The sequence below is a fragment of the Bacteroidales bacterium genome (assembly GCA_014860575.1).
In the GTDB taxonomy this organism is placed as follows: domain Bacteria; phylum Bacteroidota; class Bacteroidia; order Bacteroidales; family JAAYJT01; genus JAAYJT01.
The window spans coordinates 57,672-115,342 of record JACZJK010000005.1; the positions used below are offsets into that span (position 1 = coordinate 57,672).

General features: G+C 43.5%; 52 protein-coding genes (2 of these 52 cut by a window edge). 21 read left to right on the forward strand and 31 right to left on the reverse strand.

The annotated features are described in order from the left end of the window. Positions 1 to 617 carry the 5' portion of a sulfite exporter TauE/SafE family protein gene (locus IH597_00670; protein MBE0660952.1) on the reverse strand. Its footprint begins 160 nt before the window's first position, so only the first 617 of its 777 coding nucleotides appear in the window; it begins with the start codon at positions 615 to 617; its stop codon lies beyond the left edge, outside the window. Further along, the gene (locus IH597_00675) at positions 614 to 2,566 is read right to left on the reverse strand and encodes a Na+/H+ antiporter NhaC family protein (protein MBE0660953.1); all 1,953 of its coding nucleotides are present in this window, start codon (positions 2,564 to 2,566) and stop codon (positions 614 to 616) included. Before IH597_00675 ends, IH597_00670 begins: the two co-directional genes overlap by 4 nt. Positions 2,567 to 2,684: 118 nt before the next feature. Here IH597_00675 and thiL point away from each other — a divergent pair, with 118 nt between their 5' ends. The 8 genes from thiL to IH597_00715 all read left to right on the forward strand — a co-directional run bounded on the left by thiL (position 2,685) and on the right by IH597_00715 (position 12,239). Next, positions 2,685 to 3,707 carry a thiamine-phosphate kinase gene (gene thiL, locus IH597_00680; GenBank protein ID MBE0660954.1) on the forward strand — a complete coding sequence of 341 codons (1,023 nt, stop codon included), beginning with the start codon at positions 2,685 to 2,687 and terminating at the stop codon, positions 3,705 to 3,707. A 15-nt stretch (positions 3,708 to 3,722) separates the two neighbouring features. Further along, positions 3,723 to 5,534: an excinuclease ABC subunit UvrC gene (gene uvrC, locus IH597_00685; protein MBE0660955.1), complete on the forward strand. Its 1,812-nt coding sequence runs from the start codon at positions 3,723 to 3,725 to the stop codon at positions 5,532 to 5,534. Between the two features lie 298 nt (positions 5,535 to 5,832). After that, a complete protein-coding gene (locus IH597_00690; GenBank protein MBE0660956.1) occupies positions 5,833 to 7,119 on the forward strand; it encodes a KamA family radical SAM protein in 1,287 nt (428 codons plus the stop codon). Between the two features lie 3 nt (positions 7,120 to 7,122). After that, positions 7,123 to 8,889, forward strand: a complete 1,767-nt coding sequence (locus IH597_00695) for a histone deacetylase family protein (GenBank protein ID MBE0660957.1) — start codon at positions 7,123 to 7,125, stop codon at positions 8,887 to 8,889. Next, positions 8,886 to 9,869 (forward strand): D-alanine--D-alanine ligase, encoded by a 984-nt coding sequence (locus IH597_00700; protein ID MBE0660958.1) that lies wholly within the window; start codon positions 8,886 to 8,888, stop codon positions 9,867 to 9,869. Before IH597_00695 ends, IH597_00700 begins: the two co-directional genes overlap by 4 nt. Before the next feature lie 9 nt (positions 9,870 to 9,878). Continuing rightward, complete coding sequence (locus tag IH597_00705) at positions 9,879 to 10,871, forward strand: ATP-grasp domain-containing protein (GenBank protein MBE0660959.1); 993 nt, start codon at positions 9,879 to 9,881, stop codon at positions 10,869 to 10,871. Continuing rightward, positions 10,861 to 11,346, forward strand: coding sequence for a GNAT family N-acetyltransferase (locus IH597_00710; GenBank protein ID MBE0660960.1), 486 nt, complete (start codon positions 10,861 to 10,863; stop codon positions 11,344 to 11,346). Before IH597_00705 ends, IH597_00710 begins: the two co-directional genes overlap by 11 nt. 143 nt (positions 11,347 to 11,489) lie before the next feature. Then, entirely contained in the window at positions 11,490 to 12,239 is a 750-nt protein-coding gene (locus tag IH597_00715) for a uroporphyrinogen-III synthase (GenBank protein MBE0660961.1), read from the forward strand. Positions 12,240 to 12,306: 67 nt separating this feature from the next. Here IH597_00715 and IH597_00720 read toward each other — a convergent pair whose 3' ends face one another. From IH597_00720 to ruvA, 5 genes are all read right to left on the reverse strand, one after another. Next, the gene (locus tag IH597_00720) at positions 12,307 to 12,984 is read right to left on the reverse strand and encodes a TonB family protein (protein MBE0660962.1); all 678 of its coding nucleotides are present in this window, start codon (positions 12,982 to 12,984) and stop codon (positions 12,307 to 12,309) included. A gap of 53 nt (positions 12,985 to 13,037) precedes the next feature. Further along, positions 13,038 to 13,433: a VanZ family protein gene (gene vanZ / locus IH597_00725; GenBank protein ID MBE0660963.1), complete on the reverse strand. Its 396-nt coding sequence runs from the start codon at positions 13,431 to 13,433 to the stop codon at positions 13,038 to 13,040. 45 nt (positions 13,434 to 13,478) lie between these two features. Then, positions 13,479 to 13,862 carry a glycine cleavage system protein GcvH gene (gene gcvH, locus IH597_00730; GenBank protein MBE0660964.1) on the reverse strand — a complete coding sequence of 128 codons (384 nt, stop codon included), beginning with the start codon at positions 13,860 to 13,862 and terminating at the stop codon, positions 13,479 to 13,481. 80 nt (positions 13,863 to 13,942) lie between these two features. Beyond that, entirely contained in the window at positions 13,943 to 21,169 is a 7,227-nt protein-coding gene (gene sprA, locus IH597_00735; protein ID MBE0660965.1) for a cell surface protein SprA, read from the reverse strand. A 62-nt stretch (positions 21,170 to 21,231) separates the two neighbouring features. After that, complete coding sequence (gene ruvA, locus IH597_00740) at positions 21,232 to 21,831, reverse strand: Holliday junction branch migration protein RuvA (protein MBE0660966.1); 600 nt, start codon at positions 21,829 to 21,831, stop codon at positions 21,232 to 21,234. Between the two features lie 177 nt (positions 21,832 to 22,008). Here ruvA and IH597_00745 point away from each other — a divergent pair, with 177 nt between their 5' ends. Beyond that, positions 22,009 to 24,291, forward strand: a complete 2,283-nt coding sequence (locus IH597_00745; GenBank protein ID MBE0660967.1) for an NADP-dependent malic enzyme — start codon at positions 22,009 to 22,011, stop codon at positions 24,289 to 24,291. 142 nt (positions 24,292 to 24,433) lie between these two features. Beyond that, positions 24,434 to 25,378 carry a malate dehydrogenase gene (gene mdh, locus IH597_00750; protein MBE0660968.1) on the forward strand — a complete coding sequence of 315 codons (945 nt, stop codon included), beginning with the start codon at positions 24,434 to 24,436 and terminating at the stop codon, positions 25,376 to 25,378. Positions 25,379 to 25,594: 216 nt separating this feature from the next. On the opposite strand, the gene IH597_00755 is transcribed toward mdh, so the two are convergent. Then, entirely contained in the window at positions 25,595 to 26,440 is an 846-nt protein-coding gene (locus tag IH597_00755; protein MBE0660969.1) for a toll/interleukin-1 receptor domain-containing protein, read from the reverse strand. Between the two features lie 356 nt (positions 26,441 to 26,796). Here IH597_00755 and IH597_00760 point away from each other — a divergent pair, with 356 nt between their 5' ends. After that, positions 26,797 to 28,587, forward strand: a complete 1,791-nt coding sequence (locus IH597_00760) for an SLC13 family permease (protein MBE0660970.1) — start codon at positions 26,797 to 26,799, stop codon at positions 28,585 to 28,587. A gap of 95 nt (positions 28,588 to 28,682) precedes the next feature. On the opposite strand, the gene IH597_00765 is transcribed toward IH597_00760, so the two are convergent. Next, positions 28,683 to 30,452, reverse strand: a complete 1,770-nt coding sequence (locus IH597_00765) for an SLC13 family permease (protein MBE0660971.1) — start codon at positions 30,450 to 30,452, stop codon at positions 28,683 to 28,685. A gap of 456 nt (positions 30,453 to 30,908) precedes the next feature. Here IH597_00765 and IH597_00770 point away from each other — a divergent pair, with 456 nt between their 5' ends. Together IH597_00770 and IH597_00775 are read left to right on the forward strand one after the other, a co-directional pair. Then, positions 30,909 to 31,256, forward strand: coding sequence for a type II toxin-antitoxin system RelE/ParE family toxin (locus IH597_00770; GenBank protein MBE0660972.1), 348 nt, complete (start codon positions 30,909 to 30,911; stop codon positions 31,254 to 31,256). A gap of 2 nt (positions 31,257 to 31,258) precedes the next feature. Continuing rightward, positions 31,259 to 31,573 carry a helix-turn-helix transcriptional regulator gene (locus IH597_00775; GenBank protein MBE0660973.1) on the forward strand — a complete coding sequence of 105 codons (315 nt, stop codon included), beginning with the start codon at positions 31,259 to 31,261 and terminating at the stop codon, positions 31,571 to 31,573. A 358-nt stretch (positions 31,574 to 31,931) separates the two neighbouring features. On the opposite strand, the gene IH597_00780 is transcribed toward IH597_00775, so the two are convergent. Next, positions 31,932 to 32,603: a hypothetical protein gene (locus tag IH597_00780; protein MBE0660974.1), complete on the reverse strand. Its 672-nt coding sequence runs from the start codon at positions 32,601 to 32,603 to the stop codon at positions 31,932 to 31,934. A 198-nt stretch (positions 32,604 to 32,801) separates the two neighbouring features. Between IH597_00780 and IH597_00785 the strand changes: the two genes are divergently transcribed. The 4 genes from IH597_00785 (at position 32,802) to prfB (ending at position 35,556) form a co-directional block, all read left to right on the forward strand. Further along, the gene (locus IH597_00785) at positions 32,802 to 33,494 is read left to right on the forward strand and encodes an NAD-dependent deacylase (GenBank protein MBE0660975.1); all 693 of its coding nucleotides are present in this window, start codon (positions 32,802 to 32,804) and stop codon (positions 33,492 to 33,494) included. A 6-nt stretch (positions 33,495 to 33,500) separates the two neighbouring features. Continuing rightward, the gene (locus IH597_00790; protein ID MBE0660976.1) at positions 33,501 to 33,971 is read left to right on the forward strand and encodes an FKBP-type peptidyl-prolyl cis-trans isomerase; all 471 of its coding nucleotides are present in this window, start codon (positions 33,501 to 33,503) and stop codon (positions 33,969 to 33,971) included. A gap of 13 nt (positions 33,972 to 33,984) precedes the next feature. Then, positions 33,985 to 34,467 (forward strand): RecX family transcriptional regulator, encoded by a 483-nt coding sequence (locus IH597_00795; GenBank protein ID MBE0660977.1) that lies wholly within the window; start codon positions 33,985 to 33,987, stop codon positions 34,465 to 34,467. Next, positions 34,467 to 35,556 (forward strand): peptide chain release factor 2 gene (gene prfB, locus IH597_00800; protein MBE0660978.1). Its coding sequence is split into 2 segments (ribosomal slippage): positions 34,467 to 34,529 and positions 34,531 to 35,556, totalling 1,089 coding nucleotides; the frame shifts between segments, so codons are not numbered across the junction. The genes IH597_00795 and prfB overlap by 1 nt, the downstream gene beginning before the upstream one ends. Here the strand turns inward: prfB and IH597_00805 are convergent. From IH597_00805 to IH597_00815, 3 genes are read right to left on the reverse strand one after another with little or no spacing between them, the layout of a single operon-like run. Then, positions 35,553 to 36,086: a CvpA family protein gene (locus tag IH597_00805; GenBank protein ID MBE0660979.1), complete on the reverse strand. Its 534-nt coding sequence runs from the start codon at positions 36,084 to 36,086 to the stop codon at positions 35,553 to 35,555. The genes prfB and IH597_00805 overlap by 4 nt on opposite strands. Positions 36,087 to 36,096: 10 nt before the next feature. Further along, positions 36,097 to 36,843: an ABC transporter ATP-binding protein gene (locus IH597_00810; protein ID MBE0660980.1), complete on the reverse strand. Its 747-nt coding sequence runs from the start codon at positions 36,841 to 36,843 to the stop codon at positions 36,097 to 36,099. Further along, positions 36,840 to 37,580 carry an ABC transporter permease gene (locus tag IH597_00815; protein MBE0660981.1) on the reverse strand — a complete coding sequence of 247 codons (741 nt, stop codon included), beginning with the start codon at positions 37,578 to 37,580 and terminating at the stop codon, positions 36,840 to 36,842. Before IH597_00815 ends, IH597_00810 begins: the two co-directional genes overlap by 4 nt. Before the next feature lie 384 nt (positions 37,581 to 37,964). On the opposite strand from IH597_00815, the gene IH597_00820 reads away from it, so the two are divergent. The 3 genes from IH597_00820 (at position 37,965) to IH597_00830 (ending at position 39,907) form a co-directional block, all read left to right on the forward strand. Then, positions 37,965 to 38,177 (forward strand): hypothetical protein, encoded by a 213-nt coding sequence (locus IH597_00820; GenBank protein MBE0660982.1) that lies wholly within the window; start codon positions 37,965 to 37,967, stop codon positions 38,175 to 38,177. Next, a complete protein-coding gene (locus IH597_00825) occupies positions 38,152 to 38,760 on the forward strand; it encodes a SprT-like domain-containing protein (GenBank protein MBE0660983.1) in 609 nt (202 codons plus the stop codon). The genes IH597_00820 and IH597_00825 overlap by 26 nt, the downstream gene beginning before the upstream one ends. A 61-nt stretch (positions 38,761 to 38,821) precedes the next feature. After that, positions 38,822 to 39,907 (forward strand): mannose-1-phosphate guanylyltransferase, encoded by a 1,086-nt coding sequence (locus IH597_00830; protein ID MBE0660984.1) that lies wholly within the window; start codon positions 38,822 to 38,824, stop codon positions 39,905 to 39,907. 79 nt (positions 39,908 to 39,986) lie between these two features. Here the strand turns inward: IH597_00830 and IH597_00835 are convergent, their stop codons facing one another. The 16 genes from IH597_00835 to IH597_00910 form a co-directional block, all read right to left on the reverse strand. Further along, a complete protein-coding gene (locus tag IH597_00835; protein MBE0660985.1) occupies positions 39,987 to 40,643 on the reverse strand; it encodes a CoA transferase subunit B in 657 nt (218 codons plus the stop codon). Positions 40,644 to 40,717: 74 nt separating this feature from the next. Then, positions 40,718 to 41,407, reverse strand: a complete 690-nt coding sequence (locus IH597_00840; GenBank protein ID MBE0660986.1) for a CoA transferase subunit A — start codon at positions 41,405 to 41,407, stop codon at positions 40,718 to 40,720. Positions 41,408 to 41,636: 229 nt separating this feature from the next. After that, positions 41,637 to 42,533, reverse strand: a complete 897-nt coding sequence (locus IH597_00845; protein MBE0660987.1) for a hydroxymethylglutaryl-CoA lyase — start codon at positions 42,531 to 42,533, stop codon at positions 41,637 to 41,639. 86 nt (positions 42,534 to 42,619) lie between these two features. Further along, on the reverse strand, positions 42,620 to 42,988 hold the full coding sequence (locus IH597_00850; protein MBE0660988.1) for a four helix bundle protein: 369 nt from the start codon (positions 42,986 to 42,988) through the stop codon (positions 42,620 to 42,622). Between the two features lie 77 nt (positions 42,989 to 43,065). Beyond that, positions 43,066 to 44,211, reverse strand: a complete 1,146-nt coding sequence (locus IH597_00855; GenBank protein ID MBE0660989.1) for an acyl-CoA dehydrogenase family protein — start codon at positions 44,209 to 44,211, stop codon at positions 43,066 to 43,068. 63 nt (positions 44,212 to 44,274) lie between these two features. Beyond that, complete coding sequence (locus IH597_00860; protein MBE0660990.1) at positions 44,275 to 46,263, reverse strand: biotin/lipoyl-binding protein; 1,989 nt, start codon at positions 46,261 to 46,263, stop codon at positions 44,275 to 44,277. Positions 46,264 to 46,373: 110 nt separating this feature from the next. Then, positions 46,374 to 47,162, reverse strand: coding sequence for an enoyl-CoA hydratase/isomerase family protein (locus IH597_00865; GenBank protein MBE0660991.1), 789 nt, complete (start codon positions 47,160 to 47,162; stop codon positions 46,374 to 46,376). Between the two features lie 77 nt (positions 47,163 to 47,239). Further along, the gene (locus tag IH597_00870; GenBank protein ID MBE0660992.1) at positions 47,240 to 48,907 is read right to left on the reverse strand and encodes a methylcrotonoyl-CoA carboxylase; all 1,668 of its coding nucleotides are present in this window, start codon (positions 48,905 to 48,907) and stop codon (positions 47,240 to 47,242) included. A 136-nt stretch (positions 48,908 to 49,043) separates the two neighbouring features. Next, complete coding sequence (locus tag IH597_00875; GenBank protein ID MBE0660993.1) at positions 49,044 to 49,517, reverse strand: hypothetical protein; 474 nt, start codon at positions 49,515 to 49,517, stop codon at positions 49,044 to 49,046. 83 nt (positions 49,518 to 49,600) lie between these two features. Beyond that, complete coding sequence (locus IH597_00880) at positions 49,601 to 49,795, reverse strand: DUF433 domain-containing protein (GenBank protein MBE0660994.1); 195 nt, start codon at positions 49,793 to 49,795, stop codon at positions 49,601 to 49,603. Positions 49,796 to 49,914: 119 nt separating this feature from the next. Further along, on the reverse strand, positions 49,915 to 50,757 hold the full coding sequence (locus IH597_00885; protein ID MBE0660995.1) for an MBL fold metallo-hydrolase: 843 nt from the start codon (positions 50,755 to 50,757) through the stop codon (positions 49,915 to 49,917). A 76-nt stretch (positions 50,758 to 50,833) separates the two neighbouring features. After that, entirely contained in the window at positions 50,834 to 51,007 is a 174-nt protein-coding gene (locus tag IH597_00890) for a DUF3820 family protein (protein ID MBE0660996.1), read from the reverse strand. Between the two features lie 60 nt (positions 51,008 to 51,067). Further along, positions 51,068 to 51,610, reverse strand: coding sequence for a class IV adenylate cyclase (locus IH597_00895; GenBank protein ID MBE0660997.1), 543 nt, complete (start codon positions 51,608 to 51,610; stop codon positions 51,068 to 51,070). 125 nt (positions 51,611 to 51,735) lie between these two features. Beyond that, positions 51,736 to 52,080: a tRNA-binding protein gene (locus IH597_00900; protein ID MBE0660998.1), complete on the reverse strand. Its 345-nt coding sequence runs from the start codon at positions 52,078 to 52,080 to the stop codon at positions 51,736 to 51,738. Between the two features lie 196 nt (positions 52,081 to 52,276). Next, positions 52,277 to 53,224 carry an alpha/beta hydrolase gene (locus IH597_00905; protein MBE0660999.1) on the reverse strand — a complete coding sequence of 316 codons (948 nt, stop codon included), beginning with the start codon at positions 53,222 to 53,224 and terminating at the stop codon, positions 52,277 to 52,279. Then, positions 53,221 to 53,937 (reverse strand): DNA alkylation repair protein, encoded by a 717-nt coding sequence (locus IH597_00910; GenBank protein MBE0661000.1) that lies wholly within the window; start codon positions 53,935 to 53,937, stop codon positions 53,221 to 53,223. Before IH597_00910 ends, IH597_00905 begins: the two co-directional genes overlap by 4 nt. A 138-nt stretch (positions 53,938 to 54,075) precedes the next feature. Here IH597_00910 and IH597_00915 point away from each other — a divergent pair, with 138 nt between their 5' ends. Next, complete coding sequence (locus IH597_00915) at positions 54,076 to 55,740, forward strand: serine hydrolase (GenBank protein MBE0661001.1); 1,665 nt, start codon at positions 54,076 to 54,078, stop codon at positions 55,738 to 55,740. A gap of 90 nt (positions 55,741 to 55,830) precedes the next feature. On the opposite strand, the gene buk is transcribed toward IH597_00915, so the two are convergent. Continuing rightward, positions 55,831 to 56,907, reverse strand: a complete 1,077-nt coding sequence (gene buk, locus IH597_00920; GenBank protein MBE0661002.1) for a butyrate kinase — start codon at positions 56,905 to 56,907, stop codon at positions 55,831 to 55,833. A gap of 33 nt (positions 56,908 to 56,940) precedes the next feature. Continuing rightward, positions 56,941 to 57,671: the 3' portion of a bifunctional enoyl-CoA hydratase/phosphate acetyltransferase gene (locus IH597_00925; protein MBE0661003.1), read on the reverse strand. It continues 166 nt past the right edge of the window; the window shows 731 of its 897 coding nt (coding positions 167–897); its start codon lies off the right edge, out of view — the gene reads right to left on this strand; it ends in the stop codon at positions 56,941 to 56,943.

The following is a 57,671-nucleotide window of genomic DNA, read 5'->3' on the forward strand; positions in this document are numbered from 1 at the left end:
AGGCCAAAAGCCCAATTCACCTGGTCATTCAGAATAAATACAACAAGAGCAAAAGGCGTATAGAGTAAAACTATCCAAACTTTGAGGGCATTGGCTTTTACGAGGTTATAACCTGCACCTAGAACAATTCCGGCCAGCAGGAAATATCCCACACCCACCTGGATAAAACCACCGTAAAGCCCGATACCAAAAAACACAAGAGTTTGTATCCATCCGGGCCGTTTGCCAATAAGTTCTTCGTTGCCTTTGATCCAGTGCGAAGGTTTAATAAACATCAGGATCATAATCAAAACCAATAATACTGCAATAACAGTATTGAAAACCTGCTGGTTAATATCAACAGCCAATTGTGCCCCTATAAGCGAACCAATTACTGCAGGAATTGCAAGCCTGATCCCTTCTTTCAGGTTAAGTACTTTATAATGCCTGAATGAACCGGTTGAAGAGAGTGTTTGAAAAAGCACGCCTATTCGGTTTGTGCCGTTGGCAACCTGGGGAGGAAGCCCTAAAAACATCAGCACCGACAGTGAAATAACAGAACCACCACCAGCAAGAGTATTGATAAACCCGGTTAATACACCCGAGCCAACAAGTAAAATAATTTGTAACCAGGTCATATACTTTGAGTATTTGATGCAGCACCGACTTTTTTCCCTGCCAGCATGATAATTCCAAACAATATAAGCAATGCCACCGGATAATTAATATAACCAGGCACTCCAAAAGCCGCAGGGATAGTACCGGCAACTACAGCAACCACGCCTACAATAAGTGCATAGGGAAGCTGGGTTCGAACATGCTCAATATGATTGCAGGAACTAGCCAATGAGCTGAGGATCGTTGTATCTGAAATCGGGGAAATGTGATCGCCAAGTACACTGCCGGCCAGCACACAGGAAACAACATTATGAAAAATGACCAATGATTCGGCATATTCCATCCCACTAGCCTGGGATATCATCCACGATGCCGGCAAAATCAACGGGTACAAAATGGCCATAGTTCCCCAGGAGGAACCAGTTGAAAAAGCTACGCCTCCTGCAAACAAAAACGTAATGGCGGGAATCATATAAGGACTTACTTTAAGGCTTAATAAAAGATGAGAGATAAAATCTGCAGTATGTAAATCCCGGGTGATGAGTGCAATTGACCATGCCATAATAAGGATCACAATGGCTGTGAGCATGGTTTTGAACCCTTCAATTAGGCTCTCAATACTGACTTTCAGTGAAAGTAAGCGTTGGCTTACAGTTAAAAACAGCGCTACTAACGTTGCCAGCAGTGACGACCAAAGCAAGGCGCGATAAGTATCAGCCTGCCCGATAATATGTGAAAGGTTTCTCGAAAAGCCTGCGTTATTGTCCCAACTCACAGCATCCAATCCGGTTATAACCAGCCCGGCTATGGTTCCCATAACAACAACCACAACAGGTATAGCGGCATTGTACCACCGTGGTTTTACTGGCTCATCATCTTCTGAAGCTTTGGAAACCGCTTGGGTCACGCCTTGTTGCCTGGCTTTGAGCTCAGCTTTATACATTGGACCAAAATCCCGCTGTTTGTAAATGAGCATGCCCACAAAAGCCAGGGTCAGAAAAGGATAAAAAGCGTATTGCAGTGAATAGATAAAAACCTGGTAGGGTGTTTCATTTAATTCCAGTGTTCTTATTCCATCCGCAATGTAGCTTAATTGTGCTCCGATCCAGGTGGTCACAAACGCAATGGCAGCCATAGGAGCCGCTGTACTGTCAACGATATAAGCCAGTTTTTCGCGTGAAGTTTTCAAACGGTCGGTAACAGGTTGCATGGTATTTCCAACCACCAGCGTGTTCGCATAATCATCAAAGAATATCACAATTCCCATAAGCCAGGCGGCAAATTGTCCGGAGCGCGGTGTAGAAGCAAAACGGGAAATAACATTTACAATTCCTTTCATTCCTCCGTTGCGGGTAATCAGGTTTACCATCGCGCCAATCAGCATTGAAAAGATAATGATGGAAATATGGCCACGATCCATAATTGCTTCCGGAATGTACGTGTCGATGATCATCAGAAGACCGTTTAAAAATGCCGTTCCAACACCTACATCCCTGAAAATCCAGATAATGAGTGTGCCGGTGAACAAACCAATAAATAAGGCTGAGATTACTTCCCTGAAAATCAATGCAACCGCTATTGCTAACAAAGGAGGCAGAACTGACATCCATAACGGGATCGGACGAACGGGGCGTTCAGCTTTGATTTCATTCAACTCAACCGTGAGTAATTCAGAGGATTTGAAAGTGTAAGGAAAGCTTGCTTTTCCCTGGCTGAAAACTAACACCTTCGGTTTTCCTTTGATAAGTAAAGAAACCGGTTCTCCATCAGCAAAAGTGCTATCTGCGTTCAGAACCTTCAGTTCAACCGTAGTTTCAACTTGCTGAACAATGATTCGGGGAAGGATAATTTCTAATGTTGCCAAATCAGCATTCGGTGATATTGACGAAGTCTCTGCTGCCAGGAGCGAAAAAAGCGTTGTCACACAAAACAGCAACAATAATGATATTAGCTTCAAGCCTTTTCCCATGAATATTGTTTTTCGCGAGCAGAGAGGCAAAAGTAAGGAATATTGCATTGCAACCTCCAATGCACCCGAATTGAATACCTTTGCAACAATTAAACCTATAATAATGAGCGATACCAAGATTAGAACCGAGCTGTCGGATTTAGGGGAATTTGGTCTGATTGACCATCTCACCGGAAATATCAAACCCAAAGATAAAAGTGTTATCAAAGGAATTGGCGATGATGCTGCCGTGATTGATGCCGGCGATCACTACCTGCTTGCCACCAAAGACTTGCTCATCGAAGGCATTCATTTCGATATGGCTTATACACCGTTACAACACCTTGGCTATAAATCTGTAGTTGTAAATCTCAGCGATATCGCTGCCATGAACGGAACACCCAAACAAATCCTTGTCGGCATAGCTGTTTCGAACCGTTACTCGGTAGAGGCCTTAACAGATTTTTACGCTGGAATGTTTGCTGCCTGCGAACGCTATAAGGTGGATCTCGTTGGTGGCGACACTACTTCCAGCCAGGCAGGTCTGTTTATTTCTGTTACAGCTTTGGGAACCGTTAAGAAAGATGATGTAACCTATAGAAATACCGCCCGGCCGAACGACCTTGTTTGCGTGAGTGGTGATTTAGGTGGAGCTTATATGGGCTTACTCTTACTTGAGCGCGAAAAGGAAGTTTTTAAAAATGACCCAACTATGCAACCCGATCTTACCGGACACGACTATATTCTGGGACGTCAACTAAAACCTGAACCTCGTTTTGATGTGCTGGAGCAACTTAGTAAGGCTGGTATTAAACCCACAGCTATGATAGACATTAGCGATGGGGTTGCCTCGGAAATACTGCACATCTGCAAAGGATCAAAATCAGGTTGCAACCTCTACGAAGACAAAATCCCCATTGACCCAGCCACTTCAATGATCGCTGGAGAATTTAACATCCAGCCCATCACAGCAGCCATGAACGGCGGCGAGGATTATGAGTTGCTTTTTACTGTTCCGATTGGAGATCATGATAAAATCTCTGTGATAAAAGGCATTTCGATTATTGGCCACATCACCGATGAAAGCGAAGGTGTAAACCTGATTGCCCGCGATGGCACTGCTGTGCCGATACTGGCGCAGGGTTGGGAGCATATGAGGTAGTATTACTTTGTTTTTATGGTTAAAGTAAATATTCACAATTCCTTCACCCCAACCCTCCGCATCCTGCCGGAAAAACCTGGTATTTATCAGTTTCTGGATAAGGAAGGGAGGATCATTTATGTGGGCAAGGCAAAGAACCTGAAAAGGCGGGTTTCGTCGTATTTCAGGCAGGATGCCAGCCTGGTGGGAAAAGTGAGGGTGATGGTGAAAAAGATTGCCGACATTCATCATATTGTAGTAGATACTGAACTGGATGCCCTGCTGCTCGAAAATAACCTGATCAAAACCTATCAGCCGCGCTACAACATCCTGCTCAAGGACGACAAGTCTTTTCCATGGATTTGCATTAAGAAAGAGCCTTTTCCGCGAGTTTTTCCAACGCGGAACCTTATCAACGACGGTTCCGAGTATTTCGGGCCCTATGCTTCAGCGAGAATGATGCATACCTTGCTGGATCTGATTCGCCAGCTTTATCCGATCCGAACCTGCAGCCTGCGCCTTACTAAAGAAAACATTGAAAAGAAGAAGTTTAAAGTTTGCCTGCAATACCACATCGGCAATTGCCTCGGCCCTTGCGAAGGGCTGCAAAGCGAGGCAGAACATCTACAGAACATTGCATCGGTACGTGATATCATCAAAGGTAATTTGGTTTCGGTTCGGACACGATTAAATGAGCTCATGTACGAACATGCCGCAGCCCTTGAGTTCGAAAAAGCACAGATTATCAAGGATAAACTAACTGTGCTGGAGCGTTACCGCAGTAAATCAACGGTGGTGAACCCGAGCATCAGCAATGTTGATGTTTTCTCACTCGTGAGAACCGGAAATCTTGTTTATGTGAACTTTGTGAAGGTTGTAGATGGCGCCATTGTACAGTCACACACAATCGAAGTTCAAACCAGGCTTGATGAAACTGATGCCGAAGTTCTTGTACTGGCCATAACCGAACTCAGACAGCGGTTTAACAGCGATGCCGGTGAAATCATCCTTCCGCTCAAACCAGGATTTGAAATTCCCGGAGTTACTTTTACGGTTCCGCAACGCGGCGACAAAAAGCATTTACTTGAACTTTCCGAACGCAATGCAAGCTATTTCCGACTCGAACGCCAGAAACAGCGCGACCTTGTTGACCCTGAACGCCACACAAAACGAATTTTGGGTCAGATCCAAAAGGATTTGAACCTGAAAGAACTTCCCGAAAGGATAGAATGTTTTGATAATTCAAATATTCAGGGAACCAATCCGGTAGCTGCCGTGGTGGTGTTTACCAATGCGAAACCTGATAAAAAAGAATACCGCCATTTCAATATCAGAACCGTAGAAGGTCCTGACGATTTTGCTTCGATGTACGAGATTGTAACACGCCGATACAAGCGCCTGATTGAAGAAGAAAAGCCGTTGCCACAACTCATCATCATTGACGGCGGAAAAGGCCAGCTAAATGCAGCTTACAAAAGCCTCACCGATCTTTGTGTTCAGGATAAAACTGAAATCATTGGCATTGCCAAACGTCTCGAAGAAATTTATCATCCCGGCGATCCGTTGCCGCTTTACCTTGACAAAAAATCCGAAACACTTAAGGTAATCCAACAACTCCGCGATGAAGCCCACCGCTTTGCGATCACACACCACCGCAAGAAACGAGAAAAAAGTACCATCAAAACCGAGCTGGTTGAAATTGAAGGAATTGGAAAAGTGCTTTCGGATAAACTACTCAATAAGTTCCGGTCGGTTAAAAACCTGAAAAAGGCTTCATTGGAAGAGTTGCAGGAGTGCATTGGCGCGAAAAAGGGCGAAGCGGTATTCAGGTTCTTTAAGCACGAATAAGGCTGGTTAACTTTAAACTAAACCAACCTTGATGAGATCTTTCTTGATGCGTAGTTAACATCCTGACAAACCAGGAGTTATGGCTGGTTACTTTTTTATTTAACTGCGTCTTAATTACTGAATAAAATATTATTTACAAGTTGCACCACGGATGGTAATTTGATATACTTTCGCTCGTTTTTCAGATGGCACAATTAAAATAAAACTAAGCAGAAAAAAATGATCATCATATGATATCATTAACCACAAAGTATTAACAAACAGTAAACTAAAAAACAGACACCGCATTTTATATACCATGGATACCGAACCAATTTCGGAGCTTGCCCTCCACGAGGACAAGCTCCAGGCTGATGACGAACCTCCCAGTTTGTCTGCAAAAGTGAACGGGTTTAACCTTCAGCTTGTTAAACCAAATGGCCAATCCCCTAATGGTTCCGGTTCCGGAGCCATTATCCCATCAGAACAATCCCTTGAATTTTTTTACAAATATTATCCTTCTGCCAGCTTGAATGACTGGAACGACTGGCGTTGGCAGGTTCGTAATAGCATTAAAAGTGTTGCGGCATTAAAGCAGTTTCTAAATCTAACCAGCGATGAACTTGCCTGTGATGAAAATGACAAGGTAAATTTGCCAATCAGGATTACACCTTACTACGCCTCGTTGCTTTCCCGCACTGATGAAATGCAGGCCATACGCCGTTCTGTAGTACCGGTGAAGGAAGAATTATACATCAGTCCAGGTGAAGATCACGACCCGCTTTGCGAAGAACATTCCAGTCCGGTTCCCAACCTGGTACATCGTTACCCCGACAGGGCACTCTTTCTGATTACAGGCTTTTGCTCCACCTATTGCCGCTATTGCACGCGTTCGCACATGGTTGCGCAGGACGACAAGCTGCATCTTGGTAAAAGTGCACTTGAACCGGCTTTCGAATACATCGCTGCCAATCCAGCCATCCGTGATGTATTGCTTTCAGGGGGCGATCCGCTTACATTGGGCGACAGTTATATTGATTACGTGCTGAGCCGGCTCCGGGCTATTCCTCATGTTGAAATCATACGCATTGGCACCAAGGTTCCGGTGGTGCTTCCGCAAAGGATTACCAAAAGCCTGGTTGCTATGCTCAGCAAATATCACCCGCTGTTCATGAGCATTCACTTCACCCATCCCGACGAACTTACACCTGAAGTTGCCCAGGCTACAGCAAGGCTGGCCAACGCTGGCATTCCACTTGGCAGTCAGACGGTTTTGCTGAAAAGTATCAACGATGAAGTGCAAATCATGAAAAACCTCATGCAGGGTTTGTTGAAACTCAGGGTCAGACCCTATTATCTTTACCAGTGCGACCCTATTCCTGGTTCAACACATTTCAGGACACCGGTAGAAAAGGGGCTGGAAATCATTGAAGGGCTCCGGGGTCATACCAGCGGTTATGCCATTCCACATTTTGTGATTGATGCACCCGGAGGCGGCGGCAAAATTCCGCTTCTCCCTGAGTATTTTCTAGGAAAGGATGAACATGGAAATATCCGTTTGCGAAACTATGAAAACAAGATGTTCACTTATCCGGAAATTGAATAAGCCATGTTTCGTATCCGGACAATAACCAACGATCTTTATCTGCGGGATAAAGCAGCCATTGAGCAGGTAAAGCAAATCCTTGTTTCGCACTTTCCGGAGGTTGATCCTCAAAAATTTGATCTTATCCCTGAGCAGTTAAGAAATCCGTTGAAATATAAATTCTCTGTAAGGGTTTTTGTGCTTGAAAACTTCAGCGGATTCGTTAAAGGTTTTGCCACGCTTTATTATGCCCCGGATATAAATTTCTGCTTCCTCGAGTTTATCGCCACCAGTAAAGATGCTACCTCTGGAGGGGTTGGAAGTGCACTGTATGAAAGGGTCAGGGAAGAATCAAAAGAACTTGGAGCACTGGGCTTATTTTTCGAATGTTTACCTGATCATCCTACATTTTGCAAAGATGCTGATCTCATTACCAAAAACAAAAAGCGCTTAAAATTCTACGAAAAGTTTGGAGCCAGACCCATCATCAATACCTTATACGAGCTTCCTGTGAACGAAGCCGATACTTGTCCGCCTTTGCTGGTTTTTGATGATCTGGATCGTCCTGAACCATTGGTTGGTAAAGACCTGAAGAAAATCGTAGCGGCAATACTTGAAAGGAAGTATTCCGATTATTGCCCTGCAAGGTACAGGCAAAAAGTGCTTAATTCCATAAAAGACGGGCCAGTGGAGAGAAGGCCATATTTATACCGTAAATCAGAACCTGCAAATAAAAACATTGCAGATCTGCTATTGCGGCGCAGGATATTCCTTGTGGTCAACGATAAACATTCAATCCACCATGTCAGGGAAAGGGGTTATGTGGAATCGCCGGTAAGGATTGAAAGTATCAGGAAAGAGATAAACAAAACCGGTTTGTTTGAGGAAATCAAACCTTTACTTTTTACCGAAGATCATATCCGCAAGGTTCATTCATCCGGTCTGGTTAATTATCTTAAGAAAGTTTGCGAAGACCTCAAACCAGGTCAATCGGTTTATCCATATGTTTTCCCGATAAGGAATGCAGCAAAACCACCCAAAGACCGCTCAGTAGCTGCTGGTTATTATTGTATAGACACTTTTACTCCAATCAATAAAAACGCCTACCTGGCTGCAAAAAGGGCGGTAGATTGCGTAATTACTGCAAGTCAGAAACTTCTTGAGGAACATCCGCTTTCCTATGCTTTGATCAGGCCACCGGGTCATCATTCAGAAAAAAGGGTTTTTGGTGGGTTTTGTTATTTTAACAATATTGCGGTGGCGGCTAATTTCTTGAGTGAATACGGTAAAGTGGCTATCCTGGATATTGATTATCACCACGGAAACGGGCAACAGGATATTTTTTATCATCGCAGCGATGTGCTCACCATTTCTATCCACGGTCATCCATCATTTGCATATCCGTATTTTACTGGTTTTGACGACGAAAAAGGAACCGGCGATGGAACCGGTTTCAACATCAATTATCCATTACCGGAAATATGCACAACGGCAGCTTATCATGAAACTCTTTTAAAAGCACTTAAAAAGATAAAAACCTTCAGTCCGCGTTTTTTACTGGTTTCACTGGGCTTTGATATAGCAAAAGGTGACCCGACCGGAACATGGAGTTTTACAGCTCCTGATTTTTATAGGAACGGTCAGTTGATTGGCCAAATGAAGTTTCCAACGCTGGTTGTTCAGGAAGGGGGTTATAAAAATGTATCGCTTGGCATCAATGCCCGGCACTTTTTCAAAGGCCTGTGGGATGGGAGGTTTTCAAACAATACAACTGCTAATCACATAAAATGAAAATAGGTCTCACATTTGATTTAAAAACCACTTATTTGCAACAGGGTTTCTCACATGAGGAAGTGGCTGAATTTGATTCGGAAGAAACCATCGCCGGCATTGAATCAACCCTGAATGAATTGGGTTATCAAACCGAAAGGATTGGAAATATTGTGGAACTTACGCAAGCTTTGGTTTCGGGAAAGTGCTGGGATTTGGTGTTTAATATTGCCGAAGGTTATTACGGCATTGGGCGCGAAGCCCAGGTTCCTGCATTGCTTGATGCATTCCGCATTCCCTATGTTTTTTCTGATCCCATGGTGCTTTCACTTACGCTTCACAAGGCTATGGCCAAGCATGTGATTCGTGGAAATGGAATCCCAACTGCTGCTTTTGTGGTCGTAAAAAATGAAAAGGATTTAGAAAACATCAACCTGGAGTATCCATTGTTTATCAAACCTGTGGCTGAAGGAACCGGGAAAGGAATATCGCAAAAATCTCTTGTAACCAATCGTATGGATCTTGAGTTGAATGCAAAAGAACTCCTGGATAAATTCAAACAGCCCGTGTTGGTTGAAGAATACCTTCCGGGAAGGGAATTTACTGTTGGAATAACCGGCACCGGAAACGAAGCTGCACCATGCGGAATCATGGAAGTGATAGTGTACGGGAAAATTGAAGAACAGGTTTATTCACTGCAAAACAAAGAAGAGTATGAATCAAGGGTCGCATATTCCATTCCTGAAAAATCAATTACTGAATACTGTTACGATGTTGCGTTAAGATCCTGGAATGCATTGGAATGCCGCGATGGAGGCCGTGTTGATCTGCGGCTCGATAAAAATGGCGTTCCAAATTTTATAGAAGTCAACCCGCTCGCGGGCTTGAACCCAATCCATTCTGATCTACCGATTTTATGCAAGTTGAACGGAATTTCTTACAAGGATCTGATTGGCATGATTATGCAATCAGCCTTGAAACGCATCAATAACCATCCATAACCACTGGGCATGCCAACAGCACTGATTTTTCATAGTAAACTCGGACCCAATCCACCGCCAGATGAACTGGATGTGCTGGACGAAGCAAAATATTTTAGGGACGGATTAGCCACATTGGGCTACGAGGTTCATCAATTTGATTTTGAAAATGACCTCGACAGGAACATTGATCAAATCAATTTAATGCAAGCTGATTTCGTTGTGAATCTGGTTGAAACAATCAATGCCGATGGCCGCCTCATTCATATTGCACCGGCATTTTTTGAGCATCATGCCATCCCATTCACTGGTTGCCCATCCGAAGCCATTTATGTTACCAGCAACAAGTTGCTTTCAAAGAAGATAATGCAACTTGCAGGAATAAAAACTCCAGCATTTTCAATCAATCCTGACGAACTAAAATCACGGTTCAGCGGTCAGCAATTCCTTTTAAAGTCGCTTTGGGAACATGCGTCATTTGGTATGGATGAACACAACCCGGTTTTTATCGGAAATGCTGAAATCATTGCTGAGAGCCTTACAGAGAAAAACAAGCAACACAACACATATTTTGCTGAAGAATACATCGAAGGGCGTGAATTCAATGTTTCGGTGATAGCCGGAAAGAATGGGCCAATGGTGCTACCCATCGCCGAAATCAAATTCATCAATTACCCTGATGCGAAACCTAAAATTGTGGGCTACCGCGCCAAATGGGATGAAGCATCTTTTGAGTATAAAAATACCGTCAGGCATTTTGTTGACGAAACCGCAGAACCCGATCTTTGTGGTCGCATCAGGAAAATATGCCTGCAATGCTGGAAAGAATTCAGCTTAAAAGGTTACGTGAGGGTTGATTTCAGGATGGATGTAAACGGCCAACTTTATGTGCTTGAAATAAACGCCAACCCGTGCATTTCGGCTGATAGCGGATTTGTGGCAGCCGCAACGGTACAAGGCCTGTCGCAGGCTGAGATAGTCAACTTAATTATTAACGATTTAAGTGGGAGCAATGAAAAATAATATAATAATCCGTTCTGTGGTGAAGCCTGAAGATGTGGAATACGTCAGGGAAATAGTAACATCCACAAATTTTTTCCATAGCTATGAGATTGATGTTGCCGTTGAATTGATTGAAGAGACTCTCAACAAAGGCAACGAGAGCGGATACAGTTTCCTTTTTGCTGAAGTTGATGGTAAACCAGTTGCCTACAGTTGTTTCGGGTTAATTCCGTGTACTAAGTCAAGTTATGATCTGTATTGGATCGTGGTTCACCATGATTTTCGTGGTCACGGAATTGGAAAAAAATTATTGGAATTAACTGAACAGGCCGCAAGGGAAATTGGTGGTTCGGGCATATATGCCGAAACCTCCTCGCAACCATTATACGAACCTACCCGTCGGTTTTATATTTCCAATAATTATATCGAAGAAGCCCGACTGAAGGATTTTTACAATCTTCGAGATGATAAGTTGGTGTATTCCAAGCGTTTGTAAGGTAATCTAAAATATCGCGTTTATAGCGATCCAAATACTTAAATAAAAAACAATAACCTCTTAATGCCGTATATTGCTAATTAAAGTACCTTTGCAAAAAATTTCGAAACCCAACATTTCTAGGAATTTATTAAGGAAAGCATATGAAGGTTAAAAAGATTTTGGTTTCCCAACCCCAACCTGAGAATGAAAAATCACCTTATTTTGACCTTGCATCAAAGTACAGTATGCAAATTGACTTTCAACCTTTTATTAAGGTTCAAGGTTTAACGGCATCGGAGTTTCGCAAGCAAAAAATTTATTTACAGGATTATACTGCAATCATTTTTACAAGTAAGAATGCAGTGGACCATTTTTTCAGGTTGTGTACTGAATTGCGCTACACGGTTCCTGAAACCCTGAAGTACTTCTGTATTACCGAGGCTATTGCACTTTACACACAAAAGTATATTGTATATCGCAAGCGTAAAATATTTTATGGAAACCGTGATTTTGCCGAGTTGGTAGATCTTATTAAAAAGCATTCCGATGAAAAGTTTCTCTTTCCTGCTTCCGATGTTTGCAAGGAGGAACAGCACCGCATGCTAGAAGCAAGCAAGATAAATTATTCGAAGTCGGTTTTCTACAAAACGGTACACAACGAAATGAATAAACTCGGTGATTTGGATTATGATATGATCGTTTTTTTCAGCCCCGAAGGAATCAAATCCTTGTTCAAAAACTTTCCTGATTTCAAACAGGGAGATATTCAGATTGGAGCCTTTGGTAATGCAACTGCCCAGGCGATTACCAGTGCAGGTTTGAGATTGGACTTGCAGGCACCACTTCCCGAGGCGCCATCAATGACTATGGCGTTGGATATGTATCTTGCCAGAATAGGCAACGGGAAATAATAAACAGCTTATAAAATAAAAAAGGCTGCTTCGGATAGAAGTAGCCTTTTTTTATGATTAAAAGTTTTTACTGCAATGTAAACCTGATAGGCATATTAAACTGAACGCGAACCGGCCGACCTCTTTGCTTTCCTGCATTCCATTTTGGCATTGCCTTGATTACGCGGATAGCTTCTTCATCGCAACCACCGCCGATTCCCCTTAAAATCCTAACATCGGTAACGGAGCCATCGCGTTCAACCACAAATGTTACGAATACTGTGCCCTGGATACCGCTTTCACGAGCCATTTGCGGGTAGCGTATATTTTCAGATAAAAAGCGGATACGTGCCTCATCGCCTCCGGGAAATGATGGCGGATCTTCAACAACGATAAAAATTTCCTGTTCCTGAACGGCTTCTTCTTCAAATACGGGAGGAATATAAGCTTCTATCTGTGTTGTTTGATCTACATCAACATCAACAATGAAGTCGTCCTCAATTTCAACATCATCTTCTACAATTTTAAACTGGGTGGTTTGTGGAGGAGGTGCAGGAGGAGGTGGTGGTTGATCCTGGCGTGTAATTTCAACCATCTCTTCAGTAATATCTACAGCATCCCGGTCACCAAGGTCGGTGAGCACCCTGTCGTAAGATTTCCATTCAAAAGCAAGCAGAACCAAAGCCAGCGTGAAAACTAATCCAAGCTGTATGAACGTAACTCTTTTGCTTTCGAGGTCGGCTTTTGATGATTTTTTGGTATCCATAATTCGGGTTTTTTTAAGAGCCATTAAAACATGGCTAAATTATTAAGTTTTTTTCAATTAGCATTTGCTTTGACCATTTTTTTTCTGAGGATCAGATAAAACACTGCAAATCCAATAAAGCAGCCTATTGTGTTTGCAATGAAATCGTAAATATTTCCGCTTCGGTTTAAATTTAACGAGTATTGCAGGTATTCCATCAAAGACCCATGCAAAACACTCAGTGCCAACGCAATTATTGTACCAGAATAACGCAGGAATGCATAGCCATATTGTTTTTGCATACTTTGAAGAAGCAAAAACGAAAGCACTCCGTAAAGGATCAGATGAACAATTTTGTCTGGTTTGAAAAGCTGATAAAAATCAGGAATCCTGGGCAGATAGTTTCCCGGATAAATTGAAAGTAATAGTATGAAAATGCTCCAAAAGATTACGATTCTGAAGTTTTTCAACCAGGGCATATTATGATAAGAATAGCCTAGCCTGGAATGTTTGGCTTAGTGTGATTCGATCACTTCGTTGTATTCGGATGCTGATAAAAGATCGTTCAATTGGCTGGCATCTGTTAATTTAACCTTAATGATCCAACCTTCTCCGTATGGATCTTTATTCACCAATTCGGGTGTATCGGCAAGTGCTTCATTGAATTCAAGTACTTCGCCGGCAACCGGCATGAAAAGATCTGAAACAGTCTTAACAGCTTCAATGGTGCCGAAAACTTCTTCCTTATCCAATGAATCGCCAACGGTTTCAACCTCAACGAAAACAATATCTCCTAATTCATGTTGTGCGAAATCAGTGATTCCTATGATGGCTTCATCGTTCTCAACTTTGATCCATTCGTGGTTTTTTGTGTACTTTAATGATTCGGGGACTTTCATAATACTTCTGTTTTTGTTCCTTAATAAGCGATCAAAATTAGTAAATACTTAAGAAAAACCAAACAATATTTGTTTTTCTTCTATTGCGTGAGCGTAAACCTTAAACTGATGCCGGCAAAGGTGGTAGAGTTCGGAAATTGATTAGAGATAAAAGGATTTGTGGATGAGCGTTCAAAAAATAGTCTGGTAGTGAGGTTCTGGTTCACCATATAATCGGCTGAGAAGTTAATTGACATAATGCGCTGCCCTGCTGAAACCTGGTCAATTTCTTCATCAATCCTGCGTAATACGGTTTTATTGTCTCGTATGGAAACATCCAACTTCAGATTTACCTCACTGCTGACACGCTGGCTTCGCCCTCCACCGCCAACTGCAGTGATAAGGAACCTTATATCTTTAATCCTGTAGCCTAATCCAACGATGTATTCTTTACTGTTAACTTCGGTAAGCTGGTTATTTACGAAGCTATAAGACAGATTCCGTGAGTGCTTGATTTCAATTTTTGAAAGAAGACTGTTATTCCAGGTCATATCTATATTGAAGAGGGGGCTGAACTGTTCAGTTATTGTAACCACATCCATTCTCTTTTCCGCAATAAAATTGCCCGCATTATCTCTTATGCCAGCGCCTGCCTTGTATTCGAGATTGGTCATGTAAGAACCTACATTATACACTGAGCGGTATGCATGCGATACTGTGAAGGTTCTGAAATACCTCTTAAAGAATGGAATCTGAGTGAGCCCATTGTATGTAATCCTCCAGTTGGGCATTGGTATTTCTGGGAAAGGGTTCAAACCAAGTTTTGAAGCATCGCGCCCTGAATATGCAGCAAGGAAAGCGTGAAGCAAAACGTCCTGCGAAGTTGCACCGTAACCATCAGGATAACCCAATGTATCAAAACCTTGCGATAGATTATCACCTTCGGCCAGCCGTTGGGCTACAATTAAGCGATTTTCCTTAAATGATTCAAAAACCGGATTGGTGTGATCTTTTCGATCGCTAGTAAATGCCGTGTTCCACATCAGGAACGACATACTAAAGTTTCCTCCTTGCTGTGGGGCAAATGATTTAAATTCGCCATCGGGGCCGGCTTTGAAATATTCCTGAAAGTTGATGGCTTCGGTACGATCGGCCGTAAGGTCAATTCGTAAATAGGGCAGTGGTTCGAGGTTGGCCCTGACAACAAGATTCTTTGAAATCCTTGTAAGGTAAGCGCTGTTGAGCAAGGTGTCGGATGAAATCCAGTTATTTCGTACAGCGTTATTTCGGATATCCGTTTGATCGCCAAAAACGAAACCCCAACCTGGCGCTAAGTCGCTCATTCGATTTCCCATAAATGTAGGTTCGGGCATAAAACCAGGCAACAGTGTACCACGATTGTCGGTGTAACTGATTGAACCATCTTTTAGACTTATCATCAACCGAAGTATCGTGTTTCCGGCTATTCTCATATATTTTCCTATGTCCACACCCTGATTTACAGTATCCTGGGCGGGTTCATCTTCGCCTTCCTCGTCTTTTTTCTGGTCTCGCGGCGGGGTAACGTTGCTGCGGCCAGCCGGGCCTGTAGTAGTTTGATTTACCTTTTTTAAGAACTCCACTTTGTTGTATAGGTTGCTGAAGCGGAAATTGCTGTTTACCTGCAAGGTTCCATTGTTCTCGATGGTATTTCCGAGTGTTTCCTGCACACTCCTGGGCGATGCCTGCCAACGGAACATGCTGGAATACCTCGTGTTTATGCTTACCCAATCGAAGAGTTTGATTTTATTGATAGGCAGCATATAGCTGACGCTCAGGTTCTGGTTGAAATTGGTAAGCGTTCCCATTGAATAAACTTCCTGCATGATAGAGTCCTTTACAGCTTGGTAATTGGGCTTTTCACGATCAACAGCTCCCGGGGGTTCATCAATAAATGCATTGGCAGCGGCGTTGAACTCAACTTTTAAACTTTGTGTAAGATCGTATTTGAGGTCGAAAAGCCGGCTCCAATCCCATCTTTTAATGTAATTGGTGTCAATCTTAATCAGCGCCTCGCTTTTATTCCTGATCAGGCGCTCGTTATATTCACGGAACATATCGGTTCGGAAAGAAAAGGATCTGGGCAGTAAGAAGAAGTTAAAATCTTTGATCAACCTGATGTTTGTGAAGTTTGTGAAAGGCCGGATATTTTTTGGGCTGTGCGAAAAATTATACCCAATGCCGCCACGGTAGGTAAGTTTTTTATCGAACTCAACATCTATATTGCGCTGGTTGATTTCGCTGTATGCATAGGAGAAGTCGAAATTCTCAATTTGCCAGGGATATACTTTCGCGTTGGCTCCGGTTCTTTCTTTGCGCACATTCATGAAATTTATGTTTTTGCGCTGGGTGAAATCCTGGGTTCGCATATTGAGCGAATCTTTTTCTGATTTGCTCATGTCGCGGACAACATCCTTATAGTAAACATCGGGGTCGAGTGGGTTGTATTGAGGTGTGGCACGTGCTTCGGAATAGTCGAAGTGCATAGGGATGCGAAGGCCAAAGTTTTCGGGGAAGAATTTGCCTAATTGCAAATTGGTAGCAACGTCGAACTGCGAGAAGGTTTCTATCTGCCTTTCGGAAACCCTTTTGTCAATGCTGCCGAAACCTGGCGTACTGTATGATCCCGAAACCATCACGTTTCCAATGTCAGCGAGCATAGCATTCATTCGGGCAGTTGCTGCCCATCCGCTCTGGTCGTTGAAATCGGTCAGGCGAAGTTCGTTAAACCAGATTTCCGCGCATTTTGGCAGTCCGTCGTCATCGTCATAAATGCTACGTTTTTTAGGATTTCTCACACCAAGCATCAATGCTTTGATTTCGCTCAGGCTGGGATTTCCAACAACGGTGATTCGCCGGTTGCCATCATTCACATAGTAGGGTATAGAGGTTGTTATAATAGAACCTGGCTTATTCATTTCATCGTTGCGCCTGATTTTTGCTTCAACCAGTTTTGAAAGCAATATATCAATCTGGTTGTTTTCGGGCCAGATGATATCAGGATTGGCTGAGGAAGTGTTCCAGGGAGTAAACTCAAGCGGAACTTCATATTCGTAATAGTTTTCGGTAAAGTCGGAACCTATCCTGATGATTGCGGTCAGATCACCGAAATTCAACTCATCGGTTTCAATTGATTTCTCGGCATGCACATACATTTTAAACCTGTTAAACTGCCTGAAATCGAAGTCGGTGGTTTTATAAACTCCACGTGCATCACCATCAGTAAGATTACAGATCTTGATGGCCATGGATTGTTCATTTTTTTGCTGCAGGTTAATGGTTCCAAGGTTTACTTCGCGTTCAATACCCGGAGGTAAAACGTAAGGAACAGGAGAACGGTAACCGTTGGCCTCAATATTAACTGTACTGATCTCAAACTGGGTTTCTGTCTGGCTCGGAATAAAATCGCCCGGTTCAAATAATTCATTGTAATACCTTCTCCACTCGCTGCGAACCAATTCAAGTGTTGCGAACCTCAGTACCACTTCCTGATCCCAACCCTTAAAGAACGTACGCATAAACCTGATGGAACGGAAATCCTGGATATTTCCAATTGTCTGGTCAGGACTTCTGACCGGAACTTTAAACTGGTACCATTTTACATTGCCCCTTGTTCCATTTTCGAGAGGGATATTCTGTGCGTGGTGAATATCAGCAATATAATTTCTGCCTACTTCCATTTGTTCGGGTCGCAACTCAATAACATATTGGTAATACCGTTCAGCCTCATTTAGCGTATTGTCGCGGTTGATATCTTCGGTGTTGGGCAAGCTTGTGGCCTGTGTAGAATAAGCTTCAGGCGATTGCTGCGCAGTCGGGGAGTTTGCCTCAGGGTTGTTGAAATACTTATACCGCCTTGAGATACTCCTGAAACGGTCATCATCGTCGAGGTTTGTACCCCTGAAATACTGAAAGTTATCGGTTGAAGGGTCGTTAAAAGCATTCTGGTATGCTTCGGATGCATCACCAAATTCTTCTGCTATAACGCCGAGGTAATTGTCGAAGAAGAAGCTTCTTTCAACTTCGTTGGTGAGTCCATCATAACCAACATCCTGGTATTGTCTTGCACTTAATTCGTTATCAAATGCAGGCACTAGGGCTTGTATGGTTGGAACAAGACCCCAGATAGTTGTATCAACATTGATAGGTTCAGGGCCGGTGGGCAAACCATTTTCATAGACTTTTCTTCCGTCGCGAAGCAAATCTTCTGAAATATCGCCGAGATTGAAGTAAAGGTATCCACCTGTGTGTGTTGAATCTTCGGCAAAGGGATCCATCATCCAAAACTCAATATACTCTATGTTAGTAGCTTCAAAGTCGGTGTTATCAAGCGCCCGCATCATACCGCCCCAGCGAGTTTGCGGGTCTCTCAGAGTTCCATCGGCATTGATCCCGCTTGAGATGGATGTTGGCCTTACGTCATAGTTGTATGGCCCCCTGATTGCAGGGTAAAAAGCCATATTGAAAATCGGGATATTCATGGGCTGCCCACTTGGAGGATCGGCATTCGGAAAGACTTCAGTTTCCTTTACTGCCCTCACTGAGTGCCTTGAGAGTTCATTCTTATCAATGTTCTCGGGTCGCAGGTTGCTGGTTCTTTCATAAAAGAGCGGGTCAACAACATACCACGAGGTCCGTGCACGGTTAAAGCCATATCTTAAACCAGTTCCTGCTGCCGCTTCCGGAAACATATTGGGCATGGTTTGTTGCTGTGGTGTGCTGGCAAGAAACCAGTTACCAACATTTTTCAGGTCAATGGTTGATTTACTGCCTTCAAAATCGTCAATATATGTTGTTCCGCTTTTACCTACTGCTCTCGAATGCCCGGGTATAAAGTGTGCAAACTCCCCGTCAACGGTTATACGCGAAGGAGCTGTTGTGCTATAGAATGGCAGTTTATCAATGAGGCGTGTAATAAACATTGCATCGGTTTGATATCCAAAATCAACACCCCAGATGGTGTTGCTGATGGGTTCGTTTCCATAGCTTACCTTTTGGGTCAGCGGGCGTTCGTTAAGATTAAGAATGGTTCCACCAATATAGAAATCATTATTAAACCGGTGTTCAACCCGGGTTCCAAAAAGCCGTTTTGTTTGGATGTTGAACATATTCGTACTTTCGAGCGAAATATTGATTGGGGTACCGGAATTCAAAACACCTTCATCTATAATCCGAACCCTTCCGAGAGTATAGTCAACAGTAAAATGTATATTTTCGGTAAGCGGGGTACCTCCGGCAGTTACCCTTACCGATCCTTGCGGAACATTGATTGCATTGAGCGATATTTCTGAACCGCTTTCCGATTTATACATCCCTTCGATAATGAACCTGTTTTTGTCAGGGTATTGCTCGGCGCCTGTTTTAGTAAGCGTATAAAGTGAGTCGTATGCATATTTATCGCCAAGTTCAACGTTGGCTAATTTTCTGCGTAAATGACTGCCAAAGGGTTCAAGTACCGGGAAGTAAATTCTTCCGGTTGATGATTGGATGGTTCCGCCCTGGGTTGCTGCCTGGTCAATAAAATCGAACATGCCATCAGGTGGCGGGTTAAGTTGCTGGCCGAGATTGTCAAATCCCATAACCCGGATGAGCGGTACGCCTTCAACATCGGCCGGGCCTTCGAGCAGGTAGCCTGTTGGAACACTGTTAACACCACCGCTATAGAGAATATTCAGGTAGAAATCTTCACGGTTGATCCTGAAAGCATTCAGGTTATAAACGTTTTTCATCATCAGGTCCCACATAGGTACGCGGGTATCCATGGCGGTGCTCCTGAGCAATTTTACCATCAGGGCATTGGGTGAGTTAATTCCCTCGTCAGAGAATTCACCTACCTGGTAAACCCTGTCGTCCTGGCCTACGATGGTGTATTGATAAGCTACGGCCAACACCTGATCGGGGTTCAACTGATAATTCAACGAAATAAACCCGAGTTTGCTGTTGTAGGTGAATTCGTTATGGTTTAGTTTACGGGCATTTTCGACTTTCTCAAAATCACGCCCTGAAATCAGATCAAGCGGATGGGTTGACAGATAGCTTGTAACACTGTTGATGTTTCTTAGCTGACTGGTGTCAGATAATTGCTGCAATAAATTGTTCGAACGATTATCGGGGGCAAAATATTCCGTTGAAGAAACCAATTGATTATTATAAGGCAAGTTTTCTGCCAGATCCATAAACGCTACAAGGTTACGGTTCTCAGTAACTGCTGCACCACGCGTTGTAACCCAAACCTCGATCTTTGTAATGTTGATGTTGGAACTTATAATGGGCATGCGCTCAAGGGCTTGCTCGTAACGATCCCTGAAATAATGCGCGAGGAAAAAGTGCCTGTTATCTTCGTAATCAAGGGCTTTGATCTCAAAAGTACTTGTTTGCGCTCCCCCCTGAACCGTTATGCTGCGGGTTTCACTCTTTTGTTGTGAGAACACCGAGGTTACTGTGGTTCGCCCAAACTGCAACTGTGTTTTAATCCCGAACAGGCTCTGGCTTCCTGTGATCAGGCTGCTGTTCAGCGGTAGAGTAACGTCGCCGGCCTCGATGAGTTTTACAATATCATCTTCCTTGCCTTCGTACTTGAGCTTTAACTTGTTTTCAAAATCAAAAGTTGCCTCAGTATTATAATTGGTATTGAACTCTATTTTATCACCGATTTTGGCGATCACGTTCATCTGGATTTTCTGCTGGAAATCGAAATTTGTGGTGCGCCTGCGTCTGACATCCAGGGCTGGGTCTTCACGGTAATTTGAGAGTACCCCAAAGATCAGCTCAGCCGATCCCTGTGGGCGGATATCAATGGTACTGCTTCCAAAAATGCGTTCGAATACCTGGCCGCCAACATGGATCTGTGGGATGATGCCATCGCTGCCGCGCGTTCTGGATGTGCTTGCCGAGCGTTCGCGCCAGTAATTCTGCAATGAATTTTCGAGGCGATAGTCCTTGTACTCTTCAAAGGTCAGGGTTCGTGGTGTACGATAACTTATATCGCCTATTTTCCGGTAAACGGTGTATTGGTTTGTAAGCGGGTCGTAAACAACTTCTTCAGTTATGGAAGATGGATCTTTAAAATCGAGTGATGAGGGCGATTGGTAACCTGGCGTAAGCACATCCGGATGAGGGGTAAGCGGATATGGCAATGCTATGCTGGTATCGGGCGATAAAGTAGTGTCGGGCGGAGAAGAAAAGAGAACGTGGTCATTTGAGCTCACGGTTGGAATATTGCCCCACATTGCAAGCAATAGTGATAAAAAGAGCACTGATCTGAGTACGTATAAAATGAATTGCCTCAAGGGTGTAGCTTATTTTCGTGAAGTATCAGCCTTTACTGGTAACATGTTTTGCTTATAGCAGTTTACAGCATTTTGAGTGCATTCTTGATCAGCGCTTCAACACTTAAACCACTTCCTTCGGTCCTGATGATCTTGTCAATTGTTTTTTCTGCCAGTATTTTGTTAAAGCCTAGCATTATTAACCCTGATAACGCTTCATCTTTTTTGGTATTGTACTGGGTTTCTAAAATTTCTCCGCCACTTCCTGTCTTTTCCAGCTTGTCTTTAAGATCAACAATAATCCGTTGTGCAGTTTTGCTGCCAATCCCTTTCACTGACTGTATCAGCGATGTATCGCCCCTTACGATGGCTGCCCTGATTTCAGCAGGAGTAAGTGAAGAAAAGATCAGCCTGGCTGTGCCTGCGCCAATACCTGAAACAGTGATTAACTCACGGAACAAAACACGCTCATCTTCATTGGCAAATCCAAAAAGCACAAGCGCATCTTCCCTGACAACAAGATGCGTTAACAACCGGCATGCAGCAGGCTTTTTTTCTGAAACCTCCGGGAGCAGACCGTAGGTATGAAGTGAAATGTGAAGCAAATAGCCTATGCCATTGCAATTGATGACTGCATAAGCAGGTCTTTTCTCAATCAATTGGCCTTCAATAAATGAATACATAATAATGGGTTATTGCGACATGGTATGAAACACCAGTTTTAAGAGTTTGGCAAAAGTACAATTTTGGCTCAAAAATGAATCTTTAATTCTTTGCAGGCTGCATCAGAAAAATATCCTAATTTAGTGGCATTGTTTTACCACAGATTTCTACCACATTAAAAACCTAAAAGAGAAGACATGAGTACAAAAACCACATTACAGAAAGAAGCCCTGGCCTATCATTCAGAAGGAAAGCCAGGAAAAATTGAAGTAATTCCTACAAAACCTTATTTCACCCAACGGGATCTTTCTTTGGCCTACACTCCCGGGGTTGCTACTCCCTGCCTTGAAATTGAAAAAAACCTTGACGACGTTTATAAATACACCGCCAAAGGCAACCTGGTTGCGGTTATTTCAAACGGAACGGCAGTTCTCGGCCTTGGAGATATTGGTGCAATGGCCGGCAAACCTGTTATGGAAGGCAAAGGCCTGCTGTTTAAGGTTTTCGCTGATATTGATGTTTTTGATATTGAAGTTGACCTGAAAGATCCTCAGAAACTCATAGAAACAATCATCGCCATTTCCCCGACTTTTGGTGGCATCAACCTCGAAGACATCAAAGCGCCTGAGTGTTTTGAGATCGAAACAAAAGTTCAGGAAGCAATAGATATTCCTGTGATGCACGACGATCAGCACGGCACAGCTATCATTACTTCCGCCGGGCTTCTGAATGCGCTACTCATCAACGGTAAAAAAATTGAGGACATTAAAATTGTTGTGAGTGGGGCAGGAGCTTCGGCTATTTCCTGCACCAGGCTGTACATTGCGCTGGGTGCGAAACCACAAAACGTAATCATGGTTGATAGTAAAGGTGTGTTGCATAAAGGAAGAACTGATCTGAATTCTGCCAAACTACAGTTCGCGGTTGAAACTGATGCCCGCACCCTTGCCGATGCCATTGAAGGCGCTGATATGTTTCTTGGTTTATCAGTTGCCGGAGCGCTGAAAAAGGAATTGCTGCTAAAGATGAACCCAAATCCTATTGTTTTTGCCCTGGCAAACCCGGTGCCTGAGATTATGCCCGAGGAAGCCTGGTCGGTGCGTAACGACCTGATCATGGGTACAGGCCGCTCCGATTATCCGAACCAGATCAACAATGTGCTTGGATTTCCTTTTATCTTCAGGGGTGCTATGGATGTTCGCTCAACAAAGATCAATGATGCCATGAAACTGGCAGCAGCTTATGCACTGGCCGACCTGGCCAAACTTCCCGTTCCCGACGAAGTGAACGTTGCCTATAAAACAGGAAACCTGAGGTTCGGAAAAGATTATATCATTCCCAAACCTATGGATCCAAGATTAATTGAACATGTTGCACCTGCTGTAGCAAAAGCGGCCATGGAAAGCGGTGTAGCCCGCAAACCGATCACCGACTGGGATGCTTACCGCGATGAACTGCGTAAGCGCATGGGCCTTGGTGATCCGGTAAAACGGTTTATCAGGTCAAAAGCCCGCATGGATGCAAAGCGTGTTGTTTTTGCTGAAGCAGAAAATTATAAGATTTTAAAAGCCGCCGAATTGGTAAAAGATGAGGGCATGGCTATCCCCATTCTTCTTGGAAACAAAGAAGTCATTGAAGGGATGATCAGGCAATATGAGTTCGAACTCAATGATGTTGAAATTATTGACCCAAAATCAATTGAAGAAAAAGAGCGCAGGTTCAAATTCGCAGAAATGTTTTTTGAAAAACGCAAACGTCGTGGCGTAACAATGGCTGCCGCGCTCGATCGCATGCAGCACCGCAACTATTTTGGCCCCATGCTGGTTGATACCGGCTTTGCCGATGCCATGATTTCCGGATTAACACGCAATTACCCTGATACTATCCGGCCGGCCCTTCAGATCATTGGAAGACGGAAGGACGCCCGTGTTATTTCAGGTATGTATATGATCCTGACCAAAAAAGGGCCTTTCTTCTTTGCCGATACAACGGTGAATATGAACCCTGATGAGGATACCCTGATGGAAATCACCTTGCAGGCAGCCGAGAAGATAAGGGAGTTCAACATTATCCCGCGCATCGCTATGCTCAGTTATTCAAATTTTGGGTCAAATGAAGGCAGAATTCCGTTGATGGTAAGAAATGCGGTTGCAAAACTTCACAAGAATTATCCTGATTTAATCGTAGACGGCGATATCCAGGCCAACTTTGCCCTCAATAACGAAATGCTGAAAGAGAATTTCCCGTTCAGTAAACTGATTGATGGACCGGCAAATACATTGATATTCCCATACCTGACTGCAGGAAATGTGGCTTATAAACTGATGCAGGAAATGGCCGGCTTTGAAGCCGTAGGGCCGATATTGATGGGATTGAACAAGTCAGTTCATATTTTGCAGATGGGCAGTTCGGTTTCAGAAATTGTAAACATGGTGGCTATCGCTGTTATTGATGCGCAAAAAAAGTCAATCGAATCCTGATTTTCAGACCTTAAGTTGAACAAGCGGCTATCTATTCTGTTTTGGAGAGGTAGCCGCTTGCGTTTTTTAATTTTTCATTCGCAGGTATTTACATGTTTTACTATTTTTGCCTCCTGATTATAACCAATAAATTCAATCAACCATGAGAAAGATCACCGTAATAGGCGCAGGAAATGTTGGAGCTACCTGCGCCAACGTAATAGCCCAAAAAGATTTATGCCGCGAAGTTGTGCTTGTGGATATCAAAGAAGGCATGGCCGAAGGCAAAGCGCTGGACATCTGGCAGACTTCGTCCATCAACCACTTCAACACCCGTGTTACAGGAGTTACCAATAATTATCTCAAAACCAAAGGTTCCGGGATTGTGGTGATCACTTCCGGCCTTCCACGGAAACCGGGTATGAGCCGCGATGATCTGATCAAAACCAATGCAGCTATTGTTACCGAAGCCGTTGAACGGGTTATAAGATATTCACCGGAAGCAATCATTATTGTTGTTACCAATCCCCTCGATGTGATGACGTATGCAGCCTATAAAGCAGCGCGCAAGGACAGCAGGAAAGTTTTCGGGATGGCAGGCATTTTGGACACTGGAAGGTATAAAGCTTTTATTGCCGATGCGCTCAATGTATCTCCAAAAGACATTCACTCAATGTTGCTGGGTGGCCACGGTGATGCAATGGTTCCATTGCCACGCTATACAAGTATTTCAGGAATTCCAGTCACCGAATTGCTGAACAAGGAAGAAATTGAAAAAATTGTTGACAGGACCCGCAAAGGAGGTGGTGAGTTGGTGAACCTGATGGGAACCTCTGCCTGGTACGCTCCCGGCGCTGCTGCCGCTCAAATGGTTGAAGCCATCGTGGATGACCAACGTAGTATTTTCCCGGTGTGTGCATTGCTCAAAGGCGAATATGGTATGAAAGATGTTTACATGGGCGTGCCCGTAATTTTGGGTTCTGAGGGAATTGAAGAAATTATTGAACTGAAACTGAACGCCGAAGAAATGAAACTTGTGAAAGAATCGGCCAATGCGGTGAAAGTGACCATGAAGCAGCTTGACGATATGAATCTGATCGCTGATTAAATTCAACGCTATTTAATGAAACCCCATGCACGAGGCTGCTTCGATATGGAAGCGGCCTTTTGTTTTTTAGTTGCGAATCCAGACACGATTGCGTGGTGATTATCTATGTGTTTCTTTTGGTTTGTTTTATTCTCTATTCAATGATGTTCGGAGCGGCATTGCAAATGCCGCTCAGCTAGGTCATAATCACAATCATGTTTTTGATATAAAATATTCTCAATAAACCTTGATTGGGATAGAAAATTCCTTTTTTGTGTAATCACCTCCTTGAACTTTAACTTTAATGTCCTTTTCAGAAGACAAAGCTTTTTCTCCAATAACCACCCTCAATTCAAATTCCCATTTTTCGTCTGACGGTAAAGCAGGCATCATCAACCGAACTGTATTACCTGGTAACAATCGCAGATCAAATTGCTCATTCTTCTGAACACCCTTTCCATGTCCACCTTCAATAAATTGGATATTGCAAAAATCAGGGAATTGAATATGTACTCTTATATCCCTGATAATTCGATTGATTTTATTCTCAATAATAAAATGTACGATTTCATTAAAGTTAGGTGAAAATCGAATACCCCCATCTTGTTGAACCACAGACTCGTTATATGAGTTTCCCTTTGAATTGTTTTCCTTTGGGAACTTGAAATAAATTGGATCCCTGTACTGATCGAAATCAAGCTTACCTATTTGTTTGTCAATTGATTTGGCATCGCATTTATTAAAAGTCACATAGTCTGTTACTTGTTCATAAAACCAATCAAGTTGAGATGATTCTTCTTTAAGAATAAAAATTGGAAGTTTGTTGGTCCAGGCCATGCCCGTTTCAAAAGCAATTATTGGTTTGCTATTACTTTCAACATTTGTTGTCCAAACAACAAGGAACATATTAGAATCTTCCAGTTCGTTCCGGAGTTTGTCAATCAAATGTCTGCCAATAGAACTCCTTTCAGCTAAATAAGGGGATAGACCTTTCTGTTTTAAAAGGTGTTCAATCCTGTTAACGATTTCTTTATCAGCAGTAGCGTGAGAAACAAAGATTTTGGGTTGCCTAACTTTTAACATATCAATACAGGTTTTGAATAATACAAATCTCCTCCCTCGTTGAGCGGTATGTGCAGTGCCGCTCGCAACACCGGATAATTTGTAATTTTCCAACAATCACTTCTCTGCCATGGTTATTATGCTGTTTTCTCGGCGTTGGCATGGGTTCACAAATTATGATAGTCAGCGTTTGTCACAAAAAGCAAGATCTTTTTATCCTGATCTGCAGCATCGGATCAACATTGAAATAATTCTTTAAAGCTGCAAGGATTGGGAATGCTTCAATTAAGCCAGCAGAATCATCTGGTTTACTGAGAAAACAGCTGTATCCCGAAAACTTCTTACATTAGCATCTATTTTTCAGATGCATAAACACCATGGATGCTTCCATCATCATTGTACTTATCATACTCACTGCCACAGTGGTTTTGCTTATCACCGAGCTTGTGCGTATTGATATGGTGGCAATTTTGTGCATGCTGGCCCTTGGCTGGGCTGGCATCCTCGAACCGCATGAAATGCTTTCAGGTTTTTCGAGTAACGCAGTCATTGTAGTTATGGCCGTGATGATCATTGGGCATGGCATTGCACGAACCGGTTTGATGGATAGGTTTTCAATTGCAATAATCAGGGTGGCTGGCCCAAAAAACAGAACGATCACTGCTTTTATGTCGCTGATCGTTGGCCTTGTTTCGGGTTTTATTCAGAACATCGGTGCCGCTGCAATCTTTTTGCCCGGTATGATTGACGTTTCGCGGCGAACCAATATTCCTGCATCATCCCTGATCATGCCTGCGGGCTTCGCCGTGATCCTTGGCGGAACGCTGACTATGGTCGGTTCAGGTCATCTGATACTTGTAAACGACCTGCTTTTGAATGCCGGCCTGCAACCCTACGGATTATTCAGCGTAACTCCTTTGGGCGTCCTGTTGCTTGCATCGGGAATTGCATTCTTTTACTTTTTCGGCAACTATGTGCTGCCCCGGAAAACTTCAACCGGCAAGGTCCCTTCGGCACAGGAAAAACTCATTGAAGCGCTGCAGTTACCCAGCAATATCTGGTATTATTCTATAAGCGGTTTGAGCCCTTTGATTGATCAAACCACCGAACAATCAGGAATCTGGAAGCGATTCAATGTAAACATCATTGGTACTTCTGGCGAAGGCGATGTGATTTATGCACCCTGGCGTGAAACCAGGTTCAAGGCCGGACAACAACTCGCATTATTGGGTCTGGAAGACAATATCAAAAAACTGGCTGCCGAATTTGAATTGCTTGCCGAACCGCCTTTAAGCCGCTTTTCGCGGCTGCGAAACCCTGATGAGTCGGGTTTTGCCGAAGTGATTGTTCCGCCCCGTTCCGAAGCCATTGGGCAAACCATCCGGAAGTTCGCAATGCGAAGGCGATTTGCCGTTGAACCACTCAGGCTCTTCAGCAAAGGCGAAGAGATGCGCGGTGATTTTTCCGACCACCAAATTTCTATTGGCGATACCATTATTGTGTATGGTTTGTGGGATAATATTCAGGAAATGGATAAGAGCATTGATTTTGTGGTAGCTACGCCATTTAAATCAGAACGCAAAATTCATTCAAAAACCTGGACTGCAGGCTTCGGTTTGGTGCTTGCCATAGCGCTTGCACTTACAGGATTTCCGATTGCTATGGCGTTTTTTACTGGAGCAATTTCTATGATCCTGTTGGGCGTGTTAAACATGCAGCAGGCTTATCAGGCGATTGAATGGAAAATAGTGTTTCTGCTTGCAGGCTTGATCCCGCTTGGTGTAGCCATGCAGAAAACCGGAGCTTCAATGTTCCTGGCCGAAGTAATTATGGAGCTGGTTTCAGGAAGTCATCCCCTGGTTCTGATTCTTACAATCGGAGTAATTTCAACTATTTTTTCACTTCTGATTTCTAATTTCGGGGCTATTGTAGTATTGGCGCCGATGGTGATTGGCATGGCAGAAATTGCCGGACTTGATCCCCGCCCACTGGTGTTGATGGCAGCAGTATGTGTTTCAAATTCTTTCATTTTACCGACCCAGCAGGTCAACGCACTGCTGATGACCCCGGGTGGTTACAGAAATATTGACTTCATAAAAGGAGGCATGGGTTTGACAATTCTGTTTCTAGTGATCACAGTAAGTTTCTTCTATTTTATCCTCATTTGAAGCAAGACCCAAGTCTCAAATTCCAAGCCCCAAGCCCCAAATTCCAAGCTCCAAGCTCCAAGCCCCAAGCTCTTGACTCTTGTCTCTTGTCTCTTCTACAAGGGCCACACCCACATGATCAACGGTACACTGATTGCAACAATGATGATTTCCAGCGGTAGGCCCATGCGCCAGTAGTCAGAGAATTTATAGCCTCCGGGGCCCATTACCAGAGTATTTGATTGATGCCCGATAGGTGTCAGAAATGCGCATGAACTGCCAACGGCAACGGCCATCAGGAACGGATCAACTGAAAAACCAAGTCCTTTGGCTACACCAATGGCAACAGGAGCCATCAAAACAACAGTGGCTGCATTGTTGATAATATCGGAAAGCGTAATGGTTACAACAAGCACAATGGCAAGTAATGCCCAGGGAGGAATATTGTTTTTTAAATCTAAAACAAGATGGGCAATGCGTTCAGCGCCTCCACTGGTTTCCAGTGCGGTTCCAATCGGGATCATAGCTCCGAGAAGTATAATTACCGGCCAGTCAATACTTTCATACAGCTCTTTCAAAGGCAGTATCCGGGTTAGGATCATCGCCATGGCGGCTATTGTAAAAGCTAGCTGAACAGGAAACAGGCCTGCAACCACGAGTGCTATGGCTGCGGCAAAGATTCCGAGGGCAAGTGGTATTTTTGTTTTGTAGCCCAGCCGTAGTCCGCGTCGTGCAAGCGGAAGGCAACCTATTGAGGTGATGGTGTCATAAAGCATGTGTTCCCGTCCCTGCAGCAGTAAAACATCACCGGTCTGGAATATTACATGATCGAGCCGGCGGTGGATTTTTTGCTCACGCCTTGCCACAGCCAGCAGGTTGATCCCATAACGGCTTCGCATACGTAGTGAAGCGGCGGTATTTCCAAACAACGAAGAATCTGACATCACAACGGCTTCGGTAATGGCAATTTTATTTGAACCTTCTGCATCTTTTCTGAACTTTTTGCCTCCAACAAGGGTCGCACCGCTGTCTTCAATAAAAGATTTTAAACCATCGGCGTCTGTTTCAATGATAATAATGTCTTTCAGCTTGAATTTTTCTTCAGGATCAGGAGCATGGATTCGTTTTTTATTGCGAACCAAACCCAGAATCTGCACATCGGCTTTTGTGATTGTTGCCAGCTCCGAGATGCTTTTGCCTTTGATCTTTGATTCCTTGTTCACTTCAACTTCGGTGATATAATCATCAATATCAAAGAGATCTTTTTCTGTTTTCGCGGCTGCCCGTAAGGGTATCAATCGCCAGCCTATCAGGGAAATGAAAGCGATGCCAGTAATGACTAATACGATACCGACCGGAGAAAAAGCAAACATACCAAAAGGCTCTCCCACCTCATCGCCCCGAAATGAGGCTATGATAATATTGGGTGGAGTTCCGATCAATGTGGTCATTCCGCCCAGCAGTGAAGCAAATGCAATAGGCATCAAAATATAAGATGGCGGGTAGCCGCTTTTTCTGGCCATCTGTATGGCTACAGGCATTACGATGGCCAATTCGCCAACGTTGTTCATAAAGGCAGATGCAACTGCCACAAGCAACGAAAGAGAAACAATCTGCAACAATACATTATTACCAAGCTTCATGACCCTGTTACCTAGCAAATCCACTGCACCCGAGTATTCAAGCGCTTTCCCGATCACAAGTACGGCTGCAACAGTAATTACCGCCGGATGCCCGAAACCATTGAAAGCATTTTCAGGATTAATAATACCGGCAACAGTAAGAAGGCTTAACGCGATCATGGCAACCAGATCGTGGCGAATACGGCCCCAGACAAAAAGTACCAACACCAGGGCAAGGGTTCCGAAAACAATATGGTGATCCATAACAATAACGCTAAGTTTAGCGCGCTTCAACAAATCCGATACCGGCTTAGGTTAAGATAACCAGCGCTTTTATTTCATTACATTCGAGCCACACAACAATTTACATTTCTATCAGGTTCTTTTATTGTTTTGCGAACCTTCACAAATCCTGATTAAACCTGAAGCATCAACAATATGCTTTAAAACGATAAAGGAAGCAGGTTTGTTTAGACCGGGATGTTGGATAGCCAGTGGACTAGTGACTTGAGATTAGTAAAGATTATTGAATTGCAGATTTGGGGATGTTTGGAGCACTACTGTATCTCCGGCACCGCTCAGCCGGAGTAGCACAACTTTTAGTTTATTGCAAATTCAATAATATAACGGGCGATTCCGATACCGCCCGGCCGGCATTGAAAACAAATAAATGTTTCTCTTTAGCGAAACATTTATATCTTTGCACATCATTTAGCGAGTATGGGTAAGCGTTTTGAAATAATATTTTTAGAGGAGGCCTTTGTGTTTTTGCAAGGCTTGGATCGGAAACAATACGAAAAAATACTTTTCAACATTCGCAGGGTGCAGGTGGAGAACGACCCGGAGCTATTCAAAAAGCTGACTGATGAAATATGGGAGTTCCGAACCATTTATCATGGTTTGCAATATCGCCTTCTTGCTTTTTGGGACAAAACCTCAGCTAAGGAAACAATGGTAATCTCTACACACGGATTTGTTAAAAAAAAGAGCAAAGTTTCAGGTCATGAAATCCAAAAAGCAGCTCAAATGCGCAAGCAATATTTTTCTGACAAATTAAAAAACCTTTGAAGATGAAAACATACACCTTAGACGAAGTACAGGACAAGCTCATCGGAAAAACCGGAACACCCGAACGAGACTTGTTTGAGTATGAACTTCAGCTGGACCTGATCGGAAAAGCCATCAGACAGGTACGCCGGGAACGTAACCTGACCCAGGAAGAACTGGGCAAACTCATTGGCGTTCAAAAAGCCCAGATTTCACGTCTTGAGAATAATGCAAGCAATGTTACTTTAGACACCTTGCTGAGAGTATTCACAGCGCTGAAGGCAAAAGTAAAACTTCACGTAGAACTTTCCGATCTGAATTTTAGCGTGGGAGGATAATTTAATGACGCCAAAACATAAACTGGAAAACAAGATAATGTGCTGTTGATTGATCCTTTATTTGATAAGCTGTTGGCATTTGTGCTTCAAATGTAGAAAATATTATTGAATTGCAAATTCAATGGTGTTCGGAGCGGCATTGCAAATGCCGCTCCGCCGGGGGGAGGCAAATTTAATGACGCCAAAAACATAAACTGGAAAACAAGGTAATGCGGCGTTGATTGATCCTTTATTTGATAAGCTTTTGGCATTTGTGCCTCAAATGTAGAAAATACTATTAAATTGGAAGTTCAATGATGTTCGGAGTGGGTACGAATCAGCCAGATAAAGGAAGTTGCTTTATTGATAAGAATGAACTTTAATCTCTCTCATTTTTCCTCCAGTAATCATTAGGCAGTTTTCCAATTTCATAGTCTTTAGATGTAAATATGTTGCCGGGCTTTCCAAATCTCCATAATTCATTCCTATCTTCAAAAATAATCCATCTGATTAAATCATAGTTTTCTGGAAACCCCGAACAATAATGACCTGGATAAAATGCCGTTGTTCGATTCAAAAAATCCCCGTTAGTTAGGCCATCCTTTGCATAAGAAACCTGAATGTTTAAGGTATCAAGGATCTTTAGTGAAAAGAATAATTGATCATTGTTATCGTAAAGGAATATAATACTGTCAACAATCTCATACTTTCCATTAACTTCGAAGAAATTGCAATCAGGATCATGATAACTATGTGTCTTTTTTAAAAGCATAGCAATAAAATTTGTAAAATGCCAATAATTATCCTCACAAATACTTAATTGCATAAAATATTCTTTTTGTATTATGTATTCACCCCATAAACTTTCTTGTTGGGTTGATTGAGGATAAGAACTATCATTGAATAAAATTAAAGCTAATATAGTGAACAATAATTTCATAATCTCATTTTTTAAAATGGTGGAACTCCGCTGAGCGGCATTTGCAATGCCGCTCAGAACACCGGATAATTTATAATTATCCAACACCACTTCTTCCACTTTTATTATCATATTGCACTGCCAATGTTGGCATTGCTACGCAAAGCTAGAATATAATTTTGAATTGCAAATTCAAGGATGTCTAATTCGATACCTGAGATACAGCACAAATTCTGCCCAGGCCTTGAAACACATGCTTAGCTTCGAACCTTGCTGTCCAAATCTCAGATTCACCGGGAATTCATACTTTTGCAGAAAGCTTTTCAGGATATGAAGAAAGTGGTAGTGCTTAGTGGAGCCGGTATCAGCGCCGAAAGCGGCATAAGTACATTCCGCGATGCCGGGGGATTATGGGAAAACCATCGCATCGAGGATGTTGCCACTTTTGAAGCCTGGGAAAGAAACCAGGAACTGGTTTTACAGTTTTATAACCTTCGGCGGAAGCAATTGCATGAGGTTGAACCCAATGCAGGCCACCGGGCACTTGTGAAACTGGAAGAAAAATTTGATGTGCAGATCATCACCCAGAATGTGGATGACCTGCACGAACGCGCCGGATCAAAAAATGTGCTTCACCTCCACGGCGAATTGAAGAAGGTTCGCAGCACTGCCGATCCCAGCCTAGTGTATGAACTGGATGGATGGGAACTCAAGAAAGGCGATGTTTGTGAAAAAGGTTCGCAGTTGAGGCCGCATATCGTGTGGTTTGGAGAAGCAGTTCACATGATTGTTTCTGCAGCGGAACTTTCAGGCCGTGCCGATATTTTTATCGTTGTCGGGACCTCACTGCTTGTTTATCCCGCTGCCGGGCTCATTGATTATGTGCCGCCAAAGGTTCCCAAATATATTGTTGATCCGAACGCAAAGGATATGAAGTACATTGCGAACCTGCATGTGATTGCCGAAAAAGCGGGGACAGGCCTCGTGCAACTTGTTGAAGAACTCATGTCAACCAAAGACTAATACAAAATGAAAAACTCAACTTCCCTCATTCTGTTAATCCTGGCATTATTCAGCCTGGCTTTTATTGCCTGCGAGGATAAGGAAGACAAACAGGCAGAAATCGACCGGAAAAAAATTCTGGATTACATTGCTGAAAATGAACTTGATGCAGAGGAAACTGCTTCCGGTTTATTTTATGTGATCGAGAACCCCGGAACCGGTGAACACCCTACGCAATATTCTACTGTCACCGTACGCTATACAGGGTATTATCTTGATGGGGTCGTATTTGACACCAATGAAGGCGGTCAGGCTTCACCTTTTAACCTTCAGGGTGTGATTCATGGCTGGAAGGAAGGAATCCCGCTGTTCCGGACAGGAGGCATAGGAAAACTACTTGTACCTTCGCGACTGGCCTATGGGGCAAATTCAGCTTACCGGGGTATTCCAAATAACTCAGTTTTGATTTTTGATATCCGGCTGGTTGAATTTTATTAAGCTGTTGCCCGGTATGGAAGAACAAGGTTTTATAAACAGTCATGATTACAAGCTGATAAAATCCAGAGCAGAAAGGTATTGCGATGTGCAGGATCGCAGTATTTTTGAAACAGTGATGAAGTTAAAATCATGGGGTTGTGAACCAGAATGGATAAATACGATTATAAAAGAACTTACCAACAGCGGTCATATTGATGAACAACGGTTTGCCAATAATTTTGCCAGGGGTAAGTTCAGGATTAAAAGCTGGGGGAAGCTAAAGATTACAGCGGCCTTGTATCAGTTAAGAATAGCTTCGGCAATTATCAATAATGCTTTGAACCAGATTGATGAAGGCGATTATCGCATAACACTGACGGAAATTATCGAGAAAAAGCTGAAAATTACCAGGGGGGAAGCAAACATCAGAATTAACAAAACTGCCGCTTACGCACTTGGCAAAGGGTTCGAATCAACATTGGTTTTTGAAGTTCTTAAAACAATAAACTTGAAATAATGGTAACAAACGAAATGGTAAAAGACCTCAAAAAAAGGCTGGAAGCCTTAAGGAGGTTCCTTTGAAGTGGACAAGAGAAAACAGCTTATAGCTGAAGAAGAAGCGCTTACGCAAGCTCCGGCTTTCTGGAACGATACCAAGAAAGCAGAAGTGGTACTGAAATCCATAAAGGAGAAAAACGATTGGGTAAAGGCATATGAAAAAGCCATGACCGCCCTCGATGACCTGAACGTACTCTGGGATTTTTATCAACTTGATGAGGCCACCGAGGAAGAAGTGGGTGTGCAATACAAGCTTACCCTAAAGCTTATCGAAGACCTTGAGTTTAAAAATATGCTTAGCGGCGAAGAAAACAAATTCGGCGCTATTATACAGGTTACTTCTGGTGCCGGTGGAACCGAAAGTCAGGATTGGGCCGAAATGCTGATGCGCATGTATTTGCGCTGGGGCGAGAGAAGTGGGTATAAAACGATCATCATTGATGAGCAGCAAGGAGATGTTGCCGGAGTAAAGCAGGTTTCAATTGAATTTGAGGGCGATTATGCGTTTGGTTACCTCAAGGGTGAAAATGGCGTTCACCGTTTGGTGAGGCTTTCGCCATTTGATTCAAACAACAAAAGGCATACCTCCTTTGCATCGGTGTATGCTTACCCGGTAGTTGATGATGATATTGTGATAGAAATTAATCCCGCAGATATTTCATGGGATACTTTCCGCTCAAGCGGACCTGGCGGACAAAACGTGAATAAGCTTGAAACTGCTGTGCGTTTGCGCCATGCCCCTTCGGGCATCGTAATTGAATGCCAGGAAACCCGGTCGCAGGGACAAAACAGGGAAAAAGCCATCAAAATGCTGAAATCGCAATTGTATGAAATTGAACTGAGAAAACAGCAGGAAGAACAGGACAAGATTGAAAGTTCCAAAAAACTCATTGAATGGGGTTCGCAGATAAGAAATTATGTAATGCATCCTTACAAGCTTGTAAAAGACCTGCGAACCGGCTACGAAACTTCAAACGTTCAGGCTGTGATGGATGGCGAAATTGACGATTTTATAAAAAGATATCTGATGGAATTCGGGCGTTCCTAAACACTTATTCCAGGTTCTGCTTCTTCGGTTTGCTCATATTTTTGTGGGAACCATTCTTTTACCCGTGGCCAGATTTCCGGAACCACCGATGATAAAGGTTCGTAAAGGTATGATCCGGTGCGCATTTGTTGTGTGATAAGTTTGTTGTTTGTATCAAAGTTGTTCACTACAAACAGCAGGATGCCAAGAAAAAGCACCGACTTCACTAAACCTAATAATAATCCGCCAACACGGTTTAAAATACCCAGCGCTGCCCAATCAACAACTGAATCGAACAGTCTGCCAATCAATTGTATGACCACAACCACCACGATAAAAGTGATGATAAAGGAAACAATATTTACATGCTGACCATCCCAGCTTAATTCGATAACGAGCCAGTTGGCTACCCAGCCGGAAAAATGAATTGAAAAGTAGATGCCGGCAAACAAAGCCACCAGCGAAGTTATACTTAGTATCAATCCTTTGGAGAAGCCCCGCCAGGCAAACCAAACTATTGGAATGATGAGAATAATGTCAAGGGTTCCCATAATGATGGAGTTATGGTTTGTAGCTTTTTGCCAGTTCTGAGGCAAAAACAAAATCGTTGAGTTCCTTTATATCGCTTTTTAAGATTTCTGCTTTGCTGCCTTCCCACCAGAGATTGCCCTCATGGATGAAGAAAATTTTATCACCCATTTCCATTACCGAGTTCATATCATGCGTGTTAACTACTGTGGTGGTTTCAAATTCCTGTGTGATTTCCCTGATGAGGTTATCAATTAAATTGGAGGTGGCAGGATCCAATCCGGAATTAGGCTCATCGCAAAATAAATACTTTGGATTCATTGAAATGGCGCGGGCAATGGCCACACGTTTTTTCATCCCGCCACTCAGCTCAGCAGGAAGCAGATTATTGGCATTTTCAAGGTTTACTCTCTGGAGGCAAAAATTTGCACGCTCACGTTTTTCGGCAAGGGAAAGTTTTGTGAACATCGAAAGTGGAAACATCACATTTTCCTCAACAGTCATCGAATCGAAAAGAGCTGAACCCTGGAAGAGCATGCCGATCTCGCGCCTTATCTCTTTAATTTTATCGCGCGATAGTTCCGAAAAAGGCCGGCCATCATACTCAACGGTACCGGTATCAGGTTTTACAAGCCCTACAAGGCATTTCATCAGGACCGTTTTTCCCGAACCACTTGCTCCGATGATGAGATTGGTTTTGCCCTGCTCAAATTTAATCGAGATGTCCTTCAATACCTGATGGTCGCCAAAGCTTTTTGATATGTTGCTGGCTTCTATCATGTTAACAATAATTGAGTGAGTATCAGGTTGAATACAATGATCATGATGCTACTGTAAACTACGGCATTGGTACTTGAGGTTCCCACTTCAAGAGCACCGCCTTTGGTGTAATATCCGAAATAGCTGGAAATTGATGAAATCAGAAAGGCGAAAACGGCAGTTTTGATGAGGGCGTAGAAGATATTGAATGGGATGAAAAAAGATTGAATACCATAAATATATACTTCAGATGACACCAATCCTGTAGTTACCCCGGCAAGCCAGCCGCCAAATACGCCCAGAAACATGCTGATAATTATCAAAATCGGGTTAATAAAAACGGTGGCTACAATTTTTGGAAAAATCAGGAAAGCTGCCGGGTTTATGCCCATGATTTCAAGTGCATCAATTTGTTCGGTAATGCGCATGGTACCAATTTCGGAAGCAATGCGCGAACCCACCTTTCCGGCCAGGATAAGGCTGATGATGGTTGGCGAGAATTCAAGCACTATTGATTCGCGAACCGATAATCCTATGGTATAAAGTGGAATTAATGGATGTTCGATGTTGAATGCCATCTGAATGCACAACACTGCCCCCATAAAAACCGAAATTATTACCACGATACCAAGAGAATCAAGCCCCAGCCTATCCATTTCAAAGATGATCCTTCGCAGATAGATTCGCTCGTTTTCGGGTCTCTTAAAAACCTGTTTTAGTAAAAGAAGGTATCTTCCTATTTCGTCAAGCAGCCGCATTTTATAATGTTTTGGCTAAATTAAGCATATTCTAAAAAGTAAGACCTATTCAGAAACGCTATGATCGTATATTTTAGTTTATGGTTCATAATTTGGAACCCGCACCAGAATTATTCTACCGCAAAGGCGCAAGGCTTAGATTCTAAACCCTCTAAACCCACTAAACTCTCTAAACCTACAAAACCCACTAAACTTCTAAACCTTCATCGCATCTTAGCGAGAAATCTTATGAAAACAAGTCAAAACTTAAAAAGACAAACAGAGGGTCGAATGCATTGAAATATCCCGGATGGTAAATCGTTTAATATTCTGCTTGAGCTTCAGAAATGACTTAAGAACAAGAGTAATGTTTATTTTTGCCTGATTTTAACAAAACCCTGCATAATGAGAACCCGCAAAACATTGTACCTGACAGGATTCCTGATATTAGCATTGATGGTAAGTTCCTGCGCTTCATCGCGAAAAGGACGTAAGAGCCACAAAAGATATAACCGTGAAAGGTGCGATTGTTCGCGCTTTAGTGAAATGGTGAGTAACAACAAGGTAGCTACTGTTGATTGGTTTGCATATCATGGCGGACAAAAACTTACTCAATAAATTTTTACCTGAACCTTGTATTGACAAGGTTTATCATTGGCTAAAGCTTCATCAGGCAGTGTTGCGGATAACGGCGGCCCGCATGAGCAAACTGGGTGATTACCGCCCCCCGCACCGAGGCATGCCGCACCGCATTTCGGTAAATCATAATCTGAACCATCACGAGTTTCTTTCCACCCTGCTGCATGAAATGGCGCATTTGCTTTGCTGTGAGAAATATGGCCGGCGGGTAAAGCCTCATGGCAAGGAATGGAAACAGGCTTACAAGGAACTTCTTCCCGACATTTGCGGGCCTGGCATATTCCCCGAAGATATTGAGCAAGCCTTTGCTGTCTTTTTTCATCCCCGCACTTCTTACCGGCGTGGCAATGAAGTGTTAAAGCTGGCTTTCAGGAAGTACGACCCTGGTTCGGATCTAAAAGCAATTGAAGAAATTCCCGAAGGCGACAGTTTCATTTACCACCACCGCACCTTCAGGAAAATACAACGGGTTCGCACAAGATACAAGTGCATTTGCTTAAACAACAACCGTTTGTATTCTTTCAGCCCGCTGGCGCAAGTAATGCCGCAAGAAACTTCCTGATTTAATTGGTTTCATTATATTTGACAAAAATTCAATTTAATATCAACTCATCTTGATGATCATGAACCATAACAACTTCTGTGTAATCATGGCGGGTGGTGTTGGCGCCCGTTTCTGGCCAATGAGCAAGACAGCACGTCCCAAACAATTTATTGATATTCTTGGAACCGGCGAAACCCTGATACAAACTACCTTCAACCGGTTCAGAAAAATCTGCCCTTCGGAAAATATCTATATCGTAACGAGTGAAGAATATCGCGATCTGGTTAAACAACAATTGCCACAAGTTACTGATGAACAGGTATTGGGCGAACCCATGCGCCGCAACACTGCACCATGCATTGCTTACGCCAACTTTAAAATCTTTAATAAGAACCCCGAGGCCAATATCGTGGTTGCACCCTCGGATCACATTATATTGAAAGAAGATAAATTCACAGAAGCAATACTTGCGGGATTGGATGCTACAGCCAATAACGATTGGCTGCTTACCCTCGGCATACAACCCACCCGGCCCGATACTGGATATGGCTACATTCAGTTTGACGATAACAGCACGTATGACAGTCGCATCTCAAAAGTCAAAACATTTACCGAGAAACCTCAACTCGACCTGGCCATTTCGTTTTTGAAAAGCGGTGATTTTCTCTGGAATTCAGGAATATTTATCTGGAGCCTGAAAGGTATCATGAAAGCTTTTGATAAATACCTCCCTGAAGTGAGTGATATTTTTAAAGAAGGCAATGGCAAGTACGACACACCCGAAGAAAATGACTTTATCTCAAGAGCTTACGCACTTGTAAAAAACATTTCAATTGACTATGGCGTGATGGAAAAAGCTGGAAATGTGTTTGTTCTTTCAGCCGATCTGGGCTGGTCTGATCTCGGCACCTGGGGTTCATTATATGAGAACCGCCCGAAAGATAAAAACGGCAATGCCATAGTTGGTAGTCACGTTATGGCTTACGATATCAAAAACTGCATTGTGAATATGCCTAAAGATAAACTTGTTGTACTTCAGGGACTTGAAGATTATATTGTTGTTGAAGACGACCATGTACTTTTGGTTTGCCGTAAACAGGACGAGCAGGAGATCCGCCGCTTTGTGAACGATGTAAAGGTTGAAAAAGGGGAGGGGTTTGTGTAGGAAAGGCTAAGGTTGAGGCTGAGGCGAAGGCTGAGGCGAAGGCAGCTTCCGTAACCAGCAACCAGCAACCAGTAACCAGCTAAAGTTCCATCTCTCCAACTTCCCCATCAACAATGAGCGTGCCTTCGGTAGCGTTGCGGATTTCGTCAATGCTGACACCGGGAGCGCGTTCCAACAATCGGAAACCATTAGAAGTTACTTCCAGCACCGCAAGGTTGCTTACTATCTTTTTCACGCACGCCACACCAGTTAAAGGCAACGTACATTCTTTCAACAGTTTTGATTGACCCGAAGGTGATGTATGTTGCATGGCTACGATGATATTTTTAGCTGAAGCAACAAGATCCATCGCACCGCCCATACCTTTCACCATTTTGCCGGGGATTTTCCAACTGGCAATGTCACCTTTTTCTGAAACCTCAAAAGCTCCTAGCACTGTAAGATCCACATGACCGCCACGGATCATGGCAAAGCTGGTAGCCGAATCAAAAAATGAAGCGCCTTGTACTACGGTAACGGTTTGTTTTCCGGCATTGATGAGGTCGGCATCTACTTCTGCTTCCGTTGGGAATTGCCCCATACCCAGGATTCCGTTTTCTGATTGCAGCGTCACCTGCATTCCATCTGGAATATAATTGGCCACCAATGTAGGAATACCGATGCCAAGGTTCACATAGTAACCATCTTTTAGTTCTTGTGCTATGCGTTGTGCAATTTGTTCTTTTGTCAATGACATATTGTTATTTTTTTGCGTAATCCAACTGACTCGTCCCTCGCTCCATCTCCTTGTCTCCCCTTCTCCCAATCTTCTTAACGAACCGTCCTTCGTTCAATCCTCTTCTCATACCCCACTCCCTGAAAAATTCTTTGTACGAAAATCCCGGGAGTATGAACGAAGTTCGGATCCAGCGTTCCAGCAGGAACCAGTTCCTCTACCTCGGCAATAGTGATCTTACCCGCCATGGCCATGGGCTGATTGAAATTATTGGCAGTTGCTTTGTAAACCAGGTTGCCCATTGTATCACCTTTCCATGCTTTTACGATCGCAAAATCAGCAACAAGCGCCTGTTCGAGTACGTGGGGTTTACCGTTAAATTCGCGTACTTCCTTGCCTTCGGCCACTTCGGTGCCATAGCCTGCCGGAACGAAAAATGCCGGAATACCTGCTCCACCGGCACGGCAACGTTCGGCCAGCGTGCCTTGCGGTATAAGCTCTACTTCAAGTTCACCGCTGAGTAATTGGCGCTCAAACTCTTCATTTTCACCCACGTAAGAGGCAATCATTTTTTTGATTTGCTTTTTTTGCAGCAACAATCCCAGCCCGAAATCATCCACGCCGGCATTGTTTGATATACATGTAAGGTCTTTAACTCCGGCTTCAACCAATGCCGTTATGCAATTTTCAGGGATGCCGCACAAGCCAAAGCCTCCAAGCATCAGGGTCATCCCATCCTGAATGCCGGCAATGGCTTCCTGGGCGTTTTTAACTACTTTATTCATTTGTTAGCTTTGTGTAATGCAATAATAACATTTTTATGGGAATTAGGTTCTCAGAATCCATTGGCAAATCAAATCTTTAGCCTGGAAATACACTTTTAAAACCAGAAATAGTTAAATTTGAATACACAAGTACACAAATTAACGTAAATTTGTTGACCAAACTATACAAAATGAGTGAAATTGAGTTGCAAATGGCTGGTTTATTGAGTCGACGATGTTGGTGTAGAAACTAAGAATTGATATTTCCTTTTGGCATAGGCGGCCTGAATACAGAATTGGCAATCTGGACCGCCTTATCCATTTCCAGATTATTGAGGCCATGCCTCACACCTTTGTGGTCGAAGAATGAAATAAGGTCAGCAGTGTCGAGATTTCCAACCAACTCATAGCCCGACAGCGGACAACCTCCGACACCTGTTAGCACACTGTCAAAATTCCGGCATCCTGATTCCCAGGCAGCTTCAATTTTATCATGCAATTTTTTTCTGCTGGTGTGCAAGTGAAAGCCAAATTCTACCGAAGGAAATTCTTTGAAAATCAGATTAAATAGTTTGGCAATGATTTCGGGGTCAGAAAATCCAACCGTATCAGAGATAGCTATATGTTTCACACCTTGCTGGTTCAAACGGAGAATCCATTCGGCAACAATATCTATGTTCCATTTATCATGATAAGGGTTCCCAAAGGCCATGGAAAGATAAGCACGGAATTTTTTTTCGTTTTTCTCGCAGATTTCGAGCAGGCTTTTAACCGTGTCCAACGATTCTTCCGGTGTACGGTTCAGGTTCATTTTCTGGAAAGTTGTTGAAATAGAAAAAGGAAATCCGAACCAATCAATGATATCGTAAGCTGCTGCGGTTTCTCCCCACCTGGTATTACCGATTATTGCCAGCAATTCTGTATCCGAACCATCAGTTTCAAGCAGTGCAAGTAATTCGCTGATATCACTGAACTGGGGAATAGCCTTTGGGGAAACAAAGCTGCCAAAATCAATAATGTCAAATCCCACTTTCAGCAATGCATTAATGTAGCGAGCCTTATCCTCAGTTGGGATAAAGTATTTCAGACCCTGCATTGCATCGCGTGGGGATTCGGTGATTTTGATGCCTTTTGATTCCTTATGCATTTTGTTTTATTTGTTATTGAGGTTAGCCATCATTAACAGACAAGGGAACAAGGGACTAGGGGCGAAAGGCAAACGGAAATTGAAGATCATCGGGTATTCAATTTTAGTTCTAGTGTTTGAATTGATTTGGTTTCCATTGCAATAATCTGATCCAGTTTATTTACTCTTTTATCAACAATTTCCTGACCCAGAAGTTTTACTGACCTCTCATACCAACCCTTAGATTCTCTGGCAGAACCACTACTAACTTTCATAAAATACATATACTCTTTGTGTGTGCCACGGCCATAACCTTCTTCAATGTTTGCACTGATCGAACCAATTGATTTAGTCATTTGCCTTGCTATCTCTCTGCCGCGTATGTCTTTGATGAGCATTTCAGAATCTTCCCAGAATTCATTCCAGAGTTCTTTGGCCAATTGATAAAACCTGATTTCATCCAATTTATCCTTCATTTGCCCTCAATTAGTTATACATCGCCGTCATTCTGATTTAACTGTCCCTCGCCCCTCGTCCCACGTCCCTTTATTTTTCAAATCCCAATGTGCCTCGAAATCACCAACCGCTGTATCTCCGAAGTTCCTTCACCGATTTGCAGCAAACGCTGATCGCGGTAATGACGTTCAATCTCATAATCTTTGAGAAGCCCATAGCCACCGTGGATCTGAACGGCTTCGTCAGCAATTTCTTTGGCGATCTCAGAACAATAGAGTTTTGCCATGGCGGATTCCTTGCCGAAGGACATGCCCTGATCTTTCATCCAGCAGGCTTTGTAGAGGAATGTGCGGGCAAGCTCAATCTTCATGGCCATATCTGCAAGTTTGAAGGCAATTACCTGGAATTTTGATATTGGTTGACCGAATTGCTTGCGTTCTTTTGAGTATTGCAGTGCCAATTCGAACGCGCCTTGTGCATGGCCCAATCCCATGGCTGCGATGGAAAGTCTACCGCCATCAAGTGTTTTGAGCATGATTTTGGAACCTTCGCCACGTTTGCCCAGAAGGTTTTCTTCAGGAACGCGGCACTCGTCGAAGAACATCTCGGCGGTATCGGAAGCGCGCCACATCATTTTGCCATGCAGCGGTGATGCAGTATAGCCGGGCGTTCCTTTTTCCATGATGAAGCATGAAAACTCTTTTTTCCCGTTTGTGTTTCCTGTAATCGCTTGCACAGTAACTCCTGCAGTTATTTCAGTTGAACCGTTGGTAATGAAAATCTTTGACCCATTGATGATCCACTCGCCATTTTCAAGCCTGGCGTTAGTTTTACTGGCCCGTGAATCGGAACCGGCTTCGGGCTCGGTGAGGCCAAATGCCCAGAGCTTTTCACCGGTACAAAGCTGAGGAACGTAGCGTTTCTTTTGTTCTTCAGTTCCATAGTATAAAAGTGGACTTATGCCCAGGGAATTGTGAGCGGCAATAGTAGCGGCTTGCGAACCATCAATCCTGGCAAGCTCTTCCACGGCGATGATGTACGATAAGGTGTCCATCCCATGTCCACCATATTCAACAGGTGCTGTGATGCCGAATAAGCCAATCTCGCCCATTTTCCGGGTCAGATCCATGGAGAATTCTGCTTTTTCATCCAGTTCCTTTGCAATGGGACGAATTTCCCTTTCGGCAAAATCCCTCACGGTCCGCCTGATTAATTTGTGTTCTTCGCTTAAATTAAAATCCATCTCTGTGATATTTTAGATTTACGATTGCTGATTTCGGATTTAAATCGGCAATCCGAAATAAGTCTATTCTTTTAAATTTAGTTTAATCAATACAACAGCTCCTCCCACCATGCTTCCTTTTTCAACATTCACGGATTCAACTGTTGCTTTATAAGGGGCTAAGATATTGTTTTCCATTTTCATGGATTCGATGATGAGCAAAATATCACCTTTTTCTACCTCATCGCCGGGTTTCACACGCACATCAATTACTTTTCCGGGCATGGGCGAGGTGAGTTCATCATCATGCCGGCCGGTTCCCTGACCTGATGCTCCTAAAACCAGTTCATCGGTCAGCACATCGGCACGCTTTACCTCAAAGTCAAATCCATGCATGCGAACAATGAGGTGGCGTTTGCTGTCCACCGATATCAAAGCCTGAAGTCTTTCACCGTCAATGCTCAAATCCAGCAGTGGACCATTGATATTATTAACAATGCACTCAAATCTTTGGTTTCCCTTCATGAAAAAATAATGGCCCTTGGCTTTTGACATAACTTTGATCCTGCAAATCACTTCATCGCATTGAATAGGAATTTGCATCAGGTGGCGCCAGTAACCGGTTTGCTGCCATATACTTTTGCTTTGCGCTTGCTTTGCGTTCTCAAGTGAAAAAAGTAAAGCAGCCATCATTACTGTGGCCTCATTCTTTCGCTTTCTCTCCGATTTAATTTCTTCAATAATAGCATTGGTGTGATCCTTACAGAATGCCGTGGAGAACTCATTTTTTCTGTATGCGGGATGTTGCAACACTCCCCTGAGATAATCAACGTTGGAGCGGATGCCATGCACAATAAAATCATTAAGGGCCGCTATGCTCTTATCAATTGCTTTTGTGCGATCCTCTCCCCATACCACCAGCTTGCTGATCATCGGATCAAAAGCGCCTGTTATGGTTGCGCTTTCGGCAATAAAGCTGTCAACACGGATGTTGGCTCCTTTGGGTTCGCGATAGAGATGAATATGCCCGGGCGAAGGCAGGAAATCTTTGGACGGAGCTTCTGCATAAATCCGGCACTCAATGGCGTGGCCTTTTTGTATTACATCTTCCTGTTTGATCCGCAAAGGTTGTCCTGCTGCAATGAGAATCTGCTCTTCAACCAGGTCGTAGCCGGTAACCATTTCAGTAACGGGATGTTCCACCTGGATGCGGGTATTCATTTCAAGGAAATAAAAATTGAGGTTTTTATCCACCAGGAATTCGATAGTGCCGGCGTTGCTGTAGCCAATGGTTTTAGCGAGCTTCACAGCCGCTTCACAAATTTCACTTCGCTTTTCAGGAGTAAGTGTAACTGATGGAGATTCCTCGATGATTTTTTGGTAGCGTCGTTGGATGCTGCATTCGCGTTCGAAAAGATGAATGGCGTTGCCATGCTGGTCACCCAGCACCTGCACCTCAATATGGCGGGGGCTTTCGATGAATTTCTCAATGTAAACCGTAGGATCGCCAAAATAGTTACCTGCTTCACGTTGTGTGGAAATAATTGCTTCTTTGATCTCTGATTTATTATTTACGATCCGCATGCCTTTGCCGCCACCGCCGGCTGCGGCTTTTACAAGGAAGGGAAAGTCTTTCTCGTTAAGATCGGGAAGGTCATGTTCATCTTTCAGGGTGTATCCGGGTGCAACAGGCAATCCGGATTTGATTGCAAAATCCCTTGCCTGCAGTTTATTTCCCATTAGCAGAATTGCCTCCGGGGTCGGACCGATAAAGATGAGACCGGCATCAGCACAAGCCTTTGCAAACAAGTGGTTCTCTGATAAAAAACCATAGCCGGGATGAACGGCATCGCAGCGGCTTAGTTTTGCGATCTCAATCAGCTTGGCAATGTTCAGATAAGTATCGGCCAGCGAACCATCGCCCAATGAAAAAGCTTCACCGGCCTGGCTTACATGGAGCGAATCCTTATCAAGCGCATGATAAACAGCCACTGTGCCAATTCCTATGCGACGGGCGGTGCGGATGATGCGGCAAGCGATTTCGCCGCGGTTGGCAATCAGGATTTTATTCATTTTCATGTTGTAAAGAAATTGGAACGCAGATGACGCAGATTTGACGGATAATCACGGATTTTTATCAGTGCAAAATCAGTTTTATCAGTGTCATCAGTGTTCTATTTTTTTTATACCACATTCCAAACTGGTTTTCGTTTTTCTAAAAAGGCAATCATTCCTTCCTGCGCTTCATCGCTCAGCCTTTGTTTTGCAATCAGTGTAGCGGTGTTTTCTATGGTTTGATCCAAAGTCCAGGTGTTCACCACATCAAAGATAAGTTTCTTGCAGTTCTCAACGGCTTTTGGCCCGGAGGAGAGAAGAAGGTTGAGGGTTTCGTTCAGGTAGTTCTCCAGTTCACTTTCGGGCAGAGAACGGTTAACCAATTTGTGCTTTTCAGCTTCCGGTCCTTTGATGCGCTTTCCGGTCAGCATTAATTCCCGTGCGATGGGTTCGCCCACACGTTTAATCACGTAAGGAGAAATGCAAGCTGGTATTAAACCAATTTTTACTTCGCTTAGCGAGAATGTTGTGTTTTCCTCGCAAATAGCAATATCGCAGGCTGCAAGCAAGCCGTTTGCTCCGCCAATGGCTGATCCGTGAACAACGGCAATTACTGGTTTTGGGAAAGTGTAAATGTTGTATAAGAGCCGGCAGAGGTTCAGGCTGTCCTGGTAATTTTCATCATAACTGTAGTCTTTAACAGCTTTCATCCAGTTGAGATCGGCACCTGCACAGAATGATTTTCCTTTGCCACGGATCACAACAACACGCAATGCATCATCTTTTTCAAGTTCTTTGAGTACAGCCGCAAGCTCACTGATGGTTAAATCGTTGAAGGCATTATGCACCTCGGGGCGGTTTAGCCAGATGGTGGCGATGTTGTTGGCGGATTCGAGGAGAAGGGTTTGGTAAAACATTGGTATTTACGATTTACAAATGACGATTTTGGATTTAAGAGTGGAATAATAGAACAATAGAACATTTGAATTACGAATTACATGCGGAAAACACCATAATTGGTTTCTTCAAATTTGCGGTTTAGCGACATGGAAATGCCCATGGCAAGGATTTTACGTGTGTCAACGGGATCAATGATGCCGTCGTCCCACAAACGCGCTGTGCTGAAATAAGCCGAGCCTTCGTGTTCGTATTTGTCTAATATATTCTGTTTCAATTTGGTTTCTTCATCAAGTGGGAACTCTTTTCCTTTAGACTGTAATTGATCTTTTTTGACCGAAATTAAAACTTGTGCTGCCTGCTCACCACCCATTACGGAGATCTTTGAGTTCGGATACATGAAAAGCAAGCGGGGTTCGTAGGCACGCCCTGCCATGGCGTAGTTTCCAGCGCCAAACGAACCGCCGAAAACTATCGTGAATTTGGGCACGTTCGCATTCGCAACTGCATTAACCATCTTGGCGCCGTCCCTGGCGATTCCCCTGTGTTCGTATTCTTTCCCGACAATAAATCCTGTGATGTTCTGCAGAAAGATTAAAGGGATATTGCGCGTGGCACAAAGCTCCACAAAGTGCGCACCCTTCAGCGCCGATTCAGAAAAAAGGACACCATTATTTGCAATGATCCCCACCGGGAAACCCATGATATTGGCGAACCCGGTAACAAGAGTTGTTGCATAGCGGGCTTTGAACTCATGGAAGCGGCTGCCATCCACCACACGGGAGATCAGCTCCCTGGAATCAACTGCTTTTCGCAGATCTACAGGAAGGATTCCATAAAGTTCTTTGGGGTCGTAGTAAGGGTCTTCCGGAGTGGCAATATCTAAAATCTGCCGCTGCGGAACTTTCAGGGTTGAAAAAATATTGCGGCAGATACGTAAGGCATGGTGATCGTTCACAGCATAGTGATCGGCAACGCCTGAAATGGAAGTGTGCACATCAGCGCCACCCAGTTCTTCGGCGCTGACTTCCTCTCCTGTGGCGGCTTTTACCAGCGGAGGCCCGCCAATAAAAATAGTTCCCTGTTTGCCCACGATGATGGTTTCGTCGCACATTGCCGGAACATAGGCGCCTCCAGCTGTACAGCTTCCCATTACGATAGCGATCTGCGGAATGCCTGCCGCACTCATCCTGGCCTGGTTATAGAAAAAACGGCCAAAGTGGTCACGATCAGGAAAAACTTCGGATTGCTGGGGAAGGAATACGCCACCGGAATCCACCAGGTAAACCGTGGGCAAATGGTTTTGCATGGCTATCTCCTGAGTGCGAATATGCTTGCGGATGGTTTCTTTAACATAAGTGCCGCCTTTCACGGTGGCATCGTTGGCTATAATCACCGTTTCACGGCCTTGTATGACCCCAATGCCGGTGACGATGCCCGCCGAAGGAAACTCATTTTCGTACATGCCATAAGCCGCCAGCGGCGACAATTCCAGGAAAGGTGTTCCGGGGTCAACAAGCAGGTCAATGCGTTCGCGGGCAAGCAATTTGCCACGTTCGCGGTGAAGTTTCACAGCTTTCTCAGGCGCGCCGTTGGTAACATCTTCGAGGGTCTGACGGTAATCGTTCAGCACCTGAAGGTAAGCCTTACGGTTCTCAGCAAAAGTAGCAGAGGTGGGGCTTATGTTGGATTCTATTCGGTACAAGGCTAATGATGTTAAAAGTTGTTGATTACGATGCAAGTTAATGTAAAGAAACAAGATCATTAAAATATTTGTTCAGCTTGCTATATGATGTTCCTGTCCTAGTGAAGTCAAATTCGCAGATTTGCGACTTCATGAGTGTCCGCTGCTACAAAAGCTTAGACGCAGCAGCAACCACAAAACTTTATCTTGTTCATTGTCACCAACTAAGGCAAAAGCTATTTTCTCCACTTTTTCTTTTTATTTTCATGCTTCCTGCTTCTACCCCATAAGTCCAATGGCCGATAAATATCAATCTTAAAGGGTCTGTATCTTTGGTAATAGTCAAACTTCCTATTTCCCAAATTCTGCAAGTTTCATATCCCTTCGTGTTCCGAACATCAGTATCCAATGTCCATTTAATTTCTCCATTCTCTTTTAGTGTCAGAATTGGCGAAAGCGTATCATTTCGGTTGTCCAATATAAGTTCACCATTACCTGATAACGGAAATCTTGTAGCACTTTCACTAATTTCTATTGGGGCTGTTTTAACAGCAGAAAATGGTCCATCATCCATGCCACAACCGCGTGTAAAAGTGTAGACAACAGAAAGTACAAAACCTAAATATGCAATGACCCCAATCCCTATTATTGAAGCAATTACAATGATTATTTTCTTTAATGTTTTGGTCATTGTCTATTGTCCTAATGTCAAAGGCCTAATTCTGTCGTTTATCAATTACAATGCAGACCAACTCTTTGATTTCGTTAACTATGTCAGCATACAAATGTCAGACAGGCTCTGATATCATCAGGCTCCAGAACCGGGTAGGCAGCAAGTATGTTTTCCGGGGTTTCGCCAGCAGCAAGGTACTCAAGGATGGTTGAAACACTAATCCGTATGCCCCTGATAACTGGCTTTCCGTTGCAAATATCCGGATGGCTGCTTATTCTGTTAATCAGTTTTTCCATAGGTGGTTTTTTACAAAGGTATTAATATTTGCAGGGAAACGACATGGTGAAAGTGCTGTGTTAAATCTTAAAAGCTGTCAATTAAAACATTTTCAAAATAATACAATCCGAATATACGTTTATCCCACTCTCAATTCGGCTAAATTAAACCTTTCCTTCACCTTCGCTCCTTTCGGGTTTTTCTCCAGCGTGCAGCATTCGGTGTAGTGGTCGTGCTCGAAAAACAGGATGTAATCATTTTCAACCGCTTCGTTAAGCAGGCTTTCTTTTTCATCCAGCGTAAGCAGGGGCTGAATGTCGTAGCTCATGATATACGGCAGGGGCAAATGTGCGGAGGTGGGCAGGGCATCGGATGTATAAACCACCGTTTTGCCTTTGTAGCTGATAAACGGAATGGCTTGCCCCATGGTGTGGCCGTTGAATATTTTTACCTTGAAACCCGGGAAGAGCTCGCCATCCTGATCAAATAATCTCAGGCGATCTTTCAAAGGTAAAAGGTTCTCAGGAGGATAAGATGGCTTTTCGCGCTTGTTTGGATTGATGGCCCAATCCCATTGCTGACGGCTTACATGATAGGTTGCGTTCGGAAAGGCTGGAAAAAGATTTCCATTTTCATCCTCGTCCACGCTGCCTCCGCAATGGTCGAAATGCAAGTGGGTGAGAAAAACATCGGTAATATCTTCCGCTGTGAACCCAACCTCAGCCAACGATTTCTTCAGGTTGATTTCGTCGTCGTTCAGACTGAAATACTGCGTGTTTTTATCCTTGTTCTTGTTGCCCATGCCGTTGTTGACAAGTATTTTGCGATCGCCATCCACTACCAGCAGGCAGCGCATGCTCAGCGTAATGTAGTTGTTTTCATCAGCAGGATAAGATTTGCTCCAGATGACTTTGGGAACCACGCCGAACATGGTGCCGCCATCAAGTTTAAAATAGCCGGTTTCGATAGGGTAGAGTTGCATAAAAGGGAAGTTTCTTAATTAACAAGCAGGAAGCTTTCAGGTTCAATTTATTCAGTTTGTGTAGGACCTGTAACGGTTATTTTGGCAGCTTGAGCAAATACTCAAGTCCGTTGAGCTTGATTTCATAAATTGTTTGCAGCAATACACCGAGTTTTCCTTTCGGGAAGCCTTTACGGTTAAGCCATTCAAGATAAGAAACAGGCAAATCGCAAAGAATCCGACCCTTGTATTTTCCAAAAGGCATTTCCATGCTTATTAGCAAACCGAATATTTCAGGACCGGGTTGATTCACTAATACAATGTTTACTCGTCAAACTATTTCAGGTGCTTGCGTAGACTGTTTTTCAATAATCAAATCATTATATGATTTCGAAATGAAATCTTCGGGTTCAATTTTCAAGTAATCCGCATAATGCCTGCACTGCCGCTGCAGTTCTTCCAATCCGATTTCACCAGTTTCATCAATGGCTTCCACCTCAACAAAGGTTCCGAGGTATTGCACTGAATCGAAATGAAATTTCACATTATCAATAAAATAAATCTTCCTGATTTTTTCGACCACCACTTTTACGCCTGATGTTTTTGTAAGGATATCTTTCAATGCCGGATCGGGTTTGTGCTGGTAAAGCAGGACATTGGATTGCTTTGCACCGGCAGTATCCGGGCGTTCGTAATAAATCAGTGAATTTTCGATATTCCCTTCGCGAAGCTTCAGACGGCCTTTTTTAGCATTGAAATAAGTGTCGGTTTGATGATCTTCGCCAATGAATTTCGGGTTTAACCTGAGCAGGCTTTTCTCAAGTTCGTCTAAGATGTTTGTTTGGGCTTTGAATTCGAAGTTTAGAATGGGCATAATGATTTTATTTTGAACCACAGTAGACACAATAGGGCACATAGGGTTTCGCAAAAACTTAATTTCAATTAACAATCCTTTCGATCTTCTATTGTGTTCTTCTGTGCCTATTGTTGTGAGAAAATTCAATATAACCTGCCTCCTGCAGGAACATCTTTATCCGGAACAACAAGCATACAATCATTGTTCTGATCCGGAACACCAAGGGTTAATACCTCCGAAACGGATTTACCGATTTGCCTTGGCGGGAAGTTAACCACACACAAAACCATTTTCCCCTGCAAATCTTCAGGTTTGTAATGAACAGCAAGTTGCGCAATGGATTTCTTGATACCGATTTCTTCACCCAGATCAATCAGGAGTTTGTAGGAAGGATTACGGGCTTCAGGAAATTCTTCAACAGAGAAAATTCTACCGATTCGGATGTCAACTTTCAGGAAGTCGTCGAAGGATACTAATGTGTTTGCCATGGATTCACGGATTAATTATGATGCTGTGATACAGTGATACAGTGTTGCTGTGAAAACCGATAACCGATCACTGAATACTGTTTGCCTTTTTTTGCCACGGATGCACTGATTATATTTTCATTTAACTGATTAGCTGGAATAAATATTTGCCAACTGAATATTGCCAACTGCCAACTTTTATTGGCCATTTCACAGATCAAAAATGCAAGATTTTTAACCAGCTAAAAAGTTCTCTATATGCTTTTTCTCTGACTGGTTTAGATGAGAGCATCACATCGTGCACGGCACCGTCAATGCTGATGATTTTACAGTTGCCTTGTATTTTGCCGGCATGTCTGCTGATGTCTTTCACATTCACCACCAAATCTGCATGTTTGAATTTTTCATTCCATTTTGAACCGCTTGCAGATTTTGCCGGGTGGATGATCAGCAATGGCTTTCTGAGCTCAATACCTTTCCATACCTTTTTCTGGCCCTGGTGAATGGCCCTCACCCAGCCCATGTTTGCGAGCGGCATGATATGGGGTTTCAGGTTGAGGTCATAATCCCATTCGCCGTAATCATTTTTATGCAGGCTCGGGCCATAGAATTTTGAGAACCGGCCTGGAACATTAGCATCCGGCCAGATTTTGCCCAACCTGGCAACAACCGGAATGACAAGTTTCTTGGTTACAATGTCCTTGTTTTGTTCGAAAAACGGGCTGTTCAGGAAGAGCGCATCAAACAAGCCCTTATCCTGATTTTTTTCTGCATACAGAAGCATTATCAGCCCGCCCATTGAATGGCCGCTGAGCAGGATTTTCTCATTTCCTTCGGAGCGGATGATATTCAGCGTTGCATCAATATCCTGGTAATACTCATCCAGATTTCTAACGTTGTTGAATTTCTGATGCGGAAGCCATGAGCGGCCGCACTTCCTCAAATCCAGCGCATAGAAGTTAAAACCTTGCGTGTTGAATTTCCTTGCCAGGTCTGTATTAAAAAAATAATCGTTGAAGCCGTGCACATGAAGTACTGCTTTTACGCTCTTTTCCGGTGCAGGTTTTCTCACGAGTGTGCACACTACTTTGCCCTCGTAATCATCAGGCTGTGAAATGGTAAGGGATTCGAACTCATTTTTTAAAATATCTGTTTTATAACTCATTTCGATCTTGCGAATTTCCTGCGTTTTTCCTTATCCATTTTCTCGGTTGCGTAGCTAATAATCAGGCGACCGCAATGGTCCTTCCATTGTAAAAGAAATGCTTCAATATCGTCCGGGTATTTCTTCCATAGGCCTCTCAATAATGTTCCAATCCCTTTCTGCACATATTCCGAACCATCCATCATCAAGGGTTCAACCAATGGTAACGCAATGTCGGGCGTGAGGCCTGTTTTGATCAGCTCATTCAATGTTACAGGCACAGTCCGGCGCTGCCATTCGGAAGTAGCGATACTCCAGCTTGCGAGTTTCGGATAATCAATTACCTTATCCAGCATGAAATTTTTCAACACAAGCATACAAAGCACATCGGTGTTGGCCCAGTTATCCATTCCCAGTGAGAACCATTTGCCTAAGCGGTCGAAGGTTGCAGGAGTGAATTGCTCCCTTCTTGAAGCAACAAACATAATTGCCAATGAAGCTTCTTCATAGTTTCCTGTCTGAACCAATAGTTCTCCGAGATCAAGATAGTCATCAAGGCTCATTTCATCTTTCCATGTTTCGATCCAATGCTCTTTCTGTTCTTCGAAGGTTTTCTGGTCAATGCCATAGCCCTTGAACCCATCCTTAAAGTAACGGGAGTATTTTGCAATGTTTTCAAGGTTCACATGCTTAGCAAAGAAACCTTGTATTTCATTAAATTTGTCTTCAACCATAGCAGGGGAATTAATGTTTATTTCTTAGTGATCCGGATTGTAATAGCAAATGTATAAAACTTCTCAACTATTAAAAACGAAGTTGTAACCAATAACCTATAAGTATCGTCAGATATTCAAATAATAAAAATGCCTCCTATGAAATCAACATTATCCTTCATCATCCTGACACTGGCCATTGTTTTTAGTGTTAGTGCTCAGCCCAAAACAAAAGAAAATCAACAGTTAAGCAACGCCATTGATAAAATCCTTGAAGAGGATTACAAGGCGGACGGCCCCGGTGTTGCCGTGCTTGTTGCCAAAAACGGTAACATTCTTTATCACAAAGGCATTGGCATGGCCAACCTCGAACTTGGCGTTCCCATGCAAGCGGATATGATTTTCAGGATTGGTTCGATCACCAAACAATTTACTGCCGTTGCTATTCTGCAACTGATGGAGCAGGGAAAGCTTTCTCTTGAAGATGAGATCACAAAATTTATCCCTGATTATCCGACCCACGATCATAAGATCACTATTCATCACCTGCTTACGCATACTTCAGGCATAGCAAGTTATACCGGCATGAAAGATTGGACGCCGGAAGTAATGAAGAAGGATTTCACACCGCTTGAAATGATAGATTTTTTCAAGGACCAGCCTATAGATTTTGAACCGGGAGAGGAATGGCGTTATAATAATTCAGGGTATTTTTTACTGGGTTATATTATTGAAAAGGTAAGTGGACAAACCTATGAGGATTATGTGAGTAAACATCTGTTCGAACCTGCCGGAATGGTAAATTCTTTGTATGGCAATGACAGGAATATACTTAAGAACCGCGCTTATGGATACCAGCAAGGTGAGCATGGTTATGAGAATGCCAACTTTCTGAGCATGACCCAACCTTATGCTGCCGGTTCACTCATGTCAACCGTTGAAGATATGTTCAGGTGGAACCGTACACTTATTTCAGGTAAAGTAGTCAGCCAGGAGTCCCTGGCGCTCGCATGGACAAACTACACCCTGAACAACGGAAGCATGATCAATTATGGATATGGTTGGATGCCGGGAGATGTGCAGGGATCGCCTATGATAGCACACGGAGGCGGGATCAATGGTTTTATGACCCATGAAGCATATTTCCCTGCCGAAGACTTATATGTTGTCCTCTTTTTGAACTGCACCTGCATAGGAACCGAAGCAGCACATAAAATTGCCGCACTTGCCTTAGGTAAGCCTTTCGATTACAAGGAAGTAGAAATAGAAGCGTCAAAACTTGAAGAATACACCGGCGTTTATCAGAACAGCTCCGGAAACCAGCGCAATATCTACATTGAAGATGGTAAACTTATCTCGCAACGGGTTGGTGGCGGAACTTTCCGCATCATTCCATTTGAGGCAGAAAAGTTTTTCTTTGAAAACTCACTCACGAAGATTGAGTTTACGCGGAACCGCTTAAACGAAGTTGCAGCCGGGATTATGAAATCGTCAACCGGACTTCCCGAAACCTGGGAGAAAACAGAATTGCCGTTACCGGAAAAGCGCAGGGAAATTGAGGTTCCCGAAGAAATTCTAAAAACCCATGTAGGCAATTATGAACTGATGCCAGGTTTTGTGCTCTATATCACACTCGAAGATGGCAAACTTATGGCACAGGCAACCGGGCAGAGCACAAACGAACTCTTTGCCGAATCTGAAAGTGTTTTCTTTCTGAAAGTAGTTGAGGCTTCGCTGGAGTTTATCAAAGATGAAAATGGTAAAACCGTTGCTTTGATCCTAAAGCAAGGTGGACAGGAGCTTGAGGGGAAGCGGATTCAGTAGCAGTAGGCAGCGGCAGTTGGCCGTGGGTAGTAGTGGGCAATTTGCGGTTTCGGTTCGATAAATCTAAAATCCGAAATCTGAAATCAGAAATCACAAATACTCCCTGGGTTGGATCTCGCCTTTAAGAACCATTAATCCATTCATTGCAAGGGCGCGCATTTCATCTTCGCCAGGATAAACATACACGGGAGCAATGCGGTGAACTCGCGACATGATGCGGTTCACAAACCAGGCGCTTTTTGCAATACCCCCGGTGATGAGGATACCGTCCACATGGCCATAAAGCACCGTAGCCATTGCGCCAATATATTTGGCAACCTGGTAAGCCATGGCATCGAAGATAAGAAAGGCTTTTTCATCACCAGCCTCAACGCGTTGTTCAACTTCGTAGGCGCTGTTGGTTCCAAGGTGGGCCACCATTCCACCTTCGCCTTTCACCATTTTCAATAGTTGTTTCTCAGTATATTTTCCACTGTAACAGGCACGGATCAAATCAGCGCTGGGCAAAGTTCCGCTGCGTTCAGGCGAGAATGGCCCTTCGCCGTCCAACCCCTGGTTCACATCAATCACCTGTCCATTTTTGTGTGCGCCAACCGTGATTCCACCTCCAAGGTGCACGACAATGAGATCCAGTTCTTCATAGGATTTCATAATGGATTTGGCGTGGGCGCGGGCAACGGCTTTTTGGTTCAGAGCATGGAAAATGGATATTCGTTTGAAATCAGGATGGCCCGCAATGCGTGCGATATCCTGTAACTCATCCACAACTACGGGGTCGGTGATATACGCTTTGGCATCAGGAAGGGAACGGGCAATATCGTCGGCAATCAAGCCACCCAGGTTGCTGGCATGCTCACCCATCGGACTGTTCTGAAGATCAGCCTTCATTTTATCGTTCACATAATAAATGCCTGAAGGAATGGGCTTGAGCAAGCCGCCACGACCAATTACGGCACGGATCAGATGAAGCATGATCTCTGCTTCTTCCATTTCGCGGTAAATGATTTCCTTACGATAGCTGTACTGATCTGTGATTTTCTCAAACTTCGCCAATTCTTCAGTTGAATGGCTGATATTTTTCACGAACACAGGGGATGGGCCGGCGTAAACCGCAATCTTGGTGGATGTGGATCCGGGGTTAATAGCCAGTATTCTGTAATCTTCCATGCTTATAATGATGGGCTTGGTTGGTAATTTATATTAACTAATCGCTGCCGCCAAGGCAATTGACATAAGTTTGCTTTTCTCTGAATCGGCGCGAGATGTAAGCACAATCGGAACTTTGGCCCCCATGATCACTGCCGCTGTTGTAGCTCCGCCCAGGAAATTCATGGATTTGTAAAGCACGTTTCCGGTGTTGATGTCGGGTGTTACAATCAGATCCACATCACCGGCAACATCACTTACAATGCCTTTGTGATGCGCTGATTCAGTCGAAACGGCATTGTCCAGGGCAAGGGGCCCATCAATGACGCATCCTTTGATTTGTTTGCGACGGTTCATTTGCGTGAGCATGGCAGCATGAACAGTGGCTTCCATCTTTGGATTCACAGTTTCAACGGCACAAACAATAGCAACTTTGGGTTCCATGATTCCAAGTTTGTGGAATACTTCAATGGCGTTCTGAACCATGCTGACCTTTTCTTCAAACTCAGGCGCAACATTCATGGCGGCATCAGTTACTCCCAGCAATTTATGATAAAACTGGGTTTCGAATAATGCCACATGGCTCAGGGTTGCTCCCTTGCGTAATCCGTTTTCCTTGTCGAGCACGGCTTTCAGCATGGGGCCGGTTCCCACAAGACCTTTCATCAGAATATCGGCTTTATTGTTGCGGATGAGAGAAACAGCCTCCACGGATGCCTTGTAAGGATCGGCAATATCAATTATATGAACATCGCTGAGGTTGAAGCCAATTTCTTTGGCAATAC

Excerpts from the sequence above, each read along its gene's own strand:
- IH597_00885 (MBE0660995.1), bottom strand. The coding sequence starts at position 50,757 with ATGCAACTCTACCCTATCGAAACCGGCTATTTTAAACTTGATGGCGGC.
- IH597_00875 (MBE0660993.1), bottom strand. The coding sequence starts at position 49,517 with ATGACCAAAACATTAAAGAAAATAATCATTGTAATTGCTTCAATAATA.
- IH597_00915 (MBE0661001.1), top strand. The coding sequence starts at position 54,076 with ATGAAATCAACATTATCCTTCATCATCCTGACACTGGCCATTGTTTTT.
- IH597_00745 (MBE0660967.1), top strand. The coding sequence starts at position 22,009 with ATGAGTACAAAAACCACATTACAGAAAGAAGCCCTGGCCTATCATTCA.
- IH597_00690 (MBE0660956.1), top strand. The coding sequence starts at position 5,833 with ATGGATACCGAACCAATTTCGGAGCTTGCCCTCCACGAGGACAAGCTC.
- IH597_00795 (MBE0660977.1), top strand. The coding sequence starts at position 33,985 with ATGGAAGAACAAGGTTTTATAAACAGTCATGATTACAAGCTGATAAAA.
- IH597_00845 (MBE0660987.1), bottom strand. The coding sequence starts at position 42,533 with ATGCATAAGGAATCAAAAGGCATCAAAATCACCGAATCCCCACGCGAT.
- IH597_00780 (MBE0660974.1), bottom strand. The coding sequence starts at position 32,603 with ATGATAATAAAAGTGGAAGAAGTGGTGTTGGATAATTATAAATTATCC.
- mdh (MBE0660968.1), top strand. The coding sequence starts at position 24,434 with ATGAGAAAGATCACCGTAATAGGCGCAGGAAATGTTGGAGCTACCTGC.
- IH597_00765 (MBE0660971.1), bottom strand. The coding sequence starts at position 30,452 with ATGGATCACCATATTGTTTTCGGAACCCTTGCCCTGGTGTTGGTACTT.
- IH597_00695 (MBE0660957.1), top strand. The coding sequence starts at position 7,123 with ATGTTTCGTATCCGGACAATAACCAACGATCTTTATCTGCGGGATAAA.
- IH597_00810 (MBE0660980.1), bottom strand. The coding sequence starts at position 36,843 with ATGATAGAAGCCAGCAACATATCAAAAAGCTTTGGCGACCATCAGGTA.
- IH597_00905 (MBE0660999.1), bottom strand. The coding sequence starts at position 53,224 with ATGAGTTATAAAACAGATATTTTAAAAAATGAGTTCGAATCCCTTACC.
- IH597_00790 (MBE0660976.1), top strand. The coding sequence starts at position 33,501 with ATGAAAAACTCAACTTCCCTCATTCTGTTAATCCTGGCATTATTCAGC.
- IH597_00870 (MBE0660992.1), bottom strand. The coding sequence starts at position 48,907 with ATGATCTTGTTTCTTTACATTAACTTGCATCGTAATCAACAACTTTTA.
- IH597_00785 (MBE0660975.1), top strand. The coding sequence starts at position 32,802 with ATGAAGAAAGTGGTAGTGCTTAGTGGAGCCGGTATCAGCGCCGAAAGC.
- IH597_00820 (MBE0660982.1), top strand. The coding sequence starts at position 37,965 with ATGAGAACCCGCAAAACATTGTACCTGACAGGATTCCTGATATTAGCA.
- IH597_00900 (MBE0660998.1), bottom strand. The coding sequence starts at position 52,080 with ATGGCAAACACATTAGTATCCTTCGACGACTTCCTGAAAGTTGACATC.
- IH597_00855 (MBE0660989.1), bottom strand. The coding sequence starts at position 44,211 with ATGGATTTTAATTTAAGCGAAGAACACAAATTAATCAGGCGGACCGTG.
- IH597_00895 (MBE0660997.1), bottom strand. The coding sequence starts at position 51,610 with ATGCCCATTCTAAACTTCGAATTCAAAGCCCAAACAAACATCTTAGAC.
- IH597_00715 (MBE0660961.1), top strand. The coding sequence starts at position 11,490 with ATGAAGGTTAAAAAGATTTTGGTTTCCCAACCCCAACCTGAGAATGAA.
- IH597_00755 (MBE0660969.1), bottom strand. The coding sequence starts at position 26,440 with ATGTTAAAAGTTAGGCAACCCAAAATCTTTGTTTCTCACGCTACTGCT.
- IH597_00860 (MBE0660990.1), bottom strand. The coding sequence starts at position 46,263 with ATGAATAAAATCCTGATTGCCAACCGCGGCGAAATCGCTTGCCGCATC.
- IH597_00775 (MBE0660973.1), top strand. The coding sequence starts at position 31,259 with ATGAAAACATACACCTTAGACGAAGTACAGGACAAGCTCATCGGAAAA.
- gcvH (MBE0660964.1), bottom strand. The coding sequence starts at position 13,862 with ATGAAAGTCCCCGAATCATTAAAGTACACAAAAAACCACGAATGGATC.
- IH597_00880 (MBE0660994.1), bottom strand. The coding sequence starts at position 49,795 with ATGGAAAAACTGATTAACAGAATAAGCAGCCATCCGGATATTTGCAAC.
- IH597_00705 (MBE0660959.1), top strand. The coding sequence starts at position 9,879 with ATGCCAACAGCACTGATTTTTCATAGTAAACTCGGACCCAATCCACCG.
- IH597_00815 (MBE0660981.1), bottom strand. The coding sequence starts at position 37,580 with ATGCGGCTGCTTGACGAAATAGGAAGATACCTTCTTTTACTAAAACAG.
- uvrC (MBE0660955.1), top strand. The coding sequence starts at position 3,723 with ATGGTTAAAGTAAATATTCACAATTCCTTCACCCCAACCCTCCGCATC.
- buk (MBE0661002.1), bottom strand. The coding sequence starts at position 56,907 with ATGGAAGATTACAGAATACTGGCTATTAACCCCGGATCCACATCCACC.
- IH597_00830 (MBE0660984.1), top strand. The coding sequence starts at position 38,822 with ATGAACCATAACAACTTCTGTGTAATCATGGCGGGTGGTGTTGGCGCC.
- IH597_00890 (MBE0660996.1), bottom strand. The coding sequence starts at position 51,007 with ATGGAAATGCCTTTTGGAAAATACAAGGGTCGGATTCTTTGCGATTTG.
- IH597_00910 (MBE0661000.1), bottom strand. The coding sequence starts at position 53,937 with ATGGTTGAAGACAAATTTAATGAAATACAAGGTTTCTTTGCTAAGCAT.
- IH597_00720 (MBE0660962.1), bottom strand. The coding sequence starts at position 12,984 with ATGGATACCAAAAAATCATCAAAAGCCGACCTCGAAAGCAAAAGAGTT.
- IH597_00770 (MBE0660972.1), top strand. The coding sequence starts at position 30,909 with ATGGGTAAGCGTTTTGAAATAATATTTTTAGAGGAGGCCTTTGTGTTT.
- IH597_00825 (MBE0660983.1), top strand. The coding sequence starts at position 38,152 with ATGGCGGACAAAAACTTACTCAATAAATTTTTACCTGAACCTTGTATT.
- IH597_00710 (MBE0660960.1), top strand. The coding sequence starts at position 10,861 with ATGAAAAATAATATAATAATCCGTTCTGTGGTGAAGCCTGAAGATGTG.
- IH597_00835 (MBE0660985.1), bottom strand. The coding sequence starts at position 40,643 with ATGTCATTGACAAAAGAACAAATTGCACAACGCATAGCACAAGAACTA.
- IH597_00760 (MBE0660970.1), top strand. The coding sequence starts at position 26,797 with ATGGATGCTTCCATCATCATTGTACTTATCATACTCACTGCCACAGTG.
- IH597_00865 (MBE0660991.1), bottom strand. The coding sequence starts at position 47,162 with ATGTTTTACCAAACCCTTCTCCTCGAATCCGCCAACAACATCGCCACC.
- IH597_00850 (MBE0660988.1), bottom strand. The coding sequence starts at position 42,988 with ATGAAGGATAAATTGGATGAAATCAGGTTTTATCAATTGGCCAAAGAA.
- IH597_00700 (MBE0660958.1), top strand. The coding sequence starts at position 8,886 with ATGAAAATAGGTCTCACATTTGATTTAAAAACCACTTATTTGCAACAG.
- IH597_00805 (MBE0660979.1), bottom strand. The coding sequence starts at position 36,086 with ATGGGAACCCTTGACATTATTCTCATCATTCCAATAGTTTGGTTTGCC.
- IH597_00840 (MBE0660986.1), bottom strand. The coding sequence starts at position 41,407 with ATGAATAAAGTAGTTAAAAACGCCCAGGAAGCCATTGCCGGCATTCAG.
- IH597_00675 (MBE0660953.1), bottom strand. The coding sequence starts at position 2,566 with ATGGGAAAAGGCTTGAAGCTAATATCATTATTGTTGCTGTTTTGTGTG.
- ruvA (MBE0660966.1), bottom strand. The coding sequence starts at position 21,831 with ATGTATTCATTTATTGAAGGCCAATTGATTGAGAAAAGACCTGCTTAT.